The organism is Paenibacillus sp. JJ1722 (assembly GCF_048282685.1).
Lineage (GTDB): Bacteria > Bacillota > Bacilli > Paenibacillales > Paenibacillaceae > Paenibacillus > Paenibacillus polymyxa_B.
This window is the reverse complement of the sequence record NZ_CP182500.1, coordinates 4,933,819-4,991,489: the sequence shown is the minus strand read 5'-3', so window position 1 is coordinate 4,991,489 and position 57,671 is coordinate 4,933,819. Positions and strand designations below refer to the sequence as shown.

Sequence of the window (57,671 nt, the reverse complement as noted above, 5' to 3'; positions counted from 1 at the left end):
TTCCAGACGCCGCCGTAAACGTTCACGATTCAAAGGAGCGGCAAGCCTGCTATTATTTGCAGCGATTATATGTGCAATTACTGTCGTATGGTTTGGCAATCCCCTTCACGAGAAACCCGATTGGCAGGGCAGTGTCCGTCCTATTTTTATGCAGGGAAAGTTGACTGGGTATGAAGCTCAGAGCTCCGGCAAGAACATGCTGATGCCGCTTAAATTGGTGCAAAGTAAAATTGATCCTACGGTTCGCTATGAGGATGACAGCCAAACCGTTATTATGGCGACGAGACAAAGCCTGCTCTATATGAAGGTTTCGAAGGCACAAGGGGAACTGAATGGTAAAACATATGCGCTGAGCGCAGCCCCTCAGGTAATCAGTGGAGAGGTATATATCCCGATAGAGGCTGTACGTGAAGTATACGGCGTTTCTATACACGAAGATCCTGTGACTGGTGCTGTCATCCTAATGAAGGCTGGGGAGAAGGTCAGGCTGGGGAGTGTAGAAAAGAAGGATGGCCCACAGGATGCTACAATCGCCTTACGTAAAGAAGCCTCTAGCCTATCTTTCATTTTGACAGATATATCTCAGCGGACGAAGGTGCGTATTTGGTCCAAACAGGGCGATTGGTATTTTGTTCAGTTAGACAATGGTTATGCAGGATACATTAAGTCAGACCATGTCGCTGAAGGAGAAGAGCTTGTGATCCCTTCGGTTAAGGACGATTTGTCCATCTCGGAAAAACATTGGGAGGGTAGATCAGTAAACCTCGCTTGGGAAGCTGTCTATAATCGCAAGCCCGATCCTTCCAAGTTTGATCCTATGCCTGGAGTAAATGTGGTGAGCCCTACGTGGTTCAGTGTCGTCGATCATGAAGGTACTGTAGAAAGCAAGGCAGATCCTGCCTATGTCAGCTGGGCACATCGCAAGGGGATGGAGGTTTGGGGCTTGTTGAGCAACAGCTTTAATCCCGAATTAACAACAGAAGCTTTGTCCACCTTTGAACGTCGAAAGTCGATTGTAGATCAGATGATTTCACTTGCCCTAGAAAATGATCTGGATGGTATTAATATTGACTTTGAAAATGTTCATACGAAGGATGGCCCAAATGTCACCCAATTTTTGCGGGAACTTAAACCGATGGCCCGGGAACATGATTTGATACTGTCCATTGATGTAACGCCTAAATCTCAAAGTGAGATGTGGTCAGCTTTTTTAGATCGAAAATCATTAGGCACCATCACAGATTACCTCATGGTAATGGCATATGATGAACATTGGGCGGCTAGTCCAAAGGCTGGTTCTGTCGCCTCGCTACCATGGACGGAAGCGTCAATTAAGCGAATTATTCAGGAAGATGAAGTGCCGCCTCAAAAAGTGGTTTTAGGTATTCCATTATATACTCGCGTGTGGTCCGAGACTCCCAAAGAAGGGAAGATTAAGGTCTCCTCCAAATCACTTGGTATGGAGTCAGCAGCGGATATCATAGCCAAATTTAAGTTGAAGCCTAAGTTTAGAGCTTCCGAAGGCCAAAATTATGTCGAGTATACAGAAGACGGCGTGGTCAAAAAGATTTGGCTAGAGGATCAGGTATCTCTAAAAGCAAGAGTAGACCTTGCCAAATCGCTGAAGCTCGGAGGAATTGGTGCATGGAATCGAACCTTTGCAGATGAAAACGCTTGGGTAACACTGAGAAAAATAAGCGAATAAGATAAAAATTTATACAATTGAAGAAGGAAGTCTCTTATTTATGTAGAAATGATCACATGTATCCAAATATCCAATTTGCGGTCATAGCCGCCTTGCAGGTATGGAGGGAGAAGTGCAGCTAACCAAATTAAACCTGATGTATGATGAATTGTTGCAGGAAGATTCGATAGGTGTTATTTCGTACAGAAAGCCGGGAGAGTATTTTCACGGTTCGATGTTGTATGACTTTGATGAACTCATTCTAATTATTGGAGAAGGCACCAAGCCAGTTCGTTCTATTCAACACTTATTTATGAATGGACTAAGATGCCAAGTGTTGTACGCAACGCTCAGTTATCTGAAGGAATGGATTATCGCTGGTGAACAAGCCAACATTATAGATTATGTGCTAGAAGGTCGTATTGTCTGGGAACGGGATGACAGGGTCTGTCTTTTAAGACAGGAAATTGTTGATTTTAACGATCCACTGCGGGAGCAGAAGCGATTTCATGAGTTCTCCCGCTTTCTGGTCAATTACGTTCATGGTAAAAGAGCGGTGCGAGAAGGGCGGATCATTGACGCTTATCAAAGTGTTCTGAAAGCATTGGATCATTGGGCATCTATTGAACTCATTGAACGGGGGATTTATCCAAAGGTTCACTTATGGGTTCAGGTACAGCCTCTGGATCGAACGATTGACAAACTGTATAACGAACTCACATTAAGTACGGAAACCTTGGAACAACGGGTTGAACTAGTACTGCTTGCTTGTGAATTTTCAGTGATGTCAAAAATGGAGGAATGCTCATCTCCGCTATTCCGTATATTAGGCAGCAGACGGGAACCTTGGTCAATAAATGAACTTATTAACCATCCTGAGCTAAAGAATCTCCAATTGGATCTTACCGTCGTGCTCCGTAAACTGGTATATCGTTCACTTATTAGAGAAACAGCTGCCGGGGATTTTAGGGAGCGTGGACAAAATCGTGAACTGCGTTACTCCCTTATTTGATGTGCAGGGGTTGATTTGTCAGGAAGAAAGGTTGTTAAACCGACTTTTCTTCCTTTTTTTGTACGTGATTTAGTATTTATAAATAGTTAAAAAATATAAATTATCAATTTAGGTTGACGAGTATATAAAATATGTGATAAGTTATAACTCGCCCCATTAAGCAGCATGAATAATTTTGAACTGTTTAAAGCAGGATAAACGTGTTGCATCAAGCAGAAAAATGAATTTTCAAAAAAAAGCTTGACGAAAAATGAGGTTATGTGTTACATTATTTAAGTCGCCGCTGAGACGCGGTGGTGAAACAAAGTAAGACAAAATGCAGGTTTGATCTTTGAAAACTGAACAACGAGTGAGTAAAACGATTTTGTTCGTAAAATCAAACAAGAGATATTTTTATCTCGTCAGTTTCAAAATGAGCTTATCGCTCTTTCTATAAACCAACTTCGGTTGGTCTTTAATGGAGAGTTTGATCCTGGCTCAGGACGAACGCTGGCGGCGTGCCTAATACATGCAAGTCGAGCGGGGTTGTTTAGAAGCTTGCTTCTAAACAACCTAGCGGCGGACGGGTGAGTAACACGTAGGCAACCTGCCCACAAGACAGGGATAACTACCGGAAACGGTAGCTAATACCCGATACATCCTTTTCCTGCATGGGAGAAGGAGGAAAGACGGAGTAATCTGTCACTTGTGGATGGGCCTGCGGCGCATTAGCTAGTTGGTGGGGTAAAGGCCTACCAAGGCGACGATGCGTAGCCGACCTGAGAGGGTGATCGGCCACACTGGGACTGAGACACGGCCCAGACTCCTACGGGAGGCAGCAGTAGGGAATCTTCCGCAATGGGCGAAAGCCTGACGGAGCAACGCCGCGTGAGTGATGAAGGTTTTCGGATCGTAAAGCTCTGTTGCCAGGGAAGAACGTCTTGTAGAGTAACTGCTACAAGAGTGACGGTACCTGAGAAGAAAGCCCCGGCTAACTACGTGCCAGCAGCCGCGGTAATACGTAGGGGGCAAGCGTTGTCCGGAATTATTGGGCGTAAAGCGCGCGCAGGCGGCTCTTTAAGTCTGGTGTTTAATCCCGAGGCTCAACTTCGGGTCGCACTGGAAACTGGGGAGCTTGAGTGCAGAAGAGGAGAGTGGAATTCCACGTGTAGCGGTGAAATGCGTAGATATGTGGAGGAACACCAGTGGCGAAGGCGACTCTCTGGGCTGTAACTGACGCTGAGGCGCGAAAGCGTGGGGAGCAAACAGGATTAGATACCCTGGTAGTCCACGCCGTAAACGATGAATGCTAGGTGTTAGGGGTTTCGATACCCTTGGTGCCGAAGTTAACACATTAAGCATTCCGCCTGGGGAGTACGGTCGCAAGACTGAAACTCAAAGGAATTGACGGGGACCCGCACAAGCAGTGGAGTATGTGGTTTAATTCGAAGCAACGCGAAGAACCTTACCAGGTCTTGACATCCCTCTGACCGGTCTAGAGATAGGCCTTTCCTTCGGGACAGAGGAGACAGGTGGTGCATGGTTGTCGTCAGCTCGTGTCGTGAGATGTTGGGTTAAGTCCCGCAACGAGCGCAACCCTTATGCTTAGTTGCCAGCAGGTCAAGCTGGGCACTCTAAGCAGACTGCCGGTGACAAACCGGAGGAAGGTGGGGATGACGTCAAATCATCATGCCCCTTATGACCTGGGCTACACACGTACTACAATGGCCGGTACAACGGGAAGCGAAATCGCGAGGTGGAGCCAATCCTAGAAAAGCCGGTCTCAGTTCGGATTGTAGGCTGCAACTCGCCTACATGAAGTCGGAATTGCTAGTAATCGCGGATCAGCATGCCGCGGTGAATACGTTCCCGGGTCTTGTACACACCGCCCGTCACACCACGAGAGTTTACAACACCCGAAGTCGGTGGGGTAACCCGCAAGGGAGCCAGCCGCCGAAGGTGGGGTAGATGATTGGGGTGAAGTCGTAACAAGGTAGCCGTATCGGAAGGTGCGGCTGGATCACCTCCTTTCTATGGAGAATCGTTTCCTGCAACGGAAACATTCAAATAAGCAGGTACAATGTACCTGCGACCGGATATTCAATTCGGTTCATCACGTTCGTGTGAATGAAATGAATATCCTTAACTTACTCACTCGTTGCTCAGTTTTGAGAGCTCAAACTCTCAAACTTCGACGAATGTTTCATTCACACATCCGTGTGGAACCGAAATATTCATCGGGTTTCGCTTCAATGAAGCGAATTGCACCTTGAAAACTGGATACCGAAACGAAATTGCGTTTTAGAATATTCCTTTAAGCTGATCTTGTGTAAACAAGTGAAATAAAGGTAGCTGCCTTGAATTTTATTCACACATTTGTGTTGAACCGAAATTCAAAGCAAATCGTATTTACCATGTAAATACTAGGTTAAGCTACAAAGAGCACACGGAGGATGCCTAGGCGCCAGGAGCCGACGAAGGACGTGGCGAACAACGATAAGGCCTCGGGGAGCTGTAAGCAAGCTTTGATCCGGGGATGTCCGAATGGGGAAACCCGGCTGTCTTCATCGACAGTCACTTTCTGCTGAATACATAGGCAGAATAGAGGCAGACCAGGGGAACTGAAACATCTAATTACCCTGAGGAAGAGAAAACAATAGTGATTCCGTCAGTAGCGGCGAGCGAACGCGGATTAGCCCAAACCAAGGAGCTTGCTCCTTGGGGTTGTGGGACGTCTCACATGGAGTTACAAAGGAACCGGTTAGATGAAGAGGTCTGGAAAGGCCCGCCAGAGAAGGTAAAAGCCCTGTAGTTCAAAACTTGTTCTCTCCGAGACGGATCCCGAGTAGTGCGGGGCACGTGAAACCCCGTATGAATCCGGCAGGACCATCTGCCAAGGCTAAATACTCCCTGGCGACCGATAGTGAAGCAGTACCGTGAGGGAAAGGTGAAAAGCACCCCGGAAGGGGAGTGAAATAGATCCTGAAACCGTGTGCTTACAAGAAGTCAGAGCCCGATCTATGGGTGATGGCGTGCCTTTTGTAGAATGAACCGGCGAGTTACGTTCCCGTGCAAGGTTAAGGTGAAGAGCTGAAGCCGCAGCGAAAGCGAGTCTGAATAGGGCGATCTTGAGTACGTGGACGTAGACCCGAAACCGGGTGATCTACCCCTGTCCAGGGTGAAGGTGCGGTAACACGCACTGGAGGCCCGAACCCACGCATGTTGAAAAATGCGGGGATGAGGTGGGGGTAGCGGAGAAATTCCAATCGAACCCGGAGATAGCTGGTTCTCCCCGAAATAGCTTTAGGGCTAGCCTCGGAAATAGAATCGTGGAGGTAGAGCACTGATTGGGTGCGGGGCCCGCAAGGGTTACCAAGCTCAGTCAAACTCCGAATGCCATAGATTTAGTTCCGGGAGTCAGACAGTGAGTGCTAAGATCCATTGTCGAAAGGGAAACAGCCCAGACCATCAGCTAAGGTCCCCAAGTGTGTGTTAAGTGGGAAAGGATGTGGAGTTGCACAGACAACCAGGATGTTGGCTTAGAAGCAGCCACCATTGAAAGAGTGCGTAATAGCTCACTGGTCGAGTGACTCTGCGCCGAAAATGTAACGGGGCTAAACACACCACCGAAGCTATGGCTTGATGCTTGCATCAGGGGTAGGGGAGCGTTGAATGCGGGTTGAAGGTGTACCGTAAGGAGCGCTGGACTGCATTCAAGTGAGAATGCCGGTATGAGTAACGAAAAGATCTGTGAGAATCAGATCCGCCGAAAGCCTAAGGGTTCCTGAGGAAGGTTCGTCCGCTCAGGGTAAGTCGGGACCTAAGGCGAGGCCGATAGGCGTAGTCGAAGGACAACAGGTCGAAATTCCTGTACCACCGTAATCCGTTATGAGCAATGGGGTGACGCAGTAGGGTAGTGACGCGGACTGATGGATGTCCGTCTAAGCAGTGAGGCTGGTGTGTAGGCAAATCCGCACATCGTTAAGGCTGGGCTGTGATGGGGAGCGAAAATTATAGTAGCGAAGGTCATGATCTCAGACTGCCAAGAAAAGCCTCTAGCCAGGAGAAGGTGCCCGTACCGCAAACCGACACAGGTAGGCGAGAAGAGAATTCTAAGGCGCGCGGAAGAACTCTCGTTAAGGAACTCGGCAAAATGACCCCGTAACTTCGGGAGAAGGGGTGCCTCGGTAGGGTGAATAGCCCGAGGGGGCCGCAGTGAAAAGGCCCAAGCGACTGTTTAGCAAAAACACAGGTCTGTGCGAAGCCGCAAGGCGAAGTATACGGGCTGACGCCTGCCCGGTGCTGGAAGGTTAAGGGGAGTGGTAAGCCTTCGGGCGAAGCTATGAACCGAAGCCCCAGTAAACGGCGGCCGTAACTATAACGGTCCTAAGGTAGCGAAATTCCTTGTCAGGTAAATTCTGACCCGCACGAATGGCGTAACGACTTGGGCGCTGTCTCAACGAGAGATCCGGTGAAATTTTAATACCTGTGAAGATGCAGGTTACCCGCGACAAGACGGAAAGACCCCATGGAGCTTTACTGCAGCTTGATATTGAATTTGGGTACGATCTGTACAGGATAGGTGGGAGCCGTTGAATCTTGAGCGCCAGCTTGAGAGGAGGCATCCTTGGGATACCACCCTGATCGTATCTAGGTTCTAACTTGGTACCGTGATCCGGTGCGAGGACAGTGTCAGGTGGGCAGTTTGACTGGGGCGGTCGCCTCCTAAAGAGTAACGGAGGCGCCCCAAGGTTCCCTCAGAATGGTTGGAAATCATTCGAAGAGTGCAAAGGCAGAAGGGAGCTTGACTGCGAGACCTACAAGTCGAGCAGGGACGAAAGTCGGGCTTAGTGATCCGGTGGTACCGCATGGAAGGGCCATCGCTCAACGGATAAAAGCTACCCTGGGGATAACAGGCTTATCTCCCCCAAGAGTCCACATCGACGGGGAGGTTTGGCACCTCGATGTCGGCTCATCGCATCCTGGGGCTGAAGTAGGTCCCAAGGGTTGGGCTGTTCGCCCATTAAAGCGGTACGCGAGCTGGGTTCAGAACGTCGTGAGACAGTTCGGTCCCTATCTGTCGTGGGCGTAGGAAATTTGAGAGGAGCTGTCCTTAGTACGAGAGGACCGGGATGGACGTACCGCTGGTGTACCAGTTGTTCCGCCAGGAGCACCGCTGGGTAGCTATGTACGGAAGGGATAAGCGCTGAAAGCATCTAAGCGTGAAGCCCCCCTCAAGATGAGATTTCCCAATTAGTAAGACCCCTTGAAGACGACGAGGTAGATAGGTTGGGGGTGGAAGTGCAGTAATGCATGGAGCTGACCAATACTAATCGGTCGAGGGCTTATCCTAAAATAAAGCGCAAATGAGTTTCGGATCCAGTTTTCAGGGTGTAACCTTGAAACAAATGCTTAATATTCCCTGATAGCTCAGTTGGTAGAGCACTCGACTGTTAATCGAGTTGTCACAGGTTCGAGTCCTGTTCGGGGAGCCATATGGAGAGGTGTCCGAGTTGGCCGAAGGAGCACGATTGGAAATCGTGTAGGCGCCAAAAGCGTCTCGAGGGTTCGAATCCCTCTCTCTCCGCCATAATTATTTTATTGCATGGCCCGTTGGTCAAGGGGTTAAGACACCTCCCTTTCACGGAGGTAACAGGGGTTCGAATCCCCTACGGGTCATAAAAATATTATAAAAGAACTTGCAATAAAAAGTTCATTATGGTATAATATGAGAAGTGCTTAATTGTGGAGGCTTAGCTCAGCTGGGAGAGCATCTGCCTTACAAGCAGAGGGTCGGGGGTTCGAGCCCCTCAGCCTCCACCATTTGAAAATTAAATATTTATTATTGTCGCGGGGTGGAGCAGTTCGGTAGCTCGTCGGGCTCATAACCCGAAGGTCGCAGGTTCAAATCCTGCCCCCGCAACCAATTAAAATTTATTGTGGAACTGTGGTGTAGAGGCCTAACATGCCTGCCTGTCACGCAGGAGATCGCGGGTTCGAATCCCGTCAGTTCCGCCATTAGTAATACAACGTTTAATGAAGAGCCTTATAATAAGGCTCGGTAGCTCAGTCGGTAGAGCAGAGGACTGAAAATCCTCGTGTCGGCGGTTCGATTCCGTCCCGAGCCACTTTTAATTGAATATTTTATGTGCCGGTGTAGCTCAACTGGTAGAGCAACTGACTTGTAATCAGTAGGTTGGGGGTTCAAGTCCTCTCGCCGGCACCATTTTTGGAGGATTAGCGAAGTGGCCAAACGCATCAGACTGTAAATCTGCTCCCTTACGGGTTCGGTGGTTCGAATCCATCATCCTCCACCAGTTTTATAGGGGCATAGTTTAAAGGTAGAACAACGGTCTCCAAAACCGTTGGTGTGGGTTCAATTCCTGCTGCCCCTGCCAATTATTCATTACTTGCGGCGGTCGTGGCGAAGTGGTTAACGCACCGGACTGTGACTCCGGCATTCGTGGGTTCAAGCCCCATCGGCCGCCCTTTACTTATTGGGGATTAGCCAAGCGGTAAGGCAACGGACTTTGACTCCGTCATGCATAGGTTCAAATCCTATATCCCCAGCCATCTTTATGCGGACGTGGCTCAGCGGTAGAGCATCGCCTTGCCAAGGCGAGGGTCGCGGGTTCGATTCCCGTCGTCCGCTTTGTTACACTCTGGCGCCATAGCCAAGTGGTAAGGCAAAGCTCTGCAAAAGCTTTATTCCCCAGTTCAAATCTGGGTGGCGCCTCCATAATTGAATATGCCGGCGTGGCGGAATGGCAGACGCGCTCGACTCAAAATCGAGTGGGAAACCGTGGAGGTTCGAGTCCTCTCGCCGGTATTAACTAAAAGAGTTCATTAGAGATAATCTCTAGTGGGCTTTTTTTATTTGAGCTTTAGTACCCCACTCATTGCTTGAGCTGAAGACACCTTTGAGTTGTATTCGAAATGCGAATAAATATTTGCCGTTGTTGCATAATCGCTGTGGCCTAACCATTCCTGAACTTCTTTCATGCTTACCCCTAATACATCTACATAAATATACTCCAGGTATTCAAGACAATAAGAATTGTCAGAAGATAAGCGATAGGATTCCTGTTATTCCTTCATACGAATCAGAAGCTCATAGAACGTGTCCACCAGTGGCAGTATACGGCGACTGGCTTTATTCTTGGTTCGGTCATTTTCAATTTCAATATATCTACCATTCAAATTGCCCGATGTGGCGGTATGTTTAATATTAATAGTCCAATTCAATAAATCAATAGCCGACCATTTTAATCCTACGACCTCGCTTCGGCTTAGCCCATAAAAGGCAGCCAGGATAACGAAAAGCTCAATTCTTTCGCCTCGGATTACTGCGAGGAGTTGCTTCAGCTCCTCGGCATTGTAGAAGCTCACGACGTAATTGTTCTTTTTTGGGCTTTCAACTAAGTCAGGGAGATTCGCCACAATCAGCTTTATTTTCACGGCATACTGAAGGGCTCTGCAAATGTTCGCGTGGTAATGAATAACGGTATTGGCGCTGACACCTTGCACATTCATTTCATGGGTATACAAGGTCTGAAAATCCTCTGTAGTTAAATCATCAAGCAATACATCCCTTTCTCTCGGAAAAAGGATCTACGCGGCCTTTTACAGTGTCGGAATAGGAGATATAGGAGATAAGCCCGATACTGTTTTTCATCATCTCTAGCCATTGAAGCATAAAGTCTGCGAACAGCCTTTTGCTATTACCGGATGGAGTAGCCGCTTTTACTCTTACAGCATATCTTCGTTTTCAACCGCGAGTGCTTGTCCTTCCATATGATAATTCTTCCTGGCTTCCTGAAGCAAGATTTCGGCTCTTTTCTTGGTTCCTTTTATCTTAAGCCCCGTAGGGATCCATTTTGGTTATCGTTTACCATTCTCATCTTTACAGTTAGGCGGATGTCCCGTTGCGCTTTCTCCTCTTCCAACAACTCCAGAGGGTGAACCCGATCCTTTTTCAAATACCGGTTGAGCTTCGGAATGGATTTGCTACAAAAGTGGTAGCTGAATCCGCCGATGGATTGCTTTAGCGCCCAGAAGGTGCATTTGATTTTGAACCGGGCGGTATAAAGTTCGATGATCTAGGTCGCCTCCAGTGTCAGATCGGTGCTGGCTAGAATGGAGCATCGCCTGTTCGGATTCACCAGCAAAAACCACAGTTTTTGGTATACTCTTTGGCCCCATAACATATCCAGACACAGGTAACTGACGGATTATTCATTGCCATACATGCTCACGATAGCGTACTCAAACGCTGCGGTACGGCTTTAAAACAGCTCGGCCAAGCACCACCTTTGTCCTCTTTTTACGGTAGCGACCCCGGTCTGTGGCAGGTGTACCATGACGTTCATAGGCAACGGTATTGGACTTGGCTTCAGTTACCATATCCATCCGGGTGCTGCCGAATTGATCAGAGGTAGGCAAAACCATTTCCGGGACGTGCCCTAGTCAAAACACAGCATGAGGCCGATGACAATGACAATAAACCCATGAAAAGCGCCTCCAAAATTGCGTCACATTTAACACAATTGATATTGATTATCAATATCAATTGTGTTAATATAATTTTGTTTACTAGTGAACAAAAAATAATCTAATGGTGACACTGAACTTGGTCTGCAACTACTACAAGAGAGGGGAGATTGGGAAATTGGAGTTTCAAAATCATTTTAAAGGTCATCTTTACGAGCAATATATTAAAATGCTACATCTGAATGAGCTGTATACTGAACAAGAATTTAACTCGTTTCGGCAACAGGCCAGAAAGTACCAGATTGACATGCTCTCCAACAATATTACTAGTGTACACGTTATTGATTGCATTGGTGATTATGAACCGATAAATCATACCGGGATTGTGGAGAAGATGGGGTTGTCCAAAGCTAGCATTACTAAAATTAGTGCAAAGCTGCTGGAAATGGGCTTCATTATGAGAAGTCAACTGAACAGCAATCGTAAGGAGATTTACTTTAGTTTAACGGATAAGGGAAGACACGTTTATCATTTGCATAAAGAACTGCACAAAGAAAAAGAAGAAAGGTTTTACCAATTCATTGAATCCTATTCAGAGGTTGAGCTGCAGACTATTGGAAAATTTATGAGTGATTTGGTGGCGCGTGCCGAAGAATACTCCGAAGGGAAGTTTACGATAAATGACGACATTAAAGATTGAGGAATTAAGATCCAAGATTGAAGGGAAAGAAATTTTAAAAGGGCTCACACTGGAGATTCATGGCGGAGAGATTCATGCGATTATGGGGCCTAATGGGACGGGAAAAAGTACATTGGCTTCAGCTTTAATGGGCCATCCCAAATATGAGGTTACTGGCGGTAAGGTGACATTGGACAATGAAGACCTTCTGGAGATGGAGGTGGATGAGCGTGCCCAGGCAGGCTTGTTCCTCGCTATGCAATACCCAAGTGAAATTGCTGGCGTGACCAACTCGGACTTTCTCAGAAGTGCCATCAATGCACGGCGTGAAGAAGGCGATGAGATATCCTTAATCCGTTTTATCCGTGAAATGGAGAGCAAAATGAAGGGGCTGGAGATGAACCCGGAATTTGTGCATCGTTATTTGAATGAGGGATTCTCTGGCGGTGAAAAAAAGCGGAATGAGATTTTGCAAATGATGCTACTTGAACCCAAGTTTGTGATCCTGGATGAAGTGGACTCAGGGCTTGATATTGATGCACTGCGTATTGTGGCCAATGGCGTAAATGAGATGCGCAGCCCGGATAGAGGCTTTTTAATCATCACCCATTATCAACGACTGTTGAATTATATTACCCCGGATTTTGTGCATGTCATGATGCAAGGCCGGATAGTTAAATCTGGCGGTCCGGAGCTTGCCCACCGTTTGGAGGCTGAAGGGTACGATTGGGTGAAGGAGGAACTTGGGATTACGGATGAGACGGTAAGGGAAGCTTAAAAGCCGGAGAGGAGGAACAGCACGTGGATATACAAGCTAGAGTTTCAATGAATGTGGACGATTTACGCGCATGGTCAAGCGCTAAGGATGAACCTCGTTGGCTGATTGAACGCCGCGTTCACGCACTCGAACTGGCAGGGACGCTGGAGTTGCCTAAAGTGGAGAAAATCAATCTCGAAAAATGGGATATCTACGAAAGTGGAGATTACAAGGCTGAGAATGCGTGGTCTAGTTTGGAGGAAGCGCCGGAGGTTGTTCGAGGTTTGGTTGCTTCTCCGGTGAAAGGCGGACTAATCGTTCAGTTCAACTCGGATGTAGTGTATACGAAATTGTCCGAGAGCTTAGCCGCCCAGGGAGTCATTTTAACGGATCTGCATACTGCGGCAAAAGAGCATGAGGAGCTGGTTCAACGTTATCTCTTTCAGGCAGTAAAGCCAGAAGAACATCGTTTATCTGCTGCACACAGTGCCTTATGGAGTGGTGGCGTTTTTCTATATGTCCCAGACGGTGTAGAGGTTGAAGCACCTATTCAAGCGATCTTTCTTAACGATACAAGCGGTGTGTGTTTTGCTCCTCACGTCTTAATTGTGGCAGGGAGCAACAGCAAGATCACTTATGTGGATAATTGTGTATCGAGTGGTGATGATGTCAAGGTATTGCATAACGGTGTGACGGAGGTCTTCGCGGGGGCGGGCTCAAAGGTGCAAGTAGCTTCGGTTCATCAGCTTGCTGCAACTACAACAGATTTCACTCAGCGACGGGCGGTCGTTCTTGCTGATGGGGGTGTGGAATGGATTATTGGTGAGATGAACAATGGTTATACCGCCAGCGATACCAAGACTTTGCTACAAGGCAACGGGGCGGTCTCCGACAATAAGGTGATTGCTATTGGCACGGGCAATCAAAAATCGAGCTATACAACTCAAGCTCAGCATTTTGGCAGAAGCTCGGTAAGCCAGATGATTACGCGTGCAGTCATGCTTGAAGAAGCTACGGCCATTATTAACGGCATTACAAAGATTGAAAAAGGCGCAACCCATTGTGATGGTCAGCAAACAGAACGCGTGCTTATGCTAAGTCCTAAAGCTCGCGGCGATGCCAATCCGATCCTGCTGATAGATGAGGATGATGTAACCGCGGGTCATGCTGCATCCGTGGGGCAAGTAAATGCAGAGCAAATCTATTATCTGATGTCGCGCGGGATATCACGGAGTGAAGCCGAACATCTTGTTATTTTCGGATTTCTCGCTCCTGTCATTTCGGAGATCCCGCTGGAAGGTGTTCGCAGTCGCCTAAAAGATTTAGTGGAAAGCAAGCTCGGCAGATCATAGCAAATCAAAATGAATCTTGAAAGGTTAAAAAGGAGTGATACTAATGGCTAAAAAAGCACCAGATATGGGCGAATATAAATATGGGTTTCGCGACAAGCACCAGTCTATTTTTCAATCTGGAAAAGGTCTGACGGAAGAGATTGTCCGGGAAATTTCCCGGATCAAGGAAGAGCCGGAGTGGATGCTCAATTTTCGGTTGAAAGCTTTGAATCAATTCTACAAAATGCCGATGCCTGAATGGGGAGCGGATTTGACCGGGCTAAATCTTGATGACATCCAGTATTACGTTCGCCCTTCTGAAAAACAGGGAAAGACCTGGGAGGAGGTTCCTTCCGAGATCAAAGCAACCTTTGACAAGCTGGGAATCCCTGAAGCGGAGCAAAAGTTCCTGGCGGGCGTATCCGCTCAATATGAGTCGGAAGTAGTTTATCACAGCATGCGGAAAGAACTGGAGGATCAGGGCGTTATTTTCCTTGATACGGATAGTGCATTAAAGCAATACCCCGAAGTGTTTAAGCAACATTTTGGGACGATCATCCCTCCTGCCGACAATAAATTTGCGGCGCTTAATAGTGCAGTTTGGTCAGGCGGTAGCTTTGTATACATTCCGAAGGGTGTTCAGTGCGAGGTTCCTATACAAGGTTATTTCCGTATTAATTCTGAAAATATGGGTCAATTCGAGCGGACATTAATTATTGCCGAAGAGGGCAGCTTTGTCCATTATGTTGAAGGATGTACAGCACCTATTTATAGTACCAGTTCTCTGCATAGTGGAGTTATTGAAATTATTTGCCGGAAAGATTCCCGTGTCCGTTACACGACCATTCAGAATTGGGCTCCTAATATCTACAACTTGGTAACCCAAAGGGCTGTGGCAGAAGAAAATGCCACAATGGAATGGGTGGACGGCAACATCGGCTCCAAGGTAACAATGAAGTATCCGGCAGTATTATTGAAAGGACGGGGAGCCAAGGGGTCCATCCTGTCTATTGCCGTAGCCGGTAAAGATCAGCATCAAGATGCTGGCGCGAAGGTAATTCACCTTGCTCCCGAGACAACATCTACGATTATATCCAAATCCATCAGCAAGCAGGGCGGAAAAGTAAACTACCGAGGGTTGTCCAGCTTCAGCCGCGATTCCGCAGGGTCCAAGTCCAATATTAAGTGCGATACGTTGATATTGGACAACATGTCAACATCAGATACGATTCCGTACAATGAAATTAAAAACGATCAGATTACTTTGGAGCACGAGGCAACAGTATCCAAAGTGTCCGAGGAACAATTGTTTTACTTAATGAGCCGCGGGCTTACAGAACAAGATGCTACACAAATGATTGTAATGGGCTTTATTGAACCGTTTACCAAAGAATTGCCAATGGAATATGCCGTTGAAATGAATCGGTTGATTCAATTTGAGATGGAAGGAAGCATCGGTTGATTCATTAATTTAATAGATCAAACCTTTATCATTCTTTAAAGAGGTGCTAGTAATGAAGAAAAATAATTCGGACGATTCAGAACTAGCTCAAATTACCCGAGAGATACGAAAACTTCAGTTCTGCTTCAATATGCTGTCAGGATTGAGCGCAAGTTGTGGTGTGATGATACCTTTAGACTCTATTCATACGCTTATAAGGGAACTTTCGGATCAAGAGGTCACTCTTAGGCAAAAAGCAAAGGATCACTCAGACGATCTAGGGTGAAAAAAGGTCTGAATTGACGGTTGATAAAAAATGGGAGGAGTTGACATAATGGATGAAAATGGAGTTTTATTCGATGAAGTATCGGAAGTTCTTCTCAAACTACGTCCTTTCTTACTGCGTGACGGTGGAGATGCTGAACTGGTCGAAGTTGAGAACGGTATAGCAAAATTAAGATTTTTGGGAGCTTGCAATGGTTGCCCAAGTGCTACGATTACGTTAAAGGTTGCTATTGAGCGCGCAATTCTTGAGGAAATTGATGATATTAAAGAAGTTGTACAAGTATTCTAAATTCCTTGATACTGAGCAACTGAGTTAGTCCTGTCGCAGACCATAGCTACGGAAGTTGATCCCGCTGCTCAATACCAAAGTACATCGACAGATTACCTTGCGGGTCGAAATCGACGAGCAGCGCTTATTTTCCTTCATTAAACAAGGTATTATCAAGATTGTATTCGGTATCGAGTGGGAAACCGTGGAGGTTCGAGTCCTCTCGCCGGTATACACAAAAGGGTGATAAAATGCTTAAAGGCATTTTATCATCCTTTTTATTATATATTCATGATTTTGGCAACAAGGTTAACATGGATTTGACCAGCGCTTTGATCTTATCATAAGATAATGGTACTGAAAAAACTTTTCTAGTTTACTGAGCGCGAAAGAAATGAGGACGAATATGCAGGAAAGAATTTTGGAGGCTTTTGTAGAGGAAGTTCATGAAAATGGTTTGAAATTTACGATGGATGATCTTGCGAAAAGACTCGCCATTAGTAAGCGTACGTTGTATGAACATTTTTCGTCTAAGACGCTTATTTTAGAAACACTTATTGAGCGTACTAATGATGATATGATTCGTAAAACTGAGCAAATTATCGAAAATAATGAGTTATCTTTGTTAGACAAGATTAAGCAGTCGATTAGGGTCATGCCTCTGTATTATAAGTTTTACGATTTAAGAATATTGGACCAGATGAAAAAGTATTATCCTGAGCAATGGAAAAGGGTACATGCCGATTTAAATGACTGGTCTCCGATTAGAACATTAATTCAGGAAGGCATTCGAGAAGGAATAATAGTGAACAAAAATGAGGCTCTGATCATGAAGCTTATTATTGAATCTGTAAATTTAACGCTTGATCAGCGTTTCTTTCTGGATAACAGTGTGACGGTAGAGGAAGCAACTTATTCTATTGTAGATATTCTGTTGTTCGGATTGGTCGAAAAATAAAAAAATAGCCTCAACAATATGCTGCATATTTGAAGAGGCCATTTTTGTATATGAAAACTAAGAAAACAATTTTAGTTTCAATTGTTTTTGAAAAATAATAAAGTTTATCTAATATTAAATAAAGAGATACGGAAAAGGAAGGGTGGAAATATGTCTATACTCACAAGAAATCGAGGAGCAATGCTGTTATTGATGCTTAACATTTTTTTGGCATTCATGGGGATTGGCTTAGTTGTCCCTGTGTTACCTAAGTTTATAAGTGAGCTAGGGATGAATGGTTCCTCGATGGGGCTGATGGTTGCAGCTTTTGCGTTGACACAGCTTTTGTTATCACCATTGTCAGGAAAGTTGTCTGATCGTTATGGACGTAAAAAGTTGATTGTTTCTGGGATGTTCATCTTCATGTTATCAGAGCTTGTTTTTGGACTGGCAAATTCCATTCCTACCCTGTTCATAGCACGAATCATGGGTGGAGCAGGGGCAGCATTGCTTACTCCTTCTATTATGGCCTATGTCGCTGATGTGACCTCGTTTGAGGAAAGAGGCAAGGGAATGGGAATGATCAATGCAGCGATCAACACAGGCTTCATAATAGGACCAGGGATTGGCGGTTTGCTTGCCACATATGGAATACGCATTCCCTTCTTTGCGGCAGCAGGAGCTGCGGGAATAGCGGCTATCTTGTCTCTGTTAGTGCTGCCTGAGTCTTTAAGCAAGGAAAAGCAACAATTTAATAGAGAGCTTCCACGTCAAAAAGAAAATCTTTTGCAGCAATTTGCCAAGTCATATCAATCTCCATATTTCATGGGTTTACTCATTGTATTTGTCGTTGCTTTTGGGTTAGCGAACTTTGAAACAGTGTTTGGACTGTTTGTTGACCATAAATATGGTTTTACACCAATGGATATTGCCATCATTATAACGACAGGCTCCATTATGGGAGCAGTTGTCCAAGCAACTATATTTGGATGGATCATTAATCGTTTTGGAGAGAAAAAAGTAATTCACCTCTGTTTGGCTATTGGGGGCGTTTTCATTTTTCTAACCCTATTTGCTAAACAGTATGTGATGATTATGCTGACGACCTTTATCATTTTTCTGGCTATGGATATCCTTCGTCCAGCAGTAAGCACTTCTCTATCGCGGCAGGCCGGAGATGAGCAAGGCTTTGTGGCAGGAATGAACTCGTCCTATACAAGCTTGGGTAATGTGATTGGACCGTTAATTGCAGGACTGTTGTTCGATGTTCATATTAACCTGCCTTATATGGTTGCAGCTATAGCGTTACTGGCTTGTCTTGTCCTGTCACTACGCTCCAAGCAAGCGGGTGAGCAACACTCGATAGCCCGTGCAGCAGAACAGCATAGAGGGTGATAGCCGCAGGTCTATATTCATCCCCGACTTAGGTCTAGGTTCAAAAACCGTCTGGGGTCCGTTTTGTCGAACGCTAAGTCAGCGTACAATAAGAACATAAGCAAGACACAGTGAAAGGCGGTGAGAGATGATGAGAGTTAACAAAGGGAATGGGTTAGCCATTGTACTGATCGTGTTGGGTTCGATTATGCTGCTCGGTAAGTTTACTCCGTTTTTCGGTCACTTTTTAGGACATCTGATTGGTTACTTAATTCCGATAGCTATGGTCATGCTAGGCTACTACGGTGTGAAAAAAGGAAATGCGCTCTTCGGCTGGATCGTACTTGTACTCGGGGTACTGATTTTGCTTGGCAAACTGTCCTGGCTTCTGGGACCGCTACTGGCAATCGGGTTGATCATATTTGGTGTTTCCCTGCTGAGTGACCGCAGAAGACGTTACTGATTTTAGCAGTTTGACGAATGAAAAAAGATTGTAGCAACGAAGTGATAAATTATGGAAATACGAATTGTGAAAGGAGCAGACGCAAATGAGTGTTTTTCGAAGAATGCGAGATATCACGGTAGCGACCTTCAATGAGCATTTGGAACAAAGCCAAGACCCGGTGCAACTAATTGACCAGTTCTTGTATAATACCCGCCAGGAAATTGCCGAAGCGGAAAAACTCCATCAACAGTATGCGATGCACACAAGACAGATGAAGCAGCAGTTGGATCATGCATTGTCCATGCAGACCAAACGGGAGGAACAGGCGCTACTGGCTTTGAAGGCTGATGAAGAACATATCGCGAAGCTGGCCCTTCAGGAGAAAATGCTATATGCAGAAAAAGAAGAGCAGTATAGAGAACTGTGGGAGCAGAGCCGTGAATCACTACGTGAGCTAGAACAACAGCTAGATACGTTAAAGACAGAATATCAAACGGTACACAGCAAGCGTCAGTATTATGCGGCACGTGTACAGACGTTGAGACTCCAGCAGCAAATGAACGAACGGGCTGGTACATACGGTGGACGAAATGTTCCCCGAATGTTCAACCGCTTGGAAGACCGAGTAGCCGATATGGAAGCAGAAACGATGAGTCTGCGTGATTTACGTCGGGGTGAGGGCGACCATGTACAGGATGCCCAAGGCGGTGGATCGTTGCTTGAACAAGAGTGGGAGAGACTGAAAAGCAAGCTGGACAACAGCGGGAAGGAGTAAATTGATAATGACCCGAATTTACAGATCAAGCCGGGATAGAGTAATAACAGGTGTATGTGGCGGTCTTTCTGACGCAACAGGAATGGACTCAACATGGATTCGTATTCTGGTTGTGATCAGTTTCTTTATTACAGCAGGAACCACATTTATGATTTATGTGATTGCGGCACTGGTTATCTCCAAGGAGCCGAGATCTCCTTTCGATGGAGGATTTGGCCCTGACAGCGGACCCTATAATCAACAGGACCCGCGCTATTATGGCAGTAACAATACAAGATCGCAGTATGGGCAGGGAACTGGTTACAATCAGGGCGGCGCATACGGCAATTCGAACCCGTTTTTTGGTCAAGATGCCCGCAACTCATCCAAATTTAACACAGGTCAGAACAACGACTTGGATTCCATGATGGAAGATATTGAGAAAAAGGCAATGAAAAAAGAATTGGCAGAGTTACGCAAAAAAGTAGAGCAATTCGAGAAGGGAGATCGTAAATAATGGGGATCTTTAAAAGAATGAAGGATATGACAAGAGCATCGGTGAATGAAGTGTTGGATAAAGTGGAAGATCCGATTATTATGTTGAATCAATATTTGCGCGATATGGAGGCGGAAATTCACGAGGCTGAGGTAACGGTTGCCAAGCAAATGGCGAATGAACGACGTATGAAACAGCGTTTGGAGGAAGCGGTACGTGTATCCAATGAGCGTGAGAAGCAAGCCGAATCCGCATTACGAAATGGTCAGGAAGAAGTAGCACGAAAGCTGTTGGGAGAGAAGATTTATTTTGTGCAAAAGCAGGACGAATACCGCGACTTGCATACACAAGCTGAGCTTCAAGCAAAAGAATTAGTACAACAGCTTCACGACATGAAAGATGAGTTCTATAAAATGCGCAACAAGCGCAATGAGTTGGTATCCCGTGCTCAAATGGCGAAAGCTAAAAAGCAAATGTCTCAAATCAATAGTTTGCACACGATTGAAAGTGGGTCTGCTTCATTGGGCTTCCACCGTATGGAAGAAAAAATCATGCAAATGGAAGCTGAAGCTGACGTACTGCGTGCTCCTTACCGTCAAGCTCCAGGAGAAGCATATATTAATCCAGCTGAGGCTGAAAAACAGTTTAAAGTGGATGAGCAGCTTCAACAGCTTAAGTCCAAAATTCAGACAGGTGCTAAACCAGTCGATATGAAGAAGGACTGACTACTCGGAAACAAGACATTATGATATGCTGTATGGAATGGACATTGGTCGATGATCGTGCTCAATCTGTATGGTCCGGGAAAGCCATATGGCGGAATGTCGCGCCACTATGGCTTTTCCGTCCTGTATAAACATAAAGGGGGTGCAGCATGGAGAGAAAAAAATCAGCCTTGGCACTGGCAGGAATTGGCATCGGGATTATCATTTTATTCGGTCAGTGGATTGGGTTCCTCTCCGTGGTTGCACTGATCCTAATGTTGGCCGGAATATATAAGATCCGTAATTCCAAAATCAAAAAAGGTTACACGATGCTTGCGATTGGTGCTGGACTGTTAGTGCTGGATCATTTGTTCCTGTTTGTGGTAGTTACACTAGCATCATTAGCTGTATTCTATTCACGTTCAAGGAAGCTGCATAAAGGTCAAAGCTCCATATTCAAGCACAATTTTATATCCAATCATAAATGGGATGAAGTGCCTTGGAGTCTGCGCAGCACAAGCATATGGCATGTGGTTGGGGACGTGGATGCTGACCTGACGTTGGCTCTCCCAGAGGAACGTGAGTCCGTCATATTTCTACAAGGGATCTTCGGTGACATTGACATCACGTTACCGGATAATTACGGTGTAGAGGTGGAGATGCTCGTATTGTTCGGACAGATTCAGTTTGACCGGGATCATGAGGCGGGGATGCTCAATCGACTGGTTTGGAAGTCTCCCCATTTTGAGCAGAGTGAGTATAAAGTGAAGTTTGTCGTTTCGTACTTGGCGGGCGATGTCCGCGTCCGATTTTATTGAATCAGGAGGAGCCGGGATGAATCATAAAAAAACGTCCAACATGGTAACCCGCAGTATGGGTGAAGGTATCCTCCTGTGTGTTGTTGTGGGCGTAGTTGTCTTTTATATGCTGTATACATATGGATATGTGAAGTCGTTCCCAACCTGGGGCATGATATTGAAAGTTGCAGGAGCCGTTATACTGGTGTTGATTGGTACAGGGGCAATGTACGGATTTTATGAGAGCTACCGCTTTAAAAGCAGATTGGAAATGTTGAGAGAGACGTTGCTGATGTGGGAAAAGGGAACCCCTGCACGTGAGTTGCCGTCCCTAGGGCATGATGAGCTTGGCAGGCTGGGAGAGCAGCTGGAACGGATCGGGCGTAAATGGCAGGAACAAGTTACGTCTTTACAACGCTTATCCACGGATAATGCTCAGTTGGCAGAACAGGCACGGATGACTGCGATTGTGGAGGAGCGGCAGCGGCTGGCCAGAGAGTTGCATGACGCCGTATCACAGCAATTATTTGCTATTTCAATGACGGCGACGGCTGTGGGGAGGACGCTGGATAAGGATTTTGATAAAGCGCAGCGTCAAGTTGCGCTAATTGAAGAAATGTCTTCCGTGGCACAATCCGAAATGCGGGCGTTACTACTTCATCTGCGGCCTGTCTATCTGGAAGGAAAACGGCTTGAGCAGGGTTTGCGTGATTTGGTACAGGAGTTGCAGGCAAAGGTACCGATGGAGATTGATTTTGAGATTGAAAGCGGAGTACAGTTGGTTAAAGGCATTGAGAACCACTTGTTTCGTATTGTTCAGGAAGCGATGTCTAATACATTGCGTCATGCCAAAGCAACCCGCATGGAAATTCGTATCGTGCAACGCCCGGATTCCATCAGGCTGACGATTCGGGATAACGGTATTGGTTTTGAACTGGATGAGAAAAAGCAGACTTCATATGGATTATCCACAATGCAGGAGCGGGTCAGTGAAATTGGGGGAGCTATTCAATATATAACGGCACCGGGAAAAGGAACACGGATCGAGGTGTCCGTGCCAGTTATTAATGATGAAAGCGGAAGGAACGATGATCATGGAAACGGAATTACCGATTAGCGTACTGCTGGTAGACGACCATGAAATGGTACGGATTGGTCTTGCGGCGGTGCTGGGGACGGAAGAAGGTATTGAAGTGGTCGGCGAGGCTGGAAGCGGAGAAGAAGGCATACGGTTGGCTTCCGAATACAAGCCAAATGTCATTTTGATGGATCTGGTCATGGATGGCATGGATGGCATCGAAACGACACGCCAAGTAACTCGTCTGCTTCCAGAGACAAAGGTGATTGTGCTGACGAGTTATTTGGACGATGAGAAAATGTATCCGGTCATTGAGGCAGGGGCATTCAGCTATTTGCTCAAAACGTCTCGTGCTTCCGAGATAGCGGATGCGATCCGTGCAGCTGCACGCGGACAGTCCGTACTAGAGTCACAGGTGGCCTCCAAGATGATGAATCGATTTCGCCAGCCACAGGCTGAGGCACCCGCGCATACGGAACTGACTGATCGTGAGATGGAGGTGCTTCGCCTGTTGGCACAAGGGAAGTCTAATCAGGATATCGCAGATGAGCTGATTATCGGGATTAAGACGGTAAAATTCCATGTCACGAACCTTCTCGCTAAATTAGGAGTGGAAGACCGTACACAGGCGGCGATCTATGCCTATAAGAACGGATTAGCAGAGTAGAATGTAGAATAAACGAATACAAAAAACCGGAGACGACAATAGTCCTCCGGTTTTTTGTATTCCATAACAAGGTGTTTAGATCAGGAGGAATAAAAAGGCGATTAAAGCCAGATCTAGTGCAAGCCCTGCACCGTATCCATATCCGCCGTACCCACCGCGATAGCCTGGTCTGCCATTTCCATAACTACTATAACCATTTCCAGCAAATCCGCCTGCGTCATAAGGAAAGGATGGACTCAGAGGTTCGTTAGGTGGCTTAATTAAGGCATTTAGTTTGGCAGAGGTACGAGCTTTGTTTTTAGGATTCCTTTTTTTCTTTTTAGAGGAATTCTTTTTTGGGGATTGTTTTCCTTTGTTATTGTAGCTCCCGGCGTAGAGACTGCCAGGAAAGGAGGGTGGATATCCGTTCAACATCAGCTTGCCTTTGCTACACCCACTTAAGATGCCGATGTGTCGTGTACCATCACGCATAACGGCACAGACCAGACGTCCACCATGAGGTGCCACATTGGCTTCATTTACAGGATAAATCGGAAACATGATTTCACCTCTTTTGGTGTAAGATGCATTGTGATCATAGTCTATTCTTACGGTGCCTACGATGTATGGTCGAACACCCAGTAGGCAGATGAATATTTTAGAAGGGCTTTGCCGTAGCTGTGTGTATAAAACCTTTGACAAAGGGAATGCTATTGATAGATTGATAGATTTCAAACCAGCCGAAAAAGAAAGTAACCAGAGCGTAGGTGTGGGAATCGGATGGTTGTGGAGCGGGGGGAACGATAATGTTAAAAGCAGAGCTGATTAAAAAAGGGATTATTGCAATTTTGGTATTAGGAACGGTGCTGGTACTGGCTGGCTGGCGCTACGGAACCCTTCAGACAAACCGATATGATTCCCGCGAAGCAGAAACGGCTTTACGTTCATTGTTAATCATCTCGGACCAGGCCCCGGGTACGTTGGATAAGCTGGTTGTGAAGTGGCAAGGCGATTGGATTTCTAACCATGAAGAGCCGGCAGATGTGGCGGCACAGATAGCCGATCAGCTGAATATACCCACAGTAAACAAACTCGTAGAAAATGGACACACGGTTTATCGTTCTGTTCGTCATAGTGAGGATCTAAGAATCCGCTTAAATGTGATGGAACGTCAAACTGGACAATGGTATGTAGTTGTTCAACTGGAGAGTAATAATGCAGGACGTGAGCGGTTGATTCAGCTTCATAAACTTTGTGCTGAGCAATTAAAATCTATGGGGATTCAAGCGCAGTGGAACACAGCCCTTCAGCGTTCGCTGCATACAAAGGAATCCAAAGATCAACTGTTGAAACTGACAGAGGCGAGCTTAGCAGAGAACATCTCCATGCAGGCCAAAGAAAGATATACGGATGCGACTACTGTGGCTATATCCTATGAAGCTCCAGAGCTGCCGTTAATGATTCAAAGCGGTGAGCATCAGGTCCAGATGCAGATGGCTGTACATGAAGATAGGGAGCAGCAGAATACACGTATAACGCTCGGTTTCCCGCTCATCACGATTGAATACTGACTTATAAGGTAAATTTATGATTCATCGGATAGCTTATCCATGTAGGATATGATAAAATATCATCAAATCTTTAGTTCCATGTTTTTCGAAAATCAAGTATGATCTTGTATAAATATACACAATACTACATGCGGATTTCGGGGATTGTGGATTGCGGAATCTTGACATGGGAAGAATGAGGTACTTCATGGCTGACATACCTGCTAAAGAATCTGTTGTGACGCAAGGCGCAGTTCTGTTTATTTTTGGCGCTACGGGCGATTTGGCTCGTCGCAAGCTTTTTCCTGCTATTTACAGCTTGTACCGCGAAGGCAAGCTTGCTGAAGATTTTGCCGTTATTGGTGTAGCAAGGCGTCCGCGCACAGAGGAAGAATTCCGTAATGACCTGTATGCTTCCATACAGGAGTTTAGTCGCTACAAAGCAGAAAATGATCAAGAATGGCAGGCATTTGCCGAGCATTTTGAATATAAATCGCTGGATATAAACAATGTCGAAGGGTTCCATGAGCTGAGACAGCAGACGGAGTCTATAGAAAGCAAGTTTAACATACCGGGAAATCGGTTGTTTTATTTGGCCTTGGCTCCTGAATTATTCGGAAGCGTGTCGAAGAGCTTGAAAGATGGCGGCATGATGGATGGAAAAGGCTGGAATCGCCTAGTAATTGAGAAGCCATTCGGTTATAACCTCGAATCTGCACAAGAATTGAACGTTGAAATACGAGAAGTATTTGCCGAAGAAGAAATTTATCGGATTGATCACTATCTTGGTAAGGAAATGGTACAAAATATTGAGGTGATCCGCTTCGCGAACGCCTTCTTTGAACCACTGTGGAATAATAAGCATATTGCCAATGTGCAAATTACGCTTAGTGAAACGGTAGGGGTGGAGGAACGCGGAGGTTACTACGATCATTCCGGCGCTTTGCGGGATATGGGACAGAACCATATGTTGCAAATGCTAACGATGATTGCGATGGAACCACCTAGTCGTTTGTTGCCTGAGGATATCCGTGATGAAAAGGTAAAAGTGCTGCGTTCGCTGCGCCCTTTTGAAACGTCTGAGGATGTGAAAACCAATGTGGTACGTGGCCAATACACCGAAGGCAGTTATCGCGGCCAGCAGTTGCCGGGGTATCGCCAAGAAGACAAGGTAGATCCACAGTCGAACACAGAGACTTATTTTGCTTCACGCGTGTTTGTTGATAATTTCCGTTGGGCTGGCGTACCGTTCTATATTCGTACGGGCAAACGTCTCCCAGTAAAAACAACGGAGATTGTTGTGGAATTTAAGAGCATGCCAACGAACGTGTATCTCGGTCAAAAGCATAAGCTAGAACCGAACTTGCTCGTGATTCGGGTCAATCCAATGGAGGGCATTTACATTAAAATTAATGCCAAGAAACCTGGTTCCGAATCAGATATTGAACCGCTGGCTATGGATTTTTGCCAAAGCTGTATGGTGGGTATCAACTCACCGGAGGCTTATGAACGATTGCTGATGGATGCGATTGAGGGTGATTCGACGTACTTCACGCGTTGGGATGAGGTTGCCACGGCATGGGGATTCGTCGATCGAATCGCCAAGGCATGGCAGCAGACCCCAGATACGCTGGAAACCTATGCTGCAGGCTCATGGGGACCGGAAGGTGCTCACAAGCTATTGGAGCAGGATGGCTTCAAGTGGTGGCCGGTTAGCGGTCAGGATGAAGATAATGTCATCTGGCGAGTAGGCGGCGTTCAGTAATCCCGATTTGTCCTGCATCCCCCTATGTCCTGTTCAGGACGTAAGGGGATGCTTTGCGTTCGGAGTGTGCTATAATAGCTTAGTCTCAGGTTTTCGGTTTGCAACTGATTATAAGTTAAAGGCAGGCTAAAACATGTAAATTGATCGTATTTATAATGAATATGGTAACGGAGTGCGCCGAATACTGGAGCTAATGGCAATATAGCCCATAGAGCCGATGAACTTATGAAAACAGGCGTGCGTCATGGCCTTTTTATGAATAGCTTGAGCAGTAATGCAATGGATTTGATCATGAAGGGATATGTGAAATGAGTAAAACAACAGATATACTTCAACAGGAAGTCGACAAACGGCGTACGTTTGCGATTATTTCTCACCCGGATGCGGGTAAAACGACACTGACGGAAAAGCTGCTGCTATTCGGGGGCGCGATTCGTCTTGCTGGTTCAGTTAAAGCGCGTAAAGCAAGCAAACACGCCACGAGTGACTGGATGGAGATTGAAAAACAGCGGGGGATCTCTGTAACATCCTCAGTAATGCAATTTGATTATAATGGTCACCGCATCAATATTCTGGACACCCCAGGTCACCAGGATTTCAGTGAAGACACGTATCGTACATTAACAGCAGCAGATAGTGCAGTCATGCTGATTGACGTAGCGAAAGGTGTGGAAGCGCAAACGATTAAGCTGTTTCAAGTTTGTGCGAAGCGTGGAATTCCGATTTTCACCTTCATTAACAAACTGGATCGTGAGGGACGCAGTCCTTTTGATTTGATGGAGGAGCTGGAGCAGGTGCTTGGCATCCGTTCGGTGCCTATGAATTGGCCGATTGGTACAGGACGCGAGTTGTGTGGTGTCTATGACCGTGTCAAAAATCAGGTCGAGCTGTTTCAGGGAGATGACCATTCCACGATCAAAGTACAAAAAGTGGAAGATTACAATGATCCAATCATTCGTGAGATGGCGGGCGAATATTTGCATGACCAATTATGCCAAGACTTGGAGTTGCTTGACGTCGCGGGTGACCCTTTTGACATGGAAAAAGTACAGCGTGGAGAATTAACACCTGTATTCTTCGGCAGTGCGATTAATAATTTTGGTGTACAAACATTTTTGGAAAACTTCCTTCAGCTTGCTCCTAAACCGGAGCCGCGCCGTAGTACAGCTGGGGAAATTGAGCCAACAAACGAAAAGTTTACCGGCTATGTATTTAAAATTCAAGCGAACATGAACCCGGCTCACCGTGACCGTATTGCATTTTTGCGTATTGTCTCCGGTAAGTTTCAACGCGGGATGAGTGTTAAGCATGTACGGATGGGCAAGGAGATTAAGCTGTCTCAGCCACAGCAGTTCCTGGCACAGGACCGTGATATTGTCGAGGAGGCTTTTCCTGGCGATATTATAGGATTGTTTGACCCGGGTATTTTCCGTATTGGTGATTCACTCAGCCAAGGTAGCGAGGTTGTGTTTGATGAATTGCCGACCTTTTCGCCTGAGATTTTTGCCAAGGTAACGGTGAAAAATGCCTTGAAGCACAAACAGTATCTGAAGGGTATTGACCAGTTGACCGAGGAAGGTATGATTCAGGTGTTCCGTACGGTAAGCTTTGACGATACGCTATTGGGTGTTGTCGGGCAACTGCAATTTGAAGTATTTGAGTACCGCATGAAGGGTGAATATGGCGTTGATGTACAGCTTCAGCGTATGCCATTCCAATTTGCACGTTGGATTGTGGATGATCAGATTGATCCGAGCAAGTTCCGTATTAACTCTACGCTGGTAAAGGATAAGAAGGGCAATTATGTTGCCTTGTTCGAAAACGAGTATGCCATGCGTACGGCTATGGAGAAAAACCCGACAGCTAAGTTTTTGGAAATGGCTCCATAAGATTGAGTATGCAGAACCGTTAGATCTCAGTCATTTAGTGTATACAACGAATAGTCCACTCGATGTTAATGCGAGTGGACTATTCTCATTTTAGAATACGGGTAAAATAATGAGCACAATTAAATCGGAACAAAAAGTTAAATAGCTAGAGCTAGGTTAAAGGTACGGGTTTGATTTTATCGATTTGTTCATGTGCCAAATGGACGAAATCGTGCTGCTGGTTTGGACTCATATGCTTCCAAGCAATTTCAAGAATGACACCCAATCCAGGCAAAGCGGCCTCCGGTCCGTCCACTGACCCAATAATCATGTCCGTAAGATCAGCTTCTGATTTGCCGTGTACTTTGTGAACAATTGCTTGTCGTAAATCCATTGTAATGGGCATGTGTACCTCCCGTATGTTGTAGTAGTGGTCGAATGTATTATGGCTTGGGCTGTTGTCCAGTATACATGGAGAAGCATTTGGCATAAGTATGTCAAAATTTATGTTTGCAACATGATATGCTATACTATGACGGACAGTATGGTGATCGGGAGGTAAAGAAGGAATGGCAAAAAAACAGTATGCGGTCATTGGCATGGGCCGTTTTGGTTCCAGTGTTGCCAGTGCGCTGAGTGAGATGGGTTTTGATGTGCTGGCTATTGACTCGGACGAGCAGCGTACACAGGAAATGTCGAATATTGTGACGCATGCGGTATCTGCTGACTCGACGGATGAGGAAGCGCTGCGAGCGCTGGGTATCCGTAATTTTGACGTAATTGTAGTTGCGATTGGCGAAGATATACAGGCCAGTATTCTGACGACATTGATTCTCAAGGACATGGGCGTACCAGCCCTTGTGGTCAAGGCACAAAATGAATTGCACGGGAAAGTGCTGCAAAAAATAGGTGCGGATAAAGTCGTTTATCCTGAACGGGATATGGGGTTACGGGTAGCTCATCATTTGACATCTCCCAACATTTTGGATTATATCGAGCTGTCCAAGGACTACAGTATTTTGGAGATGAGAGCCGCCGATTCCATGATTGGCAAAAACCTGAAAGAGCTAGACATACGTGCACGCTTCGGCTGCAATGTGATGGCGATTCGTAGAAATCAGGAAATGAACATTTCACCTTATGCCGAAGATCGTCTGGAGCCGGGTGATGTACTTGTCATTGTGGGCCACAAGGATGATCTGACCAAGCTGGAGCTGGCATTCGCAGCCTAATGAAGGCTGATGTTCAAGTACAAGTGATGCATCATTTATTTTAAGAAACGGACAAAGAAACGGAAGGTTAAACGAATGGAAATCATTTCACCGAATAATGCGCGTGTAAAAGAGTGGGCGCAACTGCTGGAGAAAAAGCATCGCACACGGCAGCATAAATATATTGTCGAGGGTATTCATCTGGTGCAGGAAGCGCTGCGTTCGGACGCGGCTGTCGAAACCGTCGCCTATGATTTGGACAAGGGCATTCCCGCCGAGCTGAATGGCCTGGATCCAGCCGACCAGCCGGTGGAATGGGTTCCCGTGTCAGCGGCGGTCATTGCAAAATGCACCGATACGAAGACGCCACAGTCGGTCTTTGCCATCGTGCGTAAGGAGGAGCGCAGCGCATTCCCGGCATTGCTGGAGCAGCCGGATGCACTGGTGATGGTGCTGGACGGGGTGCAGGACCCCGGCAATGTAGGCACCATCATCCGCAGCGCGGACGCTGCTGGAGCCGCAGGCGTAATATTGGGTCATGGCTGCGCCGACCTGTACAATCCCAAAACGATCCGCTCCACGATGGGATCGTTGTTTCACCTGCCGGTGATTGAAGGCAGTCTGGAGGAGCTTTTACCGCAGGCCAAAAGTAAAGGTGCCCGCTTGCTCAGCACCTCACTGGATGCGAGCTTGTCATGCTATACCATAGATTTGCGTGTTTCCACTTGGCTTGTGATCGGAAACGAAGGCCAAGGTATTTCTGCTGCTACCGCGCGCATGGTGGATGAGTCGGTATTCATTCCGATGCAGGGGCAAGCGGAATCACTGAACGCAGCGATGGCTTCTACGGTGCTATTATTTGAGGCGATGAGACAACGAAACTAAGAGAATGAACACGGGGCTGCTGGTGTGGTTTATAACATCAAATGGGACTATTTATATTGTCAATTGAGACTAGGAACATCCACGCCTGCACCTGGCCTTTCTTCCGCCCTATAGTCCCAACCTGATCCAGTCGAGGGGCTATGGCTTAAATCCAATGTGGCGAATAACGTGTTTTTTTAGAGGTTTTATAAGATTAAGTTCATGCCGGCCGGTTTATGAAACGAATCAATGAACAACCGCTAGAAACAATTGGTCGGCTACTGGTTAGGTTATGATCTTAATTGCGGTTTATATAGTAACAAATAGAAAGGTATTTGATTATGATATTCATTAACAAAAAAACTATTGATAAGCTAACTGAATCGCATAGAGAACCTAACATGCTTATCTGCTATTCAACTCCTCAAAGCCTTTCGGCTTGGACAAGTCGAGCTATATTACTCCTAAATAATGATAAAATTATTATCCTTTTCCTGAATCTATTTTCCACTAAAGTAGTACAAAAAGTTGAATTTGAAGTAGCTGATTTACAAGAACAAAAATATCATTCCATATATCTGTCTTCTGCAATATGGTCATTTAACAGTAAAGGACAGCATTGGAGGTTCAAGATAATCAAAAAAATTATACCTCTTGGCTCTATGCAAAGGGATTTTCTAAATTTCTTGCAACAAAATATTTTAAATTAGCGACTGAGTAGATCACCGATCTCCGAAAACATGTGCCCTTCCAGACGAAGGCGAACAGCCAGGTATCTTTCGTAAAGTCGTTTATCTGAGGTCTCTTTCATGGTTCTTTTCATTACCCAATAGGCGATTGAAATAATGTTGTTGGTTTGTTAATTGCGTGTTATTATATCAAATGAATTTGACAGGTTCCCAAATCTTTGTTAGAGTTTCAATCAAATACGTATAACCTTTTCATGGGATGTTACCGATAGGGCATAACCTGAATTGGCTTGTTTACACTGCAAGTGTATACAGGCTGGTTTGGGTTTTTTTATATCCATCACCCACCCTCTAGGAACCCCTTTATCACACATTTGGAAGGAGAACGTTTATGACCAGCTTTATTTTTCCTAAAGACTTTTTATGGGGCGGTGCTCTTGCTGCCAATCAGGCCGAGGGTGCTTATTTGGAAGACGGTAAAGGATTGAGTCTGGTTGATTTGCTGCCTACCGGAGAGAAGAGAAGAAACATAATGAAAGGGAATGTTCCTTCACTGACTCCACTTGAAAGCGAATTCTATCCTTCCCACGAAGCCATTGATTTCTATCACCACTATCGCGAGGATATCGCGCTATTTGCAGAAATGGGATTTAAGGCGCTGCGTGTTTCCATTGCCTGGGCTCGTATTTTTCCAACAGGAGAAGACGCTACTCCAAATGAAGCAGGTTTGCAATTCTACGATGACTTGTTCGACGAGTTGCATAAACATGGCATTCAGCCAGTCGTTACCCTCGCTCATTTTGACGTGCCAGTGGATCTGGTCGAGAAATATGGAAGCTGGCGGAGCCGGAAGCTGGTAAGCCTGTTTGAAACCTATGCTAAAACAGTATTCACCCGCTACAATGATAAAGTGAAATACTGGATGACATTCAACGAGATTAACATGCTTCTCCATTTGCCGTTTCTCGGCGCCGGTCTTGTTTTTCAAGAAGGTGAAAACGTTAAACAGATTCAGTATCAGGCTGCACATCATCAGCTTGTGGCAAGCGCGCTGGCTGTAAAAGCGTGTCACGAGATTATCCCGGATGCCAAGATTGGCTGTATGCTTGCTGCCGGCAGCTTCTATCCGTATACATGTAATCCCGAAGATGTGTATCAGGGCATGGAAAAAGACCGCGAGTCCTACTTCTTCATTGATGTACAGTCACGCGGCGAATATCCTGGCTATGCGAAGCGCTTCTTCAAGGATCATGGATTAAACATTGAGATGGAATCAGGCGACGCAGCCATTTTGAAAGATCATACCGTTGACTATATCGGATTCAGCTATTATTCAAGCCGGACGACCAGCACAGACCCGGAAATCGTCAAGAACATGACCAGCGGTAATGTATTTGGCTCTGTGGCCAATCCATATCTGGACAAGTCCGAATGGGGCTGGACGATCGATCCAAAAGGATTCCGCATCACAGCCAACCAATTGCATGACCGTTACCAAAAGCCTCTGTTCGTAGTGGAAAACGGTTTTGGTGCCAATGATGTGGTTTCGCCTGAAGGAGAAGTTAACGACGATTACCGGATCGACTATCTCAAGCGGCATATTGCCGAAATGGGTGAGGCTCTTCAAGACGGAGTCGAAATTATCGGTTACACAAGTTGGGGACCTATTGACATTGTCAGCGCTTCCTCAGGAGAGATGAAAAAACGCTACGGTTATATTTATGTGGACCGCGACAACGAAGGCAACGGTTCATTGAAACGTATTAAAAAGAAAAGCTTCCACTGGTACAAAAACGTAATTCATTCCGACGGAGAAAATTTGGGCGAATAATCGTACCACAAGAAAATAGGATCGGATGTCCCGGGCCCACGGGAATTTCCGATCTTCGTTTCTTCATTGAAAGCGTTGACAATCGTTCCTCTTCGGGCTATACTTGACGCAATTCCATCATTTTTAGGATTGTTACTGCGTAGCAGGCAAAACCTAAGCCACAAATAAGAAGATGTTACAGTCTTGTTTATTTGGCGTGCTTCGGTTTTTTTTCTGTTTACAATAAAGAGGATGGAGCAAGTGTGGCTCTTGCTGGCATATGGAACGGGGGATCAAGATGAACATAGCAAAGGTCATCAACAACAATGTAATCAGCGTCTACCAGACGGACGGTACCGAACTCGTGGTAATGGGTCGGGGGATTGCTTTTAAGAAAAAGCCTGGAGACAAAGTAGACGAAACCAGAATTCAGAAGGTATTTGCCCTGAAAAACAAGCAGACGTCCGATAACTTTAAAATGTTGTTGCGTGAGGTACCGCTTGATTTGATCGTGATTGTGGAGGAAGTCATTAATGATGCCAAGCATAATCTGAACAGAAAGCTGAACGAAAATATTTATGTTTCGCTGACCGATCATATCAATTTCGCTGTTGAAAGATACCGGGAAGGATTGGAAATCAAAAACGCGTTATTGTGGGAAGTCAAGCAGCTGTATAAAGAAGAATTCGCGATTGGTCTGAAAACGTTGGAGCAAATCAAACAAAGGCTCGGTATTGAACTGCCTGTGGACGAAGCAGCTTATATTGCGATTCACATCGTGAATGCTGAAATGAACGAGGAAGTCATTACGACCATGAGTATCACGAAGTTTATCCAGCAAATTATCAATATTGCAAAATATCACTTTAAGGTCGATTTTGACGAGGACTCTCTGAGCTATTTCCGCTTTATTACGCATCTGAAATTTTTCGCTCAGCGCGTATTTAAGGGAAATCACTACGAAAATAACTATGATCATTTGTATGACATGATTAAGGAAAAGCACAAGGAAGCAGCTGCTTGCACAGAGAAAATTGGTGCTTTTGTGCAAAAAGAATACAACCACGAATTGACTAATGAAGAAAAGCTATATCTAACCGTGCATATTGAACGGGTGGTGAATAGATAAGTCGAACTTTTTCGACGAAAAAGGATCAAAAATATATGATTAAAAGTTTTTGTTGACAAATATGGTGGATTAATTATATTATGATAGTAACAGGAATTTAATAAGTTTTAACTGGGATTGTTACTGGTTATGCAGGCAAAACCTAAGTCATGAAAAATTGCGGGAATAAAGTGCCCACCATTTTTCAAGGCTTAGGTTTTTTGTGTGCCTAAATATGTGAAAATCCCCTTAGAACATGGAGGTGTCCATCATGAGTAATGAAAAACTGGCTAAGGAAATTGTACACCTGGTAGGTGGCGAAAAAAATGTAATATCGCTCGTTCACTGCGCCACTCGCCTGCGTTTTGTGCTAAAAGATGAGGCAAAAGCAGACAAGGGAAAGCTGGAAAAAACCGATGGAATTATCACGGTAAAGCAAAGCGGTGGTCAGTTCCAGGTTGTAGTCGGCAACAAAGTACCAGAGGTATATAATGCAATCGGTAAAGTATCCAATATTTTGAATGAAACTGGAAAAGAAGATCATTCAGCTAAAGGCAACAAAGGATTTGGCGCCGTAATCGACGTAATTTCCAGCATTTTTGCACCGTTGCTTGGAGTTATGGCGGGGTCCGGTATTTTGAAAGGTCTGCTGCTGATTGCGAGTAACCTTGGTTGGTTGCTACCGAAAGACACTACCTATATGATTTTGTATGCTGCGGCCGACAGCTTGTTTTATTTCCTCCCTCTCTTGTTAGCGGTTACAACGGCACGGAAATTTGGAGGTAATATCTTCGTTGCCCTGACCATTGCCGGAGGGTTGCTTTACCCGACCATTGTCACGCTAAAAACGGAAGGTACACCTACGGACTTTTTCGGTATTCCTATTGTTATGATGAGTTATTCATCTACCGTTATTCCGATCATTTTAGCCGTCATCGTCATGAGTAAGCTGGAAAAATGGTGCAATCGAGTGATCCACGAGAGCGTTAAAAACTTTATTACACCTTTGATTCTACTTGTAATTATGCTTCCTCTGACCCTGATGGTCTTTGGTCCAGTCGGGGTGTATGTGGGCAACGCAATCGCTACCGCACTCGTTGCTGCGTTCAGCTTTAGTCCGTTGCTGGCTGGAGCAATCCTTGGTGCTTGCTGGCAGCTGCTCGTTATTTTTGGTGTTCACTGGGGGCTTATACCTGTATTTATTAATAACATTGCTGTCAACGGCCGGGATGGCATTAAGCCCGCTGCTTCGGCTTCCGTCTTTGCTCAAACCGGCGCAGCGTTCGGTGTTATGCTGAAAACGAAAAATAAAAAGCTGAAAACGCTGGCGGGTTCCGCTACACTTACCGCTTTATTCGGCATCACGGAGCCAGCAGTTTATGGGGTTACGTTGCCACTGAAACGTCCGTTTATTGCAGGTATTATCGGCGGCGCCGCCGGTGGTGCCATTATCGGTCAAGCGGGAACGCAAGCATTTGCCTCTGGCGCACCTGGGTTGCTGACCTTGCCGATCTTTTACGGCCCTGGTGGACAAGGATTCCCGGGATTGATTTTAGGGATTACCGTTTCATTCCTGGTGTCGGCCATCTTGACTTATATTTTAGGTTTTGAAGATCCAGTTGAAGAAGAGGAAACTACTAACAATTCGGCTAAAGAATCGACCTCTACAGTTGTTGTTTCTAATGAAGAGGTACTCAGCCCAATTGAAGGAACTGTGGTCGCTTTGTCGGAGGTTCCCGATCCTGCATTTGCTTCGGAAGCTATGGGCAAAGGGATCGCCATCCAACCGACAACGGGCAGAGTCGTGGCCCCGTTCGATGGAACCATCACCGTGGCGTTCAAGAAAAAACATGCGCTTGCAGTTGTTTCGCATCATGGCGCAGAAGTTCTGATTCACGTCGGAGTAGATACGGTCAAGCTGGACGGTAAACATTTTACGTCCCATATCAAAGAAGGCGATCAGGTGAAAGCTGGGGACCTACTGCTTGAGTTTGATGTTGAGCAAATCAGGGCAGAGGGTTATCCTACGATTACGCCAGTTATCATTACGAATTCTTCCGAATATACTGAAGTCCTTCCAATCGCTCAAGGAGAGGTAACGGAGCAGGCCCCACTGTTGAAACTGTCTAGTGCTCTGAATGAGAAAGAAAGCATTGCCTAAATGTCTTAAGGACAAGGCTCTGATGATCCATATTCTCGGATCATCAGAGCTTTTTTGTCGTCATTTTATGTAGCCGGTAAGCTCACTTGTAATTGACAATATGTCAATTAAATTAACTTGTATGGTGGTAAAAACTAATCTATAATTTTTTGTAATTATGCAAATTTTCTGAAAACATAGACTAGAAAATCAATTGATTGATCAGGGGGAAATACAAGGAATGTTAGAGCAGTGGGCAGAGGCAGTAAACGGCGTCATTTGGAGCAATCCTGTGGTATATGTCTGTTTGGGTGTGGGACTATTATTTTCGATCATGACTCGATTCCTACAAATCAGGCATTTCAAAGAGATGATCCGTCTAGTATTTAAAGGGAAAAGTTCAGAGGCAGGTGTATCCTCTTTTCAGGCCTTTACGATGGCGCTATCGGGGCGTGTTGGGACGGGAAATATTGCTGGGATTGCATTGGCAGTCGGTATGGGTGGACCCGGGGCGATATTTTGGATGTGGGTCATGGCTTTTATCGGATCGGCTACTGCGTTTGTTGAATCCACACTGGCTCAGGTATATAAGGTAAAGCGCGATGGACAGTACCGAGGCGGCCCGGCCTTTTATATTGAAAAAGGGACAGGCTTTAAATGGTTTGCCGTCATTTTTGCGGTTGCTGCGTTGGTCGCGATGTGTTTACTGATGCCGGGAACTCAATCGAACTCTATTGCCGTAGCTTTTCATAGCTCGTTTGGCATGGATATGAAGGTTTCTGGGATAGTAGTAGTCGTGTTGCTGGCGCTTATCATTTTTGGAGGTGTAAAAAGGATTGCCAATGTGGCTCAGGTTGTCATTCCGTTTATGGCACTTGGCTACATCCTTGTCTCTTTTTATATTATGATGACGAATATTACTGCGCTTCCCGATGTATTTTCGCTGATTTTTCGCAGTGCTTTTGGCGTGGATTCTGTGTTCGGCGGTATGGCAGGGACGGCGATTGCCTGGGGCGTAAAACGGGGCATTTACTCCAACGAAGCCGGGCAAGGCTCAGGTGCGCATCCGGCAGCAGCCGCGGAAGTGTCTCATCCCGCAAAACAGGGGCTAGTTCAGGCATTTTCCGTGTATGTGGATACCTTTTTAGTCTGTACGTCTACGGCTTTTATGGTCTTATTCACAGGTATGTACAACGTGAAGGGACCTGGTGGCGATTTTATTGTACAGCATCTCCCGGGTGTTGAAGAGGGAACCCAATATACACAGGCTGCTATTGAATCAGTATTTCCCGGTTTTGGATCGAGTCTGCTGTCCATTACCTTGTTCTTTTTCGCATTTACGACCATTATCGCCTATTATTACATCGCAGAAACGAATATGGCCTACCTGGTTGCCGACCGTAAAGCCAAATGGCCCATGTTCGTTCTAAAGCTGGTTATCCTGGGTTCGACGTTCTATGGAACGGTCGTCAAGGAATCGGCGTTGGCGTGGACACTGGGGGATATGGGGGTCGGTATTATGCTCTGGGTGAATCTGATTGCTATGATTCTGTTAGCCAAGCCTGCTCTTCTTGTGCTTAAGGATTACGAACAGCAGCGGAGGCAAGGGCTGGACCCGGTGTTTGACCCGGAGAAGGCAGGTATTTCAAATGCCGAGTATTGGTCAAAGGAATATCAGCCTCCTTCAGATGAGTTGACGATTACCGCCAAACCGAGCAAGCTGCAAGCCTAAATAAGATAGATAAGTAAGATCAAAGGTGGCTCCGCGGGGAGTCATCTTTTTTTCGTTATCTTGCCTTTACATTCCAAGAGGGGTACATATGTTCACTATTTAGTCTATAATTTAGACAGACGGATTTAGAAAAATTCTGCCATAGATATGTGGGGAGGCCACATTGCACAAGAGAGGTGATTTGAATGAGCACATCCGATTTATCCATAACTGACGACAAGTGGAGAGCTATTGTAGAAAACGACAAGTCATATGATGGGGTATTTTTGTACGCTGTGAAGACAACGGGAATATTTTGTCGCCCCTCCTGCAAATCCAGACCTCCCAAAAGAGAGAACATCCGTATTTTTAAAACAGCAGAGCAGGCATTGGCCCAGCATTTTCGTCCATGCAAAAGATGTAAACCGACAGGACAACGATTGCCTGATCATGAATGGATCGCACTGGTTACAGAATACGTGAATTCTAACTATATGAAGGACTTAACATTGCACATCCTGGCTGAGATAAGTCATGGAAGTCCGTATCATTTACATCGTACCTTCAAGCGGATCATGCATCTAACGCCAATGGAATATATACAGCAGACCAGGTTGGAACAAGCGAAGAAGCTACTCATTTGCTCAGATATATCTGTTGCGGAAGTGGGGGAGAACGTAGGTCTGTGCAATGCACCTTACTTTATTACGTTATTTAAAAAGAATACAGGCTACACCCCATTGCAATATCGCCAACTCAAATTGAATGCAACACAAAATGGAGGTACACAGCATGGCACAGCAAATAAATAAAACGATCTATTGGTCATTGTTGACACATGAGGAGTGGAATTTATATATTGCAGCTACATCGGAAGGACTATGTTATGTAGGTTCGCCCAATCAACCTGTAGAGGAATTGTTTTCATGGGCGGGAAGGCGATTTCCCGGCAGTCCTTTAGTTGAAGAGGATGCTGCTTTACAGCCCTATGCCAAGGAGCTGATTGAATATCTCCAAGGGGAGCGGACCCAATTTACATTGCCCTTTGACTTTCATGGGACTGCGTTCCAGATGGCGGTTTGGAATGCGTTGTGTGATATTCCGTATGGGGAAACAGTATCCTATTCAGACATTGCCAACGCTATTCAAAAGCCAGCCTCTGTTCGTGCGGTGGGGGCTGCCATCGGTGCTAATCCGATTTTGGTCACCGTCCCTTGTCATCGGGTCATTGGTAAAAATGGAGCTATGACCGGATATCGGGGTGGGTTGGACATGAAGGTGAAGCTTTTGCAGCTCGAAAAGGAAAGTGTGGCATCGGTTCAGTATGAAAAATGAGTATTACAAATCCCCCAAGACTCTTCTGAATAAAGGGACTGGCTTCTTGTCAGGGTATACACATTCGTTGAACCCGTTTACAGGTTGTACCTTTGGTTGCTCGTATTGCTATGTACGCCAATTGCCAGTCTCCACATTTCGGAAGGAAGCTTGGGGGACATGGGTTGATATTAAAAAACAGGCGGCAGATATTCTTCGCAAGGAGCTTCGCAGAGCCAAATCGAAAGGTAAAGTCACGATTTTTATGTCATCAAGCACAGATCCTTATCAGCCTGCCGAGTACAAGGAAGAGGTGACCCGGTCTCTGCTGGAGGTGATGGTGGAGGATACACCGGATTTTCTCTTTTTACAGACGCGCAGTCCACTGGTACGGCGGGATACCGATTTACTGCTCCGATTGGGGGATCGTGTTCGTGTGAGTATGACTGTAGAAACAGATCGAGAAGATATACGCAAACATTTTACCCCGGAGGCTCCTCCCATCCAGGCTCGTCTCCAAACGCTGCATCTTTTAAGGGAGGCAGGTGTACCGACGCAAGCTACGATTGCTCCGATGCTTCCAAGCAGTGAACATTTTGCAGATAAGCTGTTGCCTCTGGTCAACCGTGTCTGTATTGATGATTATTTTATGGGAGACGGCAGTGGGGGAAGACGAACGCGTAGCTTAAAAATTGGTGCGTTGTACGAGTCATTGGGGCTGGAAGAATGGTATCATCCTGCTGCCTATAAGGCGGTTTATGAACGTTTTCTCCATGTTTTCCCGAAAGAGCAGCTATATGTGAGCAAAGAAGGATTCGAACCTTGATGTAAAAGCAGTCCATGCCATTGAATCATGAGTGAACATATAAGGGGGCAGCGGGAGAACGAATGCAAACCGTAATGACCAAAAACTTTGATTATGGAGAAAAGGAAATCAATTATCTAAAAAACGTAGACACCGTACTTGGTGCAGCGATGACGCAAATGGGCAAGGTAGAACGGATCATCATTCCCGACCTGTTCGCGGCGCTCGTTCATGCGGTTGTGGGACAGCTTATATCGGCCAAGGCGGTTCAAACCATATGGGCAAGGATGCAGGAGAAGTTAGGGGTGATTACTCCACAAAATATAGCCGTTCAGACGGCTTTAGAAATTCAAAGCTGTGGCATCACCATGAAAAAGGCCACATGTATCCTAAATATAGCCCAAACGATCGAGCAGGACCTGTTGGATTTACAGGAATTATATGAGCTTTCCGATGCACAGGTGATCCAGAAATTGTCCTCGCTGCAAGGGATAGGACCTTGGACGGCTGAAATGATGCTGATTAATTGTATGGAGCGTCCAGATGTCGTCAGTTGGGGCGATATGGCTATTCGACGGGGAATGATGAAGTTGTACCATCTAGATACATTGACCAAGCAGCAATTTGAGGAGTACCGCCGAGTTTATTCGCCTTATGGTTCGGTGGCCTCTATTTATTTGTGGAGTATTTCATTTCGTTAAGAATCAGGGAGTGGAAACGATGGAGAAAACAATCAGAGAACAGATACTGTCATACGTGGATGCGGATTTTCAGAAATTTACGGCTGCATTGCTTCCGACGATTAATAATGTGCTGGGTGTACGTCTGCCAGTGCTGCGTAAGCTAGCTCAAAATATTGCCAAAGGAGATTGGCGTCTCTACCTGGAGACCGCTGAAAGTGAACACTTCGAAGAAGTAATGCTGCAAGGTATGGTGATTGGTTCTGTAAAAACAGATATAGAGGAAGTTTTGAGTTATACCGCCAAGTTTGTTCCTAAAATTGATAATTGGTCCGTATGTGACAGCTTCTGTGCCGGATTGAAAATCACGAAACATCATAAAGAACGGGTATGGGAGTTTATTCAGCCCTATCTATTCTCCAAGAAAGAATATGAAATTCGGTTTGGTGTGGTTATGATTCTAAATTTTTATATTGAGGAACAGTATATGAACCGGGTATTTACTTTACTGGATCAGACCCATCGTGAGGATTATTATGTACAAATGGCAGTAGCATGGGCGATATCGATCTGTTATATCAAGCTGCCCGAGGTAACAATGGCGTATTTAAGTCATAATACATTGGATGATTTTACCTTCAACAAAGCACTGCAAAAAATCACGGAATCATATCGGGTGGATCAGGCAACGAAAACGACTATCCGCGGTATGAAGCGAAAAAGAAAATAGGATCGGCTCCCACCTGTAAGTGTTATACTGAAAAAAAATGCGTGTATGAAAACGAACAGGAGGGGAGTCAGTGAATTCGATCCCGCTGGGAGTACTTGTTGTGGATGATGAAACTAGACAGCGTCGAGGTTTGGCTGCCATGGTCAGGGATCTACGTCCCGAATACGAGGTATGGGAAGCCAAGAACGGGAAAGATGCTCTGACCATTTCGTTATCCAAACCGATCCAAATCGTTTTTACAGATATTCAAATGCCGATCATGAATGGACTTGAATATCTTCAACAATTGAGAACATCTGGTCAGCATGAGACCAAAGTTATTTTAGTGACAGTCTACCAGGAATTTAGCTATGCACAGCAGGCGGTGAGGTACGGGGCGAATGATTATTTGGTGAAACCGGTGCAATCGCAGCAGCTCATTGAAGTGATTCAACATATGGAGAAGATCATTGTAGAGGAGCAGGAAGCACTGATTGGGAATCAAACAGCGTTGAATCAGATCGAGCAGAGTATGCCTGCATTTGTGGAGCATTTGTTTAGCAAATGCGTGACAGACAAATTACAGCCTAATGAGAAAATCCTATTAAAGAGTCACTTTGGATGGCGTGGGGTAGGAGAAGTTCTCGCGTTGGGAGCATCGGCGGCCCACCCGGAGGATATACATATGTGGGATTCTCAGCTCCGTAATACGGTTGTTGAAATATTGCGACCTTGGGCGTCTTCTGTCGTGTTTCCACTCGAATCCCGTAAAGACCATGTGGTTACAGTAGTGAATTGGAAGGATAGGGCTGAAAGCAAGGAGGCCAAAAGCGCCCTTCAAGCTGGACTGAAAAAGTTGGAGCAACAGCAAGCGATTTCAATCTGGTTTGCTTGGGGTCAGCCTTTTGATTTTGATGAAATGCAAATAAACCAATCTCACGAAAAGGCCGTTGGCCTGATCTCCATGCGTTTTTATACACCTCACATCAGATGTTTGAACCTTGTCGTTTCAGATGATGAGCAGCCAGTACAGGAAATGAGCGCACACGAACAAAGGGCCTTTTTTAAATTCATTGAAAGCGCTATCTCTAATGGAGAGCCCGATCAGCTATTGGGTCAGGTGAAAAATTTCATTGGACAAGTGACACAAGGGTATCCTGCACCTGAAGCGCTTAAAGCTAAATTGGTACACCTTCTGTTGGTTAGTTTACAACGGTTAAATATAGGGTGGAGTGAGGAAGTCTACTCACGTTTCTCGGAACGTTTGAACAAAGCTGTCGAAGGGGCAACCTATCTTCGGAATCTTGAGGATGGTGTTGCAACATGGTTAAAAGAGCTGATTCTTGAGCTTCATAGCGGCTCCAAAGGCGAACCCATTATGAACAAGTGCAAGGAATTTCTAGATGCACATCTACATGAAGACCTAAGTCTGGAGATCGTGGCCCGGCGCTTCCACTATAATGCGTCCTATTTTAGCATTCTGTTCAAAAATTATTTTGGGCTCTCGTTCACGGAATATATGGTGAAGCTCAGAATGCAAAAGGCTCAGCACTTACTGCTGCATACAGACGCCAAGGTCGCAGAAATTAGTAGACAGGTTGGTTATAAAGATATCAAATACTTTTTTAAAGTGTTCAAAAAAAACGTAATGCACACGCCGGAAGAATTTCGTAGGAAATTCAACTGATTGTTAGGTGAAAGGAAGATACGATGCGCCAAGTTAAATATATGTATCAAAAATTTTTGGACAGTAGCTTTCGTACGAAATTGATGCTGTCCTATTTTTTGTTGTCTGGTTTTATCGTTTTGATCCTAGGTTTCGTTTACTTTGAAACGAGCGCACGGAATATTACTACAAATGTAACAGATAGCGTTACAAGCGTTCTGCGTAGTAATAACCAGCTGCTGGATAACAAGCTGACAGCTATTCAAAAAACCGTAGATATGATTCCGATCGACCATGATCTTCTTCAGACCATTATGAACGTGGATACTACGGATTCTTCATCGCTGTTACGAGCTGATCGCAGCATTACAAAAATTTTGTACAGATACTTTGGCAATATGGAGGAAGTGTATGCTTCCCAAATTATGACGCAAAATTATGCATATGGAAGCACTGATCGGATGTATATTCCCGTTCAGCCGTTCTATTCTTCTCCGTTGGCAACAACGGCGGTGGAAGCAGAAGGGGCTACCAAATGGATTCCCGCTTATTCGTATGCCGATACATTCCATCAGCAGGATTTAAAACGAGGCTCCTATGAGTTTAGTTCTTTATTTGCTGTGGTAAAGCAGCTCCATTTGACTGCATTAGATGATGCAGGAACCTTTCATACGCTTCCGGAGGGAAAGGAAAAACCTATACTTATATTGAATTTTCGTCCTGACTTGTTAAAAGGGGGCTTTGAAGATTATGCAGCCCGCAGCGGATTTGCACATCTATCCTATGGCATGATTCATGATAAAAATGGGATGGTCATGAGTTCGAATGGACAGCAACAAGTGGGGGAGCCCGTGGCGGATTGGCTTAAGGATGCCATTACTTCGGAACAAGGGATGAAAATGGTAAACGTTAAAGGTCAAAGCATATTACTGGTTTACGAAGCGATGAAGACGACGGGCTGGGTATCTTATATAGCCATTCCCATGGAAGATGTATTGGGACATCTGTCAACGATTCGCACCTACACGGTGTTTTTTTTAGGCTTTATGATGCTCGTCGCTGTTATTCTTGCTTATTTACTGTCTGTTTACATCAGTAAGCCCATCACAGATATGAAACAGGCGATGAAAGTAATGGAGAAAGGGCATTTTGATATTCGAATTCCTGTACGTGGCTATGATGAATTGGGAGACCTGGTGATTCGGTTTAATCAAATGAACGAAAAAATTAAAGATTTAATCGAGGAAAATTACAAGTCACGTCTACGAGCCAAAGAGTCGGAGTTAATGGCACTTAATTTACAGCTGAATCCCCATTTTTTGTATAACACCTTAACGACCATGTATTGGATCGCCTTAGAACATAAACAGCAGGAACTGGGCCAATTGATCATTAGTCTGGCGGAAATGCTGCAAATTACTACTCGAAATAAAAACGATACATGGAGTTTGGAAACCGATCTGAATTGGCTGGAAAAATACATTTTTATTATGCAGAATCGCTTTGAGGACAAGTTCACGGTGGAATATGATATTGATCCCATTTTGCTTCAGATGGAAGTTCCCAAACTTTTCTTACAGCCTTTTGTAGAGAATTCAATTATTCACGGCTTCGCCGAAATGGAATCAGGGGGTCTGATTAAGATCACAGCCTGGATCGAGAAGCAATTGGTGTGTTTTAAAGTGGAGGATAATGGATTAGGAATTCAAGAAGAACATATACGCCGAATTCAAGCTGGAGAAATCAGATCAACGGGCATTAAAAATGTAGACAGAAGAGTACGGCTATTATATGGAATGGATTATGGCGTTACGCTCCACTCGCCAGCAGGTAAAGGGACATTCGTCCTGGTTCGCATCGGAGAAATTCATAGATCTAATCAAATGACACCAATCCAATGAGAGTACGACTTTTAAAAATGTAAGCGTTTGCTAAAATGAGTTTAGTGACGAAGCAACAAACGAAAAGATAAAAAAATAAACGGTTTGGGGGCGTTACTCATGTTAAAACGAAAATTATGGATCGTCTGCATGTGCTTGATCGTTGGGCTTATGTCAGCCTGTAGTTCAAATGAGAGCAGCAGCAAACCAGTTGATTTGCAGGGTCACGAGCAAGTGACACTGACCTATGCCAGTTGGGGGAGCACCAATGAAAAGAAGGTTCAGCAGGAAATCGCTAAAAAATTTACAGAGAAATATCCGTGGATCAAAATTAACTATATGCATATCCCCGGGGATTACGTAACCAAATTAACGACGATGTTTGCCGCCAATCAGGCACCCGATGTATTTCCCATTTATAAAGCACAGGCTCTGCAATGGGCTGAACAAGGCAAACTATATAATTTAAATGAATTTTTGAAGGAGGATAAGGAGCTAACGAAGGAAAGTCTTATTCCTAATTCAGTCATCTATTGGGATAAGGACAAAGTGGCTGGGATCAAGGTAACTGAGGAAGCTTTCGCGCTTTATTACAATAAAGATTTGTTTGATGAGGCTGGTGTTGCTTTGCCGCCAGTAAAGGCTGAGGAGGCTTGGACATGGGAGCAGTTTTTAGAGACAGCACAAAAGCTCACCATTGATAAAGCGGGAAATAATGCGCTCAGTCCCAATTTCGATGCAAGTAACATTAAACAGTATGGAGTTCGGTTTGATACATGGATGTGGCATTTGCTTGTGCCTTCTAATAACGCAAGTGTCATTTCAGACAAAGGGGACTCGCTTAATCTTGAGAGCCCTGATGTGATTGAAGCTGTTCAGAAAATGGCTGATCTGATCAACGTTTATCATGTGGCACCGTCGCCGACTCAGTCCAAAAATATACCTTCCCCGGCCGTAGCACTGCAAAGTAAGCGTGTAGCGATGGATCTGGATGGACAGTGGGTTCAATTGGATCTTGGAGAATCGAAGGTGAATTTTGGTGTAGGCGTATTACCCAAGCTGAAAAGCAGCAAAACGATCTTGTTTGGCGAACCGGAAGTGATTTCTGCCAAAACCAAACATCCTAAAGAAGCATGGATGTTTTATAAATTCTTGCTGGATGCTGAAAGCGGACTTGACATGCATTCCAGCGGATTGTGGATGCCTGTCATGAAAAAATGGTATACCGAACCAGACTTGATTAGCAAATGGGCCGATGTCAAACCAGGTCATGCCGATGGTTACCGTGATGCTGTCATGAACCAAACGCTGCATAACGGTGTTAATTCTTACGACTATTATCTGAAAAACTCGGAAAAAATCAATGCCATCATTAACCCGGCGCTGGATCAGGTATGGCTGGGCAAGAAAACGGTGGAGCAAGCATTTAGGGAGGTTTCCGCAAAGGCCAACGCGGAATTTAAGGGGACGTATCCAAAAGAATAGGGTGAGTGTTTTGACAGAAAGAGAGGGATAGAATGCAATCATTATCTTCTATTCGTAAGAAGGAAAATTGGTTGGGGTGGCTTTTTGCCGCCCCTGCTATTCTCGGCTTTGTCATTTTTGTTCTGGGACCGATGATCGCTAGTCTCTGGTTCAGTCTTACCGATTACAAGGTTGCTTCACAGGCCCATTTTATCGGTCTGGATAATTACGTTCACTTATTTGACGGTACGGATCAATTTTTTTATAAATCACTCGGGGTTACGTTTTATTATGTGTTCCTGAGTGTGCCCTTGCAAATTATTGTAGCTTTCTTTTTGGCGATATTGCTTAATCAAAAGGTAAAAGGTCTGGCTTTTTTCAGAACTGTTTTCTATCTCCCTACCATTGTGCCACTCATAGCATCGTCTATGATCTGGATGTGGCTGTTTGATCCGGATCTTGGCTTGCTAAATGTGGTGCTGCGTGCGCTGCATTTGCCTGAAAGTCAGTGGATCTATAGCGAAGGGTCGGTAGTTCCTACTCTGGTTTTAATGAGTTTGTGGACCGTTGGAGGAACCATGATTATTTTTCTGGCAGGCTTGCAAGATATCCCTAGACATTATTATGAAGCCATTGAAATTGACGGTGGAAACGCTCTTCATAAGCTTATGTATATTACAATTCCATTGACATCGCCCACTATTTTTTTTAATACGATTATGGGCTTCATCGGTGGGTTTCAAGTGTTTGTTCAACCTTACGTCATGACTCAGGGTGGACCCAATAACTCCAGCTTGTTTTATACCTTTTATTTGTTCCGCGAGGCATTTACTTTTTCGAATATGGGTTATGCCTGTGCTATTGCTTGGGTGCTCTTTATTGTCGTTTTGGTATTCACTGCCTTTCTGTTCAAGACGGCCCGAAAATGGGTGTATTACGAAGGCGGGGGGGCATGAACATGAAAAAACGCGGTTGGAGTTGGAGCAGGGTTTTGCTCTACGCAGTTCTCATAGTGGGCTCACTGTTTTGTATGTTTCCTTTTTACTGGCTGGTGCGAAGCTCCATGATGGATTTAAGTCAGATTTTTTTGATCCCGCCGAAATGGATTCCAGAGCCTTTTGTATTCGAGAATTTTTTACAGCCGTTTGAAGAGTTATCCTTTGGGCGCTATTTTGTGAATACATTTATCGTCGTTGCGGGTACTTTGGCGGGTGTACTTCTGTCGAGTACCATTTCTGCCTATAGCTTTGCGCGAATGAGATGGAAGGGAAGAGATAAGGTATTTGCCTTGTTATTAAGCAGCATGATGCTGCCGTTTGCAGTCACGCTGATTCCGTCATTTATTGGTTGGCAGGCATTAGGCATGGTTAATTCGTACGTTCCATTGGTATTACCTTCGTTTTTTGGTGGAGGCGTTTTTAATATTTTTTTGCTAAGACAATTCTACATGACGCTACCGCGAGAACTGGATGAAGCTGTATTTGTGGATGGAGGCAATCATTTTACGATTTTCACCCGTATTATTTTGCCTTTGTCGAGGTCGGCGATTTTGGTCATTGGATTGTTTACGTTTTTGAATACATGGAATGATTTTATGGGGCCGCTGGTTTACCTTAATGATGAGAGCAAATTTACGTTGGCGATTGGGCTGCAGCAATTTCAGGGAATATATTCGGCTCAATGGGGCGTTTTGATGGCCGCATCTTTAATTGTAGTCTTGCCTGCTATTATTCTGTTTGCCATAGGACAGAAGTATTTTATGGAAGGGATTGCCTTGACGGGGATTAAAGGATGAGAACAACTGCCAGGTACGCACTTTGATTTTTTTGGAATTTAATATTAAAATGGAAGTAACTTTCGAAAAGGAGATGACGTGAATTGGCAGAGCAAGTGCGTATTGGCAAAACAGATCTATATGTAAAACCAATCGGTTTGGGTGCAAATAAGGTGGGAGGACATAATCTCTTTTCCGGTTTGAATGATGAAACGGGTAAAGAAGTTGTTCGCACAGCTTTGGACAACGGCATCAATTTTCTGGATACGGCTTTTATTTATGGACCTGAGCACTCGGAACGGTTGATCGGTGAGGTGCTGAAAGAGCGTGGTCAGCGTGATAAAGCTGTTATTGCCACGAAGGGTGCACACAAATTTGTGAACGGAGAGGTCGTTTTTGACAACTCGCCTGCTTTTTTACGTGAATCCGTTGAATCCAGCCTGAAAAGATTGCAGACCGATTATATCGATCTGTTTTATATCCATTTCCCGGACGAAGCAACGCCGAAGGCAGAAGCGGTCGGAGAACTGAAGAAGCTTAAGGACGAAGGCAAAATCAAGGCTATTGGCGTATCTAACTTTTCCATTGAACAACTTAAGGATGCGAATAGCGACGGTTATGTAGATGTGCTCCAATCCCAATATAATTTGTTTCAACGGGAAGCTGAGAAGGATCTGCTGCCTTATACCAAGGAAAATGGCATTTCGTTTGTGCCTTATTTCCCGCTAGCCTCAGGATTGCTGGGTGGTAAGTATACGAAAGACATGACCTTCACGGACATCAGAGCAAAAAATCCACTGTTTCAGGGAGATGCATTTGCTCGTAATTTGGACAAAGTGGAGCAGGTAAGGGAGATTGCCAATGCGTTGAATGCAGAGGTTGCTCATGTTGTGCTCGCATGGTATTTGACCCGCGATTCGATTGATGCCCTCATTCCAGGGGCGAAGGGGCCGGAGCAGGTGCTGGCGAATCTGAAGACGCTAAATGTCCAATTGAGTCAGGCTGATATCGAAAAGATTGACCACATTTTCAAATAATAAGTGCACCTGAAATTTGCAATTGTATATGTATTCCATCTAGAGAAGCTGCCGGACGGGCGGCTTCTTTTTCGTCCCTCCCTTGCATATCCTTGTAGGGTAAGTTCAACGCTGCGGGGGGATCGGATGATGAGAAGACCGCAATGGCACAGCGCACCCAATAGAAGGCGACGCGGCAGACGTAGAGTATTTTTGATTGTGGTACTGGCGCTGCTGGTGGGAATCATACAGGTGGCTGCTTATGTGGAGCAGCATTTGAAGCCGCCTATGATGCACCTGGCAAAAGTACGGGTCAAACAAATGGCGACGGAGGCTATTAATTCAGCAATTACAGCACAGGTAGAGCAGGGGAAGACGGCTGATAATTTGATCGAATGGAGAACGGATGCACAAGGAAGAACCTCCGGCTTTGTTCTGAATTATGCAGAGCATATGAGAATTACGTCAGACACGCTCAAAGCAGTCAAGGCAACGATGGACAGCATGAGCCATTTTGATGAGAGTGTTCCGATTGGTCAGGCATTGGGCAGTCCACTGTTGGCAGCTTATGGACCAACGGTCCCCCTAAAGGTGGAGCCGCATGGAGCAATCAAGGTGGATTTAAATACCCGTCAACAGGATGCGGGCATAAACATGATCTTGGTGGAAGTGTACATTCGGATTACGACGGAAGTGTCCGTGGTTATACCGTTTGAGATGCAACCTCAGATTGTGGAGACGGAAATTCCGGTTTCTTATTTATTAGTGGTAGGCAACGTTCCGATGTACTACTATGACAATCAGGGGAAACCAGTGGGTAAAAATGGTGCAGCTGCTCCGCAGTTGGCGTTGCCTCCCCATTCCATAGAGAGTAGCGGCGCTGTAGATCCCAGCACAGTAAGTGTTCCAGAGGTACAGGAAAACCAAAACACCTCTAGCCAGTCCCCAACGCCATAGAGCGGAGGGGAGTGACGTGAGTTGCCCCGGAAAAACAAAAGGGACCCTATGAGGAGGTCCCTTTTGTTTTTCCTGTTTTGAGCGCTTTGCGTTCGGTCTGCTCCCACTGTCTTAATAACGGATACGGGTCAAAGGACCAATCTGCCCAGCCATTGTCCCGATATATACCATAGTGCAGATGCGGTGGAAACTTGCCTTGGGTACCGGGTTTTCCATAGCCCGAGCTTCCGACCCAGCCAACCGTCTGGCCGGGTGTAACGATGTCTCCGTTGTGGACGGTTTTGTCAAAGCCGGAAAGATGCGCATAGTAGTGATAGCGGTTGTTGAGATCTCGGATTCCGATTCGCCATCCGCCGAAGGGATTCCAGCCCTTCATTTCAACTACACCGTAGCAGGTACTGCGAACTGGAACTCCATAGCCAGCAAACAGATCAGTTCCTTCATGTATACGGTAACCGCCCCAGCTGCGACGGCTTCCCCATGTGCTGCGGTAGCTATAAATGCTGCCTAAAGGAAGAGGGAAGGCTTGACTGACCAGATCCAGCTTGCCATACGTCCGATACAGCTTGGCAAACTGCTGAACTCTTTGAACTGCGCGGCTGTTATGGTAATATTCCCAAACGGCAATACCAAATTCATCCTCGTTGTTTCCATACTTTCCGAGATAAGATGCGATGCTGAATAGCAGATCCTTGTCATTATTACGGTCAGCGATTCCATCACCCGAACCGTCTTGTCCCAGCCCGGAAAATAGTTCAATGGAACGCGGATTTTGATCCTCCGAATCAGGGTTCATCAGGCCGGACCAGACTGGTCCCGTGATGAAAATACCTATGATCCGTTCCGCATGCTTGCGATCCCTGGGATGGGCCACTGTAAGTGTGCGTTCATACTGGTCGATGGCGGCCAGCCTGTACCAAGGAACTCCAGTCAGGGCTTCGATGGAATGATATAGAGCCAGCCTGGACGTATATGACGAAGACTGAGCATGTGAAGCATCTACATTTGCGGTCAGGCTGCTTCTGGCGGACGAGGACTGTAAGTGATTGGCAAAGGCATGGGCAGGAAGCGGACAGGCCGTTGTCAGTGTAGTAGCGCATAACAGCAGCGATAACAAACGAACAGCTCGGGCTGTCCGCGTAGGGTAAGGCACGTGAACCGACCTCCTATAGAAGGGCTTAATCGCCCGGTAAATTCTAGGCCCCGTATTCAATAGCGTGAATAGGGTGCTTTTGTTTAGATTGAGCCATATCCGCCGCTTTTATCCATGTAAAGAGTTTACTTTTTCCGGCATCAATGTCATATCAAAAAGGGAACAATGAATGGAGGTTTTTCCATGGCTTTCATGTTATAATGTATGGCAATGACAGCTTAAGCTTATCAGAAAGAAGGTCTATGCCATTGTCTAGAAAAGTGAAGGAAGCTAAGCCCGACTGGATTCGTATTAAACTTACGACAGGCGATAACTATCAGGAAATCAAGAGCATGATGCGTTCCAAGACATTACATACCGTATGTGAGGAGGCACGATGCCCTAATATATATGAATGCTGGGCCAATAGGACAGCTACATTTATGATTTTGGGTGATACTTGTACGCGTGCGTGTCGTTTTTGCGCAGTAAATACGGGAATGCCTACGGAACTGGACTTGCAGGAGCCTGAACGCGTCGCTGAAGCGGCTGAAAACATGAATTTGAAGCACTGTGTCGTAACCAGTGTGGCTCGCGACGATTTGAAAGATGGGGGTGCTACTATATTTGCAGAAACGGTTCGTGCGATTCGCCGCCGGTTACCTTTTTGCAGTGTAGAAGTATTGATTCCCGATTTTATGGGCGATATTGAATCGCTACGAATCGTCATGGATGCCAAGCCAGATATTCTGAATCATAATATTGAAACGGTGGAGCGAATGTCCGACAAAGTTCGGGCTAAAGCGAAATACCGTCGCTCTCTGGAGCTGCTTCAACGTGCGAAGCAATTAAATCCGGCTATTCCAACGAAATCAAGCATCATGCTAGGTGTCGGGGAAGAGTGGGACGAGATCTTACAAACCATGGATGATCTGCGCAAAGTCGATTGTGACATTATGACAATTGGTCAATATTTGCAGCCGTCCGAGAAACATTTATATGTGCAAAAATATTATCCACCGGAAGATTTTGCGAAGTTAAAGGAAGAGGGATTACAGCGGGGATTCAGCCACGTCGAATCCGGACCGTTGGTCCGCAGCTCCTACCAAGCGCATGAGCAGGTGAAGTCAGCCGCTCAGCATAAGGAAGAAGGCGCCCTTTCGCAGGCTTGATCCGGGAAAGGCGGTCAGAATAGCTTGTTTCAAATCGGTGGTAAAAACTATGAATTGTTGCAGGATCACAAGAACGGGTGGAATCCCGAAGCGTTTCGTGATCGGTATAGTGAAGTGCTGGATCGCTATGATTACATTATTGGTGATTGGGGTTACAATCAGCTACGTCTGAAGGGCTTTTATCGAGACGGTCATCCCAAAGCAAATAAGGATACATCTATAGTGATACTGGACGATTACATTAATGAATACTGCAATTTTGGCTGTGCCTATTTTGTGTTGCAAAAAAGTCGTGAAGTGGTTAATAAAAACGGGGTCAATGATGAAATCATTGCTCCAGATATTCAGCAGTTGGTAGATGCTCAAAGGGAACAAGCAGGAACGCTAGAACCCGAAGAGCAGCAAGAAGTATTGCAACATACAGCTGGAGAACAGGAGTGGCCGCAATCACAGCAGGATTCCACAGCTACGGAGGAATCGCGAGTGGAGCAGCCTCGAGAATCCCGGGAACCACGCGAGTTGCAACGTCGGGAATCGAAGGATGCCCAGGAAGTACGTGAGCGACAGCCGCGTGAAGCTCGCGAAAGTCGTCCATCCAGAGAAGGACGTGAAGGAAATCGGCAGCGTGAGCCACGTGAAGCACGCGATTCGCGCCAGCCAAGAGAACCACGTGAAGCAAAGGATGGACGCAATCCGGGTGAAGGGCAGCAAGCCCGGGAACCACGTAGACAGCGCAATCAGCAAGGGAGTTTCGATAAAAAGGAATCGCGTGGACCACGCTATGAGCGTCAATCAAAGGAAAATCGGGAGGGACGGCAAGTTCGTGTCTCTCGTGAACCTGAGGGCCAGCGTCAGACCCAGCCAGCTGCTAAAGCCGAAAGAGCTGAGGGTAGTAAAAAGAATAAAACATTTACAGCTCCACAACAAAACGGTTCCTGAATTTTCAGGGGCCGTTTTGTTGTGTAAGTACCTCCGAAGTCGCCAAGGGCTTATGACCAACTTTTTGCATGTTTTAAAGTAATAGCAATGAATTCCGATAAGGCTGGAGAAATCCACTTATTTTTGTGATAAGCCACTTGAGAGAAAATTTCTTGAAAGCCACCCTCACAGGGAATGATCTTTAACTTTTCTTGATGAAGTTCCTCTATAACTGTCATGAAAGGTAAACAAGTAATACCTAGCCCACTCATTACACATTGTTTGATCGCTTCAATACTCCATAGCTCCATAATTTGAGAAGAAGTAATTTCACGCTCTTCTAAGTATTTTTCAAACATTGTACGGTAAATACAATCTTTCCCATTGGAAATCAAGGCCTCAGTAAGCTTTTTATTTAAAACATTCATCGTAGAGTCAGGGCTTCCTACAACGACAATAGGCTCTTTATTTAATAAATGGACAGTTAAATTAGAATCACGTAATTCCGGCAACATGACAAACGAGACATCCGCACTCCCATTTAGTAGCGCTTTTTGATTATTTCCACAGGTAGCATTACTAAGTTTAATACTCACGTGAGGATATTTTTTCCTATATTCACTTAGTATAGGTTCTAAGCGATAGACCGTTAAAGACTCAGGAGCCGCTATTTTCAACTCTCCTCGCACAGCCTTCTCATCGTTTGCAATGTTTTCAATCTTGCTATAAGTACTTAAAATTTCTTCTGTATACCCCAGCAACCTTTTCCCAACATCCGTCAACTTTACCTTTCGACCCATTCGATCAAACAGGGGGGCACCAATATGTTTTTCTAGTGCCTGAATATGAGAAGTCACTGTAGATTGAGTGTAACCTAAAAATTCTGCTGCCTGTGTGAAACTTCCCCATTCAATGACTTTTTTGAATGTGACAAAATGACGTATTTCCATAACTCACCCACTTTAATCGAATAGTTATCCCTATTGCTATTGACATCATAAAAATCAATGAATTAATTCATGTATTTCAATTTTACCGATAGATAGGCCTATATTACAATGAATAACGGAACTTATTCAACTATCTTTTATTCTGAGGAGAGATTAACTAAATGATTTTTGCAGCATTCCTTTCCTATGTCATTATTACATCTTTTACTCCGGGACCCAGTAATATGTTGGTGATGAATGAAGCAAGAAGATTTGGATTCAAAGGATCGATCCATTTCTTCATTGGAATTATTTCCGGATTTATTATTCTTGGTGTCGTGACATCCTTGTTAACTGCACGACTATATGAGTGGTTACCTATAGTAGAACCTTACTTTAAAGTTGTTGGTGCGGCATATTTATTGTATCTGGCATGGAAAATTGCTTTGCCTAAGAAAAGTAATGATCAGGATATGTATCGCCAGTTTTCCTTTTCTTCAGGTTTGTTTTTTCAAATTATCAATATAAAAAGTATCTTATATTTTTTAACAGCGACGTCCAGCTTCATACTTCCATATCAGAATTCAAAAGGATCTATGCTCTTTTTAATATGTCTAACCATCCTCATAGGTTGCGCGGCATTATTACTGTGGGCGATATTTGGTTCAGCTTTTAAAAAGATATTTACAAAATACGATAAAATCATTAATACAATCATGTGTCTGTTACTTATCTATTCTGCCGTTACTCTTTTCTAAGGGGTATGACCAGTGTGGACGGTATAACGGTAGCAAATCTACAAAAACTCATTGGGGTTAGCATCACCTACTCAATTAAAAAAAGAGCCAGATTCGGCTCTTTTATAGGTTCTAATTGAGAAAAGCGTTGCGTACTCGATCCCAAAATGGGAAAGGACGGTAACGAGCGAAGCTGATCTTCTGACTTGCGACCTGACATCGAACAGAGATTAAGTCATCCACAGGAAAGTTGAGGTGATCTACTGTCAATAAGAGACGCTGATCTTTCCGTGAAAAAATATCACAATGATGGTGTTTGGGCAGTAGCAATGGCGATCCCAGTGTCCGATACACACGGTTATTAATGGAAGCGATCTCAGTCAATTGCAATGCTTCAATGGTGGGATGAACCATAGCTCCGCCAAGTGCTTTATTATAGGCGGTCGTTCCTGAGGGGGTAGAAACACATATACCATCACCGCGAAACATTTCAAAGGTGATATCGTTAATATCTACTTGGGCAACGACAGTGCCATCCACCCCTTTTAATGTAAATTCATTCAAGGCAATAAAAGAAGCATTGCCTGACTTCTTGTGAATTTCCAACTCAATCAGTGGATACTTAACGATTCTCGGGTTAAGCGGTCCTTCAGATCCGCTTTGGCTCATCAGGTGGATTAGCTCCTCCAGCTCGTCCGCACGCCAATCAGCGTAAAAGCCTAGATGACCGGTATGTACACCAACAAAGGCAATATCCGGAATGCGGTCGATGAAGGTATGAAACGCATGAAGCATCGTACCATCGCCTCCAATAGACACGACGATTTCCGGCGATTCGGCATCCAGCTTGAAATTCTTTTCTTGGGCAAGACGGTGAAATTGCTGACTCAAGTCCATGGAGTGCTGATCCCCGCGATCCAGAACATAATATCTCAAGATGAAAAGCTCCTTTGTCATGGGTATATATCGATCATAATCAATTATGAGCAAGAACACAATCGTTCATTGCCTGTGTGTTCTTCTCAAACGTACATATAAGCGACTTGTACCCACACTCAACCATGAGAGACTAAGCATTCCAGCCAGTATAAAGGCAAGAAACAGCAGACTTTGCAACAACATGACGGACGAGAAGCCAGGAGACCACGCGATGTCGTATATCGGAGAAAAGACTGGAGAGCTTCCCTGTCCCATAAGAGGCCGCCATAACACGAGAGCTAGCAGTGCTGAGATGATGCCGTGCGCAGCCCGGGCCAACAAAAATGGCAAATAACGAAGATCCGTCATATTTAAAATACTTGCAACCTGTGCATGAACCGACAGCCCGCCCCAGGAGAGAACAAAAGCGGCTGCGGCTACCTTGAATGGTAACGCCGCTGCCGTGGCTTTACCTGCGGCTTGCGCTCCTAAAGTGACTTCGAAAATACCACCCACAATGGACTCCGTTAACGTAGGAGGAAGACCACATGCAGTCAATAGGCTTGCCGTAAGCAGATGAAGCCCGCTCATTAAACCGGAGTTCGTCAAAGCTTCTAAAATGACGCAGAAGAATACAACTAGCCCTCCTACGACAATAATAAGGCGTAGGGAGGAAGTAATCGCCTGACGAAGTAACTCACCCAATGGGCGACCATCTTCCAAACGAGCTGTATGCATGGCATATAATGCTTGGCGTAGGGGTCCAGGCTGCCTATTGCGATCTGCTGCTTTTGTATTCTTGGACTTCGACCAGGCTTTTTGAGTAGGTTGAGGGCGGTCGCTGCGAGTATCTGTTTCTCCTGAACGGGAACCGTGGAAGCGCATAAGCAGCCCTATGATGAGCACGCCACCATAATGGGCCGCGCCTAGTACGAGTGCAATTTCTGGTTGATGGAAGAAGCCAACGGAAACCGCACCGATCAAAAATATCGGATCAGAGGAAGTGGTAAACGCGACCAAACGCTCTCCTTCAATGCGTGTGATCCATTTTTGCTCCCACAGCTTGGCTGTTAGTTTAGCTCCAATCGGGTAACCGGATGCACAGCTGACCGCAGCGACAAAACCCCCACAGCCAGGTACACGGAATAGAGGCTGCATCAGCGGATCCAACAGCGCACCTATGAAATGAACAATTCCGAAACCGAGGAGAAGCTCGGAAATAACGAAAAACGGGAATAAAGACGGAAACAGCACGTCCCACCAGATGGCAAGCCCCCGAAGCCCGGCATTCAGAGAAGATTGCGGGTATACAGCCATAAGCATAAACAGGAATAGCAGTGTAAGGATGAGCAGAGGAAGCGAGTAACGACGGTATAGCGACATAGAGGCCCCTCCTTTGGTGTTGTACTAATATACCTATGTCGGGGATGGACAAAGAGTACAAAAAAATCAAAGAAAACGGTTACATTTATTGCTGTATTTTTGTAAATAGTATGTTAAAATAGGAAAACAACGATCCATAACCTTAAGGATGGAGTGATCAGGATGAGTATCGTTGCCGGTCTGTTCGTATGTGCTTTTGTGTATGTTATTCGTGCCTCTCTCGTCCATCCCGGTGAAGAGGATTGGCGGAGTTATTAGTGGTATTTATAGAATGACGAAGCTGTGTGCAACGAAGCACACCCTCTTCATATGTTAAATTGATAAAATGACGCTTATTTTTAGCG

General features: G+C 45.4%; 47 protein-coding genes, 15 tRNA genes, 2 rRNA genes and 1 pseudogene (1 of these 65 running past the window's edge). 57 read left to right on the top strand and 8 right to left on the bottom strand.

Annotation, left to right across the window (positions count from 1 at the left end; translation table 11 throughout):
* The 19 genes from ACM1ND_RS22280 to ACM1ND_RS22190 all read left to right on the top strand — a co-directional run.
* On the top strand, positions 1-1,705 hold the 3' portion of the coding sequence (locus ACM1ND_RS22280) for a glycosyl hydrolase family 18 protein (protein ID WP_310168916.1). 14 nt of this gene lie to the left of the window's left edge; the window shows 1,705 of its 1,719 coding nt (coding positions 15-1,719); its start codon lies off the left edge, out of view; it ends in the stop codon at positions 1,703-1,705.
* Between the two features lie 112 nt (positions 1,706-1,817).
* Complete coding sequence (locus ACM1ND_RS22275) at positions 1,818-2,696, top strand: nucleotidyltransferase-like protein (RefSeq protein ID WP_418026574.1); 879 nt, start codon at positions 1,818-1,820, stop codon at positions 2,694-2,696.
* Positions 2,697-3,150: 454 nt separating this feature from the next.
* Positions 3,151-4,706, top strand: a 16S ribosomal RNA gene (locus ACM1ND_RS22270).
* A gap of 395 nt (positions 4,707-5,101) precedes the next feature.
* Positions 5,102-8,028, top strand: a 23S ribosomal RNA gene (locus tag ACM1ND_RS22265).
* The 16S and 23S rRNA genes sit together here with 15 tRNA genes alongside, the layout of an rRNA operon.
* Positions 8,029-8,094: 66 nt before the next feature.
* A tRNA-Asn gene (locus ACM1ND_RS22260) sits at positions 8,095-8,170 on the top strand.
* A 3-nt stretch (positions 8,171-8,173) separates the two neighbouring features.
* Positions 8,174-8,265 (top strand) — tRNA-Ser (locus ACM1ND_RS22255).
* 17 nt (positions 8,266-8,282) lie between these two features.
* Positions 8,283-8,354 (top strand) — tRNA-Glu (locus tag ACM1ND_RS22250).
* Between the two features lie 68 nt (positions 8,355-8,422).
* Positions 8,423-8,498: transfer RNA gene (locus tag ACM1ND_RS22245), tRNA-Val, on the top strand.
* Positions 8,499-8,524: 26 nt separating this feature from the next.
* Positions 8,525-8,601 (top strand) — tRNA-Met (locus ACM1ND_RS22240).
* A 15-nt stretch (positions 8,602-8,616) separates the two neighbouring features.
* Positions 8,617-8,693 (top strand) — tRNA-Asp (locus tag ACM1ND_RS22235).
* Between the two features lie 37 nt (positions 8,694-8,730).
* Positions 8,731-8,803 (top strand) — tRNA-Phe (locus ACM1ND_RS22230).
* A 22-nt stretch (positions 8,804-8,825) separates the two neighbouring features.
* Positions 8,826-8,901: transfer RNA gene (locus ACM1ND_RS22225), tRNA-Thr, on the top strand.
* Between the two features lie 5 nt (positions 8,902-8,906).
* Positions 8,907-8,992 (top strand) — tRNA-Tyr (locus ACM1ND_RS22220).
* Positions 8,993-8,999: 7 nt separating this feature from the next.
* Positions 9,000-9,073 (top strand) — tRNA-Trp (locus ACM1ND_RS22215).
* 17 nt (positions 9,074-9,090) lie between these two features.
* A tRNA-His gene (locus ACM1ND_RS22210) sits at positions 9,091-9,163 on the top strand.
* 10 nt (positions 9,164-9,173) lie between these two features.
* Positions 9,174-9,248 (top strand) — tRNA-Gln (locus ACM1ND_RS22205).
* Between the two features lie 7 nt (positions 9,249-9,255).
* A tRNA-Gly gene (locus tag ACM1ND_RS22200) sits at positions 9,256-9,327 on the top strand.
* Positions 9,328-9,339: 12 nt separating this feature from the next.
* A tRNA-Cys gene (locus ACM1ND_RS22195) sits at positions 9,340-9,414 on the top strand.
* An 11-nt stretch (positions 9,415-9,425) separates the two neighbouring features.
* Positions 9,426-9,504: transfer RNA gene (locus ACM1ND_RS22190), tRNA-Leu, on the top strand.
* A 257-nt stretch (positions 9,505-9,761) separates the two neighbouring features.
* Here the strand turns inward: ACM1ND_RS22190 and ACM1ND_RS22185 are convergent.
* On the bottom strand, positions 9,762-10,259 hold the full coding sequence (locus ACM1ND_RS22185) for a tyrosine-type recombinase/integrase (RefSeq protein ID WP_418026573.1): 498 nt from the start codon (positions 10,257-10,259) through the stop codon (positions 9,762-9,764).
* A 681-nt stretch (positions 10,260-10,940) separates the two neighbouring features.
* Positions 10,941-11,123, bottom strand: a complete 183-nt coding sequence (locus ACM1ND_RS22180; RefSeq protein WP_023990249.1) for a hypothetical protein — start codon at positions 11,121-11,123, stop codon at positions 10,941-10,943.
* Between the two features lie 220 nt (positions 11,124-11,343).
* Here ACM1ND_RS22180 and ACM1ND_RS22175 point away from each other — a divergent pair, with 220 nt between their 5' ends.
* From ACM1ND_RS22175 to ACM1ND_RS22110, 14 genes are all read left to right on the top strand, one after another.
* Positions 11,344-11,865, top strand: coding sequence for a MarR family transcriptional regulator (locus tag ACM1ND_RS22175; protein WP_023990248.1), 522 nt, complete (start codon positions 11,344-11,346; stop codon positions 11,863-11,865).
* The gene (gene sufC, locus ACM1ND_RS22170; RefSeq protein ID WP_023990247.1) at positions 11,846-12,622 is read left to right on the top strand and encodes a Fe-S cluster assembly ATPase SufC; all 777 of its coding nucleotides are present in this window, start codon (positions 11,846-11,848) and stop codon (positions 12,620-12,622) included. Before ACM1ND_RS22175 ends, sufC begins: the two co-directional genes overlap by 20 nt.
* A gap of 23 nt (positions 12,623-12,645) precedes the next feature.
* On the top strand, positions 12,646-13,953 hold the full coding sequence (sufD, locus tag ACM1ND_RS22165; RefSeq protein WP_023990246.1) for a Fe-S cluster assembly protein SufD: 1,308 nt from the start codon (positions 12,646-12,648) through the stop codon (positions 13,951-13,953).
* Positions 13,954-13,996: 43 nt separating this feature from the next.
* Positions 13,997-15,394 (top strand): Fe-S cluster assembly protein SufB, encoded by a 1,398-nt coding sequence (gene sufB / locus ACM1ND_RS22160; RefSeq protein ID WP_023990245.1) that lies wholly within the window; start codon positions 13,997-13,999, stop codon positions 15,392-15,394.
* Positions 15,395-15,707: 313 nt separating this feature from the next.
* Positions 15,708-15,947: a NifU family protein gene (locus ACM1ND_RS22155; protein WP_013373004.1), complete on the top strand. Its 240-nt coding sequence runs from the start codon at positions 15,708-15,710 to the stop codon at positions 15,945-15,947.
* Between the two features lie 385 nt (positions 15,948-16,332).
* Complete coding sequence (locus ACM1ND_RS22150) at positions 16,333-16,884, top strand: TetR/AcrR family transcriptional regulator (protein WP_023990242.1); 552 nt, start codon at positions 16,333-16,335, stop codon at positions 16,882-16,884.
* Positions 16,885-17,034: 150 nt separating this feature from the next.
* Positions 17,035-18,258: an MFS transporter gene (locus ACM1ND_RS22145; RefSeq protein WP_418026572.1), complete on the top strand. Its 1,224-nt coding sequence runs from the start codon at positions 17,035-17,037 to the stop codon at positions 18,256-18,258.
* Between the two features lie 130 nt (positions 18,259-18,388).
* Complete coding sequence (locus tag ACM1ND_RS22140; protein ID WP_013311898.1) at positions 18,389-18,700, top strand: LiaF transmembrane domain-containing protein; 312 nt, start codon at positions 18,389-18,391, stop codon at positions 18,698-18,700.
* Positions 18,701-18,785: 85 nt separating this feature from the next.
* Positions 18,786-19,457, top strand: a complete 672-nt coding sequence (locus ACM1ND_RS22135) for a PspA/IM30 family protein (protein WP_418026571.1) — start codon at positions 18,786-18,788, stop codon at positions 19,455-19,457.
* Positions 19,458-19,464: 7 nt separating this feature from the next.
* Positions 19,465-19,953: a PspC domain-containing protein gene (locus tag ACM1ND_RS22130; protein ID WP_023990239.1), complete on the top strand. Its 489-nt coding sequence runs from the start codon at positions 19,465-19,467 to the stop codon at positions 19,951-19,953.
* Positions 19,953-20,657 carry a PspA/IM30 family protein gene (locus ACM1ND_RS22125; protein ID WP_023990238.1) on the top strand — a complete coding sequence of 235 codons (705 nt, stop codon included), beginning with the start codon at positions 19,953-19,955 and terminating at the stop codon, positions 20,655-20,657. Before ACM1ND_RS22130 ends, ACM1ND_RS22125 begins: the two co-directional genes overlap by 1 nt.
* A gap of 149 nt (positions 20,658-20,806) precedes the next feature.
* Positions 20,807-21,454 carry a cell wall-active antibiotics response protein LiaF gene (gene liaF, locus ACM1ND_RS22120; RefSeq protein ID WP_023990237.1) on the top strand — a complete coding sequence of 216 codons (648 nt, stop codon included), beginning with the start codon at positions 20,807-20,809 and terminating at the stop codon, positions 21,452-21,454.
* A gap of 16 nt (positions 21,455-21,470) precedes the next feature.
* Positions 21,471-22,550 carry a sensor histidine kinase gene (locus ACM1ND_RS22115; protein WP_418026570.1) on the top strand — a complete coding sequence of 360 codons (1,080 nt, stop codon included), beginning with the start codon at positions 21,471-21,473 and terminating at the stop codon, positions 22,548-22,550.
* The gene (locus ACM1ND_RS22110; RefSeq protein ID WP_013372995.1) at positions 22,528-23,178 is read left to right on the top strand and encodes a response regulator; all 651 of its coding nucleotides are present in this window, start codon (positions 22,528-22,530) and stop codon (positions 23,176-23,178) included. The genes ACM1ND_RS22115 and ACM1ND_RS22110 overlap by 23 nt, the downstream gene beginning before the upstream one ends.
* A gap of 75 nt (positions 23,179-23,253) precedes the next feature.
* Here ACM1ND_RS22110 and ACM1ND_RS22105 read toward each other — a convergent pair whose 3' ends face one another.
* The gene (locus ACM1ND_RS22105; RefSeq protein WP_279834590.1) at positions 23,254-23,718 is read right to left on the bottom strand and encodes a hypothetical protein; all 465 of its coding nucleotides are present in this window, start codon (positions 23,716-23,718) and stop codon (positions 23,254-23,256) included.
* Between the two features lie 245 nt (positions 23,719-23,963).
* On the opposite strand from ACM1ND_RS22105, the gene ACM1ND_RS22100 reads away from it, so the two are divergent.
* The 3 genes from ACM1ND_RS22100 (at position 23,964) to ACM1ND_RS22090 (ending at position 28,361) form a co-directional block, all read left to right on the top strand.
* The gene (locus ACM1ND_RS22100; protein WP_028541400.1) at positions 23,964-24,728 is read left to right on the top strand and encodes a YwmB family TATA-box binding protein; all 765 of its coding nucleotides are present in this window, start codon (positions 23,964-23,966) and stop codon (positions 24,726-24,728) included.
* Positions 24,729-24,915: 187 nt separating this feature from the next.
* Positions 24,916-26,472: a glucose-6-phosphate dehydrogenase gene (gene zwf / locus ACM1ND_RS22095; RefSeq protein ID WP_023990232.1), complete on the top strand. Its 1,557-nt coding sequence runs from the start codon at positions 24,916-24,918 to the stop codon at positions 26,470-26,472.
* Between the two features lie 308 nt (positions 26,473-26,780).
* On the top strand, positions 26,781-28,361 hold the full coding sequence (locus ACM1ND_RS22090; protein WP_013311888.1) for a peptide chain release factor 3: 1,581 nt from the start codon (positions 26,781-26,783) through the stop codon (positions 28,359-28,361).
* A 151-nt stretch (positions 28,362-28,512) separates the two neighbouring features.
* Here the strand turns inward: ACM1ND_RS22090 and ACM1ND_RS22085 are convergent, their stop codons facing one another.
* Entirely contained in the window at positions 28,513-28,746 is a 234-nt protein-coding gene (locus ACM1ND_RS22085) for a small acid-soluble spore protein SspI (protein ID WP_016819939.1), read from the bottom strand.
* Between the two features lie 160 nt (positions 28,747-28,906).
* Here ACM1ND_RS22085 and ACM1ND_RS22080 point away from each other — a divergent pair.
* The 18 genes and pseudogenes from ACM1ND_RS22080 to yunB all read left to right on the top strand — a co-directional run.
* Positions 28,907-29,572: pseudogene (locus ACM1ND_RS22080) on the top strand (potassium channel family protein); the annotation flags it as partial.
* A gap of 75 nt (positions 29,573-29,647) precedes the next feature.
* The gene (locus tag ACM1ND_RS22075) at positions 29,648-30,436 is read left to right on the top strand and encodes a TrmH family RNA methyltransferase (RefSeq protein ID WP_023990230.1); all 789 of its coding nucleotides are present in this window, start codon (positions 29,648-29,650) and stop codon (positions 30,434-30,436) included.
* 1,059 nt (positions 30,437-31,495) lie between these two features.
* Positions 31,496-32,935 carry a 6-phospho-beta-glucosidase gene (locus tag ACM1ND_RS22070; protein ID WP_418026569.1) on the top strand — a complete coding sequence of 480 codons (1,440 nt, stop codon included), beginning with the start codon at positions 31,496-31,498 and terminating at the stop codon, positions 32,933-32,935.
* 277 nt (positions 32,936-33,212) lie between these two features.
* Positions 33,213-34,043, top strand: a complete 831-nt coding sequence (licT, locus tag ACM1ND_RS22065) for a BglG family transcription antiterminator LicT (RefSeq protein ID WP_023990227.1) — start codon at positions 33,213-33,215, stop codon at positions 34,041-34,043.
* Between the two features lie 250 nt (positions 34,044-34,293).
* Positions 34,294-36,183: a beta-glucoside-specific PTS transporter subunit IIABC gene (locus ACM1ND_RS22060; RefSeq protein WP_071558273.1), complete on the top strand. Its 1,890-nt coding sequence runs from the start codon at positions 34,294-34,296 to the stop codon at positions 36,181-36,183.
* A 220-nt stretch (positions 36,184-36,403) separates the two neighbouring features.
* The gene (locus ACM1ND_RS22055) at positions 36,404-37,894 is read left to right on the top strand and encodes an alanine/glycine:cation symporter family protein (protein ID WP_071558274.1); all 1,491 of its coding nucleotides are present in this window, start codon (positions 36,404-36,406) and stop codon (positions 37,892-37,894) included.
* 185 nt (positions 37,895-38,079) lie between these two features.
* Positions 38,080-38,685, top strand: a complete 606-nt coding sequence (locus ACM1ND_RS22050; protein WP_028541406.1) for a bifunctional transcriptional activator/DNA repair enzyme AdaA — start codon at positions 38,080-38,082, stop codon at positions 38,683-38,685.
* Positions 38,666-39,208, top strand: a complete 543-nt coding sequence (locus ACM1ND_RS22045; RefSeq protein ID WP_071558275.1) for a methylated-DNA--[protein]-cysteine S-methyltransferase — start codon at positions 38,666-38,668, stop codon at positions 39,206-39,208. The genes ACM1ND_RS22050 and ACM1ND_RS22045 overlap by 20 nt, the downstream gene beginning before the upstream one ends.
* On the top strand, positions 39,198-40,013 hold the full coding sequence (locus tag ACM1ND_RS22040) for an SPL family radical SAM protein (RefSeq protein WP_071558276.1): 816 nt from the start codon (positions 39,198-39,200) through the stop codon (positions 40,011-40,013). Before ACM1ND_RS22045 ends, ACM1ND_RS22040 begins: the two co-directional genes overlap by 11 nt.
* Positions 40,014-40,075: 62 nt before the next feature.
* Complete coding sequence (locus ACM1ND_RS22035) at positions 40,076-40,693, top strand: DNA-3-methyladenine glycosylase family protein (protein WP_071558277.1); 618 nt, start codon at positions 40,076-40,078, stop codon at positions 40,691-40,693.
* Between the two features lie 19 nt (positions 40,694-40,712).
* Complete coding sequence (locus ACM1ND_RS22030) at positions 40,713-41,402, top strand: DNA alkylation repair protein (protein WP_071558278.1); 690 nt, start codon at positions 40,713-40,715, stop codon at positions 41,400-41,402.
* Between the two features lie 70 nt (positions 41,403-41,472).
* The gene (locus ACM1ND_RS22025) at positions 41,473-43,068 is read left to right on the top strand and encodes a response regulator transcription factor (RefSeq protein ID WP_071558279.1); all 1,596 of its coding nucleotides are present in this window, start codon (positions 41,473-41,475) and stop codon (positions 43,066-43,068) included.
* A gap of 23 nt (positions 43,069-43,091) precedes the next feature.
* Complete coding sequence (locus ACM1ND_RS22020) at positions 43,092-44,948, top strand: histidine kinase (protein WP_418026568.1); 1,857 nt, start codon at positions 43,092-43,094, stop codon at positions 44,946-44,948.
* 99 nt (positions 44,949-45,047) lie between these two features.
* Positions 45,048-46,412 (top strand): ABC transporter substrate-binding protein, encoded by a 1,365-nt coding sequence (locus ACM1ND_RS22015; RefSeq protein WP_254348705.1) that lies wholly within the window; start codon positions 45,048-45,050, stop codon positions 46,410-46,412.
* 32 nt (positions 46,413-46,444) lie between these two features.
* A complete protein-coding gene (locus tag ACM1ND_RS22010) occupies positions 46,445-47,347 on the top strand; it encodes a carbohydrate ABC transporter permease (RefSeq protein WP_023990216.1) in 903 nt (300 codons plus the stop codon).
* A 2-nt stretch (positions 47,348-47,349) separates the two neighbouring features.
* Complete coding sequence (locus tag ACM1ND_RS22005) at positions 47,350-48,186, top strand: carbohydrate ABC transporter permease (RefSeq protein ID WP_028541414.1); 837 nt, start codon at positions 47,350-47,352, stop codon at positions 48,184-48,186.
* A gap of 83 nt (positions 48,187-48,269) precedes the next feature.
* Positions 48,270-49,202, top strand: coding sequence for an aldo/keto reductase (locus ACM1ND_RS22000; RefSeq protein WP_023990214.1), 933 nt, complete (start codon positions 48,270-48,272; stop codon positions 49,200-49,202).
* 126 nt (positions 49,203-49,328) lie between these two features.
* On the top strand, positions 49,329-50,138 hold the full coding sequence (gene yunB, locus ACM1ND_RS21995; RefSeq protein ID WP_418026567.1) for a sporulation protein YunB: 810 nt from the start codon (positions 49,329-49,331) through the stop codon (positions 50,136-50,138).
* A 46-nt stretch (positions 50,139-50,184) separates the two neighbouring features.
* Here the strand turns inward: yunB and ACM1ND_RS21990 are convergent, their stop codons facing one another.
* Positions 50,185-51,291, bottom strand: coding sequence for a M23 family metallopeptidase (locus tag ACM1ND_RS21990; RefSeq protein ID WP_023990212.1), 1,107 nt, complete (start codon positions 51,289-51,291; stop codon positions 50,185-50,187).
* A gap of 248 nt (positions 51,292-51,539) precedes the next feature.
* Here ACM1ND_RS21990 and lipA point away from each other — a divergent pair, with 248 nt between their 5' ends.
* Positions 51,540-52,442: a lipoyl synthase gene (lipA, locus tag ACM1ND_RS21985; protein WP_023990211.1), complete on the top strand. Its 903-nt coding sequence runs from the start codon at positions 51,540-51,542 to the stop codon at positions 52,440-52,442.
* Between the two features lie 24 nt (positions 52,443-52,466).
* Entirely contained in the window at positions 52,467-53,381 is a 915-nt protein-coding gene (locus ACM1ND_RS21980) for a YutD family protein (protein WP_028541418.1), read from the top strand.
* Positions 53,382-53,431: 50 nt separating this feature from the next.
* Here the strand turns inward: ACM1ND_RS21980 and ACM1ND_RS21975 are convergent, their stop codons facing one another.
* On the bottom strand, positions 53,432-54,310 hold the full coding sequence (locus ACM1ND_RS21975; RefSeq protein WP_053326068.1) for a LysR family transcriptional regulator: 879 nt from the start codon (positions 54,308-54,310) through the stop codon (positions 53,432-53,434).
* Positions 54,311-54,471: 161 nt separating this feature from the next.
* Here ACM1ND_RS21975 and ACM1ND_RS21970 point away from each other — a divergent pair, with 161 nt between their 5' ends.
* Positions 54,472-55,047, top strand: coding sequence for a LysE family transporter (locus ACM1ND_RS21970; RefSeq protein WP_071558282.1), 576 nt, complete (start codon positions 54,472-54,474; stop codon positions 55,045-55,047).
* Positions 55,048-55,158: 111 nt separating this feature from the next.
* Here ACM1ND_RS21970 and ACM1ND_RS21965 read toward each other — a convergent pair whose 3' ends face one another.
* Both ACM1ND_RS21965 and ylbJ read right to left on the bottom strand, forming a co-directional pair.
* Positions 55,159-55,962, bottom strand: coding sequence for an NAD kinase (locus tag ACM1ND_RS21965; protein ID WP_013372943.1), 804 nt, complete (start codon positions 55,960-55,962; stop codon positions 55,159-55,161).
* 66 nt (positions 55,963-56,028) lie between these two features.
* A complete protein-coding gene (ylbJ, locus tag ACM1ND_RS21960) occupies positions 56,029-57,327 on the bottom strand; it encodes a sporulation integral membrane protein YlbJ (protein ID WP_418026566.1) in 1,299 nt (432 codons plus the stop codon).
* Positions 57,328-57,671 lie beyond the last annotated feature (344 nt).

Coding starts and splice junctions, on each gene's coding strand:
- ACM1ND_RS22030 (WP_071558278.1), top strand. CDS start 40,713: ATGGAGAAAACAATCAGAGAACAGATACTGTCATACGTGGATGCGGAT.
- ACM1ND_RS22150 (WP_023990242.1), top strand. CDS start 16,333: ATGCAGGAAAGAATTTTGGAGGCTTTTGTAGAGGAAGTTCATGAAAAT.
- ACM1ND_RS22090 (WP_013311888.1), top strand. CDS start 26,781: ATGAGTAAAACAACAGATATACTTCAACAGGAAGTCGACAAACGGCGT.
- ACM1ND_RS22145 (WP_418026572.1), top strand. CDS start 17,035: ATGTCTATACTCACAAGAAATCGAGGAGCAATGCTGTTATTGATGCTT.
- ACM1ND_RS22180 (WP_023990249.1), bottom strand. CDS start 11,123: ATGGTTTTGCCTACCTCTGATCAATTCGGCAGCACCCGGATGGATATG.
- ACM1ND_RS22070 (WP_418026569.1), top strand. CDS start 31,496: ATGACCAGCTTTATTTTTCCTAAAGACTTTTTATGGGGCGGTGCTCTT.
- ACM1ND_RS22010 (WP_023990216.1), top strand. CDS start 46,445: ATGCAATCATTATCTTCTATTCGTAAGAAGGAAAATTGGTTGGGGTGG.
- sufC (WP_023990247.1), top strand. CDS start 11,846: ATGACGACATTAAAGATTGAGGAATTAAGATCCAAGATTGAAGGGAAA.
- ACM1ND_RS22115 (WP_418026570.1), top strand. CDS start 21,471: ATGAATCATAAAAAAACGTCCAACATGGTAACCCGCAGTATGGGTGAA.
- ACM1ND_RS22085 (WP_016819939.1), bottom strand. CDS start 28,746: ATGCCCATTACAATGGATTTACGACAAGCAATTGTTCACAAAGTACAC.
- ACM1ND_RS22015 (WP_254348705.1), top strand. CDS start 45,048: ATGTTAAAACGAAAATTATGGATCGTCTGCATGTGCTTGATCGTTGGG.
- ACM1ND_RS22050 (WP_028541406.1), top strand. CDS start 38,080: ATGAGCACATCCGATTTATCCATAACTGACGACAAGTGGAGAGCTATT.
- ACM1ND_RS21970 (WP_071558282.1), top strand. CDS start 54,472: ATGATTTTTGCAGCATTCCTTTCCTATGTCATTATTACATCTTTTACT.
- ACM1ND_RS21975 (WP_053326068.1), bottom strand. CDS start 54,310: ATGGAAATACGTCATTTTGTCACATTCAAAAAAGTCATTGAATGGGGA.
- ACM1ND_RS22005 (WP_028541414.1), top strand. CDS start 47,350: ATGAAAAAACGCGGTTGGAGTTGGAGCAGGGTTTTGCTCTACGCAGTT.
- ACM1ND_RS22075 (WP_023990230.1), top strand. CDS start 29,648: ATGGAAATCATTTCACCGAATAATGCGCGTGTAAAAGAGTGGGCGCAA.
- sufB (WP_023990245.1), top strand. CDS start 13,997: ATGGCTAAAAAAGCACCAGATATGGGCGAATATAAATATGGGTTTCGC.
- ACM1ND_RS22105 (WP_279834590.1), bottom strand. CDS start 23,718: ATGTTTCCGATTTATCCTGTAAATGAAGCCAATGTGGCACCTCATGGT.
- ylbJ (WP_418026566.1), bottom strand. CDS start 57,327: ATGTCGCTATACCGTCGTTACTCGCTTCCTCTGCTCATCCTTACACTG.
- ACM1ND_RS22020 (WP_418026568.1), top strand. CDS start 43,092: ATGCGCCAAGTTAAATATATGTATCAAAAATTTTTGGACAGTAGCTTT.
- ACM1ND_RS22140 (WP_013311898.1), top strand. CDS start 18,389: ATGAGAGTTAACAAAGGGAATGGGTTAGCCATTGTACTGATCGTGTTG.
- ACM1ND_RS22125 (WP_023990238.1), top strand. CDS start 19,953: ATGGGGATCTTTAAAAGAATGAAGGATATGACAAGAGCATCGGTGAAT.
- zwf (WP_023990232.1), top strand. CDS start 24,916: ATGGCTGACATACCTGCTAAAGAATCTGTTGTGACGCAAGGCGCAGTT.
- ACM1ND_RS22040 (WP_071558276.1), top strand. CDS start 39,198: ATGAAAAATGAGTATTACAAATCCCCCAAGACTCTTCTGAATAAAGGG.
- liaF (WP_023990237.1), top strand. CDS start 20,807: ATGGAGAGAAAAAAATCAGCCTTGGCACTGGCAGGAATTGGCATCGGG.
- ACM1ND_RS22035 (WP_071558277.1), top strand. CDS start 40,076: ATGCAAACCGTAATGACCAAAAACTTTGATTATGGAGAAAAGGAAATC.
- ACM1ND_RS22060 (WP_071558273.1), top strand. CDS start 34,294: ATGAGTAATGAAAAACTGGCTAAGGAAATTGTACACCTGGTAGGTGGC.
- ACM1ND_RS22155 (WP_013373004.1), top strand. CDS start 15,708: ATGGATGAAAATGGAGTTTTATTCGATGAAGTATCGGAAGTTCTTCTC.
- yunB (WP_418026567.1), top strand. CDS start 49,329: ATGATGAGAAGACCGCAATGGCACAGCGCACCCAATAGAAGGCGACGC.
- ACM1ND_RS22110 (WP_013372995.1), top strand. CDS start 22,528: ATGGAAACGGAATTACCGATTAGCGTACTGCTGGTAGACGACCATGAA.
- licT (WP_023990227.1), top strand. CDS start 33,213: ATGAACATAGCAAAGGTCATCAACAACAATGTAATCAGCGTCTACCAG.
- ACM1ND_RS22100 (WP_028541400.1), top strand. CDS start 23,964: ATGTTAAAAGCAGAGCTGATTAAAAAAGGGATTATTGCAATTTTGGTA.
- ACM1ND_RS22135 (WP_418026571.1), top strand. CDS start 18,786: ATGAGTGTTTTTCGAAGAATGCGAGATATCACGGTAGCGACCTTCAAT.
- ACM1ND_RS22055 (WP_071558274.1), top strand. CDS start 36,404: ATGTTAGAGCAGTGGGCAGAGGCAGTAAACGGCGTCATTTGGAGCAAT.
- ACM1ND_RS22130 (WP_023990239.1), top strand. CDS start 19,465: ATGACCCGAATTTACAGATCAAGCCGGGATAGAGTAATAACAGGTGTA.
- ACM1ND_RS22045 (WP_071558275.1), top strand. CDS start 38,666: ATGGCACAGCAAATAAATAAAACGATCTATTGGTCATTGTTGACACAT.